The following is a 57,083-nucleotide window of genomic DNA, read 5'->3' as shown; positions in this document are numbered from 1 at the left end:
AGCGTCCGGCCCTTGGTCTCGACGGCGAACCAGGCGATCACGGCGCCGACCAGGGCCACCGCCGCGAGCTGTGCGAACACCAGGGACAGGCTGCCGCCCGCGCCGATGATCGTGCCGACGACGACCGGCCCGAGGACGACGCCCAGCCGGTTCCACAGGCCGCCGAACGCGGCGCCCTTGGCCCGGTTGGCCGTCGGGTAGAGCTCGGGGGAGTACAGGTAGAGCCCCGCGTTGATCGCGTACAGGAAGAAGGTCGTGCAGGAGGCGAAGGCGGCGACCTGGCCGCCCGACGTCGCGCCCGCCAGGGCCAGTACGCCCAGCGAGAGCGCGCCTCCGACGAGAGCGGCCATCAGGGCGGGCCGGCGGCCGATGCGGTCGATCAGCAGGGCGACCAGGAAGGTGCCGAGCAGGCCCGTGACGTTGCTCAGCAGCGTGTAGACGAGGGCCGTCGTCAGATCGAGGCCGAACTGCTTGGTGTAGAGCGAGGGCAGCCAGGTCGAGATGCCGTGGTTGACGTAGTACGCGACGAACCACAGCCCGGAGAGCACGGCCGTGCGGCGCAGGTAGCGGCCCCGGAACAGGTCGCGCAGACGGCCGGCCGGCGCGGCGTCCTCGGAGGCTCCGGCAGCCGGTGCGGGCGCGGGTGCCGGCAGCGGTTCGGCGGTGGCGCGGCCCACCTGGGCCTCGATCCGGGCGATGGCCGCCTCGGCCTCCTGAGTGCGGCCGCGGGCCAGGAGCCAGCGCGGGGACTCCTCGACGTGGCGGGGCAGTGCGGCGGCGATCAGGACCGGGAGGGTGCCGATGACGAACATGGCGCGCCAGCCGAGGTTGGGGACGACCCAGACGGCGACCAGCGTCGCCGCGGCGAGACCGGCCGGGAAGATCATCTCGTAGAGCAGCACGAAGCGGCCGCGCTTGTCGGAGCGCGCGATCTCGTTGATGTACGTGGCGGCGACGGGGACCACCCCGCCGATGCCGAGCCCCTGGACGAACCGGAAGAGCGAGAAGGTCTCGATGGAGCCGGAGAACGCGACGGCGAGGCTGGCGAGGCCGGTGACGGCGACACCGAGAGCGACCGTGCGCACCCGGCCGATCCGGTCGCCCAGCCATCCGGCGCCGAGCGCGCCGAGGAGCATGCCGATCGAGGCGGCGGTCACCGCGAAGGTGGCCTGCCCGGTGGTGAGGTTCCACTCCTTCATCAGGACGGGCAGTGCGGAGGCGGCCAACAGTTGGTCGAACGCCTCGAAGAAGGTGACGGCGCCGATCAGGAATCGCACCTTGACGTGCCAGCGCGAGTGCGGCAGTCGTTCGAGGCGCGCGGCTATCGAGCCGAGGGCTGGCTTGCCGGCCACAGTCGTCATGGAGGGGGTCCTTCCGCGAACAGAGAAGTTGCGGAGACAGTAGGTTCAGCTATCTAAGCGGTCAATGGTTAAGGGCTTAGTAATCTCGAACCCGCCGGCTCGCCCCACATCCTCGCGGCGGGCCCGCTCCACGCTCAAGACCTGTCGGGCAACGATTTCGAGCCGAGGGTCTTGCGTCAGATTATTTAAGTGCTTAGATTTCAAGCACTTCGAGAACGGCTTCGCCAGGAGGTTCGCCCGTGCCCCACAACCCCACCGACATCCTGATCGCGGGCCAGTGGCGACGCGGTGCGGGCGAACCGCTCGACACCGTCGACCCGGCCACCGGACGGCTCCTCGCCACCGTCGGATCCGCCTCCGCGGAGGAGGTCGCCGAGGCCGCGGAGGCCGCGTCCGCGGCCGTGGCCGACCCCCGCTGGCGAGACCTGCTCCCGCACGAGCGCGCCCGCCTCCTGCACCGGATCGCCGCGCTCACCGAGGAGGCGGCCGACGAGCTCGCGGCCCTGCAGACCGCCGACACCGGCAAGACCCTCACCGAGACCCGGGCCCTCGCCCTCAGCGCGGCGGGCACGTTCCGTTACACGGCTGCCGCGCTGGAGACCGCCGAGGACTCCCTCACCCCCTCCCGCGGCGCGTACGTCACGATGAGCGTGCACGAACCGATCGGGGTGGTCGGGGCGATCAACCCCTGGAACTCGCCCATCGCCAGCGACGCCCAGAAGATCGCGCCCGCCCTCGCCGCGGGAAACGCGGTCCTCCTCAAGCCGGCCGCCTGGACGCCGCTGGTCTCCCTCGCCCTCGGCAGGCTGATCACCAAGGCCCTGGAGGAGTCCGGCCTGCCCACGGCGCTGCTCTCCGTGCTCCCCGGCAGCGGCCGGGTGGTCGGCGACGCCCTCGTACGCCACCCCCTCGTCGCCCGCATCGGATTCACCGGAGGCACCGCGACGGGCCGCTCGATCGCCGCCGTCGCGGCGGAGAAGCTGATCCCCGCCTCGCTCGAGCTGGGCGGGAAGTCGCCGACCGTCGTCCGGGCCGACGCCGACGTCGAGCAGGCGCTCGCCGGTGTGCTGTTCGGGATCTTCTCCTCCAGCGGTCAGTCCTGCATCGCCGGCTCGCGGCTCTTCGTCGCCCGGGAGATCTACGACTCCTTCGTCGGCGAGCTCGTCGAACGCGTCCGGAAGCTTCGGGTCGGTCCCGGCACCGACCCCGCCACCCAGGTCGGCCCCCTGGTCCACCACCGCCACCGCGACGCGGTCGCCGCCTACGTCGACCTCGCCAGATCCGAGGGCGGACGGGTCCTGTGCGGCGGATCGGCCCCGGAGGGAGAGCGCTACCGGGACGGCGCGTACTACCTGCCGACCGTCGTCGACGGCCTGCCGAACTCCTCCCGCACCTGCCAGGAGGAGATCTTCGGCCCGGTCCTCGTCGCGCTTCCGTACGAGGACGAGGACGACCTGGTCCGCCAGGCCAACGACTCCGTCTACGGCCTCGCCTGCGGCATCTGGACCCGCGACGCCCGCGCCGCCTGGCGGCTCGCCCGCCGCATCGACGCGGGGACCGTCTGGATCAACACGTACAAGCAGTTCAGCGCCGCCACACCGTTCAGCGGCTGGAAGGAGAGCGGTCTCGGTACCGAGAAGGGCCGCGACGCCATCCGCGCCTACCAGCGCCAGAAGTCCCTCTACTGGGGCACCTCCGACGCGCCCCTGCCCTGGGCCAACTGAAACAGGCACGCCCGCCCCGTCTGGAGAGACACATGCACCCCTCACCGCCGCCCGGCCCGATCGCCCGCCTCCGCTCGCTGCGCTACGTCGAGCTGCACACCCCCGCCTTCACCGAGGCCGCCGACTTCTACCAGGAGGTCTGGGGACTCGAGACCGTCGAGTCCGACAGCGGCGCGCGCTGGCTGCGCGGGACCGGCGACGAGCACCACGTCCTGCAGCTGACCGAGCGCGAGCGGGTGGGCCTCGGCCGGCTCGCCTTCTCCGTCGCCACGCCCGCCGAGGTCGACGAGGCCGCCCGGCGCCTCGAAGCGCGCGGCATCGTCCCCGTCTTCGGACCCGGCCCTCTGGACCAGGCGGGCGGCGGCTACGGCCTGCGGTTCACCGACCCCGAGCGGCGGCTCGTCGAGATCAGCGCCCAGGTCGAGGCCGTCGCCCCCCGCGGCCGGGACGGCGCGGTGCCCGTCGGGGTCACGCACGCCGTGCTGAACACCACCGACATCGACGCCGCCGTCGCCTTCTACCGCGACGTCCTCGGACTGCGCGTCTCGGACTGGTCCGAGCACCAGATGGCGTTCCTCCGCTGCAACGCGGACCACCACTGCATCGCCTTCAACCAGGCCGAGTGGACCTCGCTGAACCACGTCGCGTACGAGATGAGCTCGGTCGACCACTTCATGCGCGGCCTCGGGCGGCTCCGCCACCACGGCATCACCCCGCAGTGGGGCCCCGGACGGCACGGCCCCGGCAACAACACCTTCTCCTACTTCACCGACCCGTCCGGTCTCGTCTGCGAGTACACCTCCGAGGTCGCGCAGATCGTCGAGGACACCTGGATCGCCCGGGTATGGCGGCGCGTGCCGGAGCTCTCCGACCTCTGGGGTACGGCCGGTCCGCCGTCGAAGGAGATCCGCTGCCACATGGCGGGCACGCCGGACCCCGGCCCGCTCGCCCCCGTCGACGCCCGGAAGGACACCGCATGAGCACCGCACGCGTACGCAGGGTCGGAGTGGTCGGCTGGGGGGCGATCGGCCGGATCGTCGGCACCGCGCTCGCCGAGGGGCGGGTGGAGGGCGCCACGCTGGTGTGCGTCGTCGACAACCGTCCCCTCGGGGAGACGGCGCCCGCGCCGCAGGTCCCCTTCGAGGAGGCGCTCGACCTCTGCGACCTGGTCGTGGAGGCCGCGGGCCAGGGTGTCGTACGGGAGTGGGGAGAGCGCGTCCTCACCTCCGGCACCGACCTGCTGATCGCCTCCAGCGGGGCGATGACCGACGAGGAGCTCGCCAAGCGCCTCCTCGCGGCGGGACCGGGGCGCGTGTACTTCACGGGCGGCGCCGTCGGCGGGCTCGACCTGCTCCAGGCGGCCCGTGCGCTCGGCCCGCTCGACGAGGTCCGCCTGACCACCACCAAGCTGCCGTCGACCCTCGAACAGCCGTGGATGGAGGCGGAGTTGCTGACCCGTATGCGCACGGCGACCGGACCGGTCGAGGTCATGTCCGGCACCGCGCGCGAGGTACCGGTGAAGTTCCCGAAGTCGACGAACGTGGCCGCGTCGGTCGCGCTGGCCGTCGGCGACCTGGACGCTGTGCGGGTCCGGGTCGTCGCCGACCCCGCCGCGCACCACACCCGGCACGTCATCGAGGCGTCCGGCCCGCACGGCGCGTACCGCTTCGAGGTCCGGCACGTGCCCGACGCGGAGAACCCCGCCACCAGCCGGGTCGTGCCGTACGCGGTGCTCCGCAGCCTCGCGGCGCTCGCCGGGCGGACGGGACAGATCCTGTGACCGTCCACGCCGGCCTCCGTACCGGACGGCGCCTCGACGTGCACGTCGAGGAGGCCGGCGAGCGCGGCCCGCTGCTGCTCTGCCTCCACGGCATCGGGTCCTCCTCGGCCGCCTTCGCGCCGCAGCTCGCCGAACTCTCCTCGTACGCAAGGGTCGTGGCCTGGGACGCCCCCGGCTACGCCGCCTCGCCCGACCCCGAGGCCGAGCTCACCCTGGACGACTTCGCCGACGCGGCCGCCGCCGTCATCCGCGCCCGCGGCACGAGCGCGCACGTCCTCGGCGTCTCCTGGGGCGGTGTGATCGCGCTGCGGCTCGCCGCCCGCCATCCCGGACTCGTCGACTCCCTCGTCGTCGCCGACTCCAGCCCCGGCTCGGGTACGGACCCGACGAAGGCCACGGCCATGCGGGCCCGCGCCACCGAGCTGGCCGAACTCGGCCCGCGCGCCTTCGCCGAGGCCCGCGGACCGCGCCTGGTGTCACCCGGCGCCCCGGACGCCCTCGTCCGGCGGGTCGTCGACACGATGGCCGACTCGGTCAGGCTGCCCGGTTACGCGTACGCAGCCGAGTCCATGGCCTCGGCCGACCTCCGCCCCGAACTGGCCTCGATCGCCGCGCCCTCGCTCGTCCTCTGCGGCGACCAGGACACGGTCACCGGCACCGAGGCGAGCCAGGTCCTCGCCGGGGCCCTCCACAAGACCGCCTTCGTGATCGTCAAGGACGCCGGTCACCTGGCCAACCAGGAGCAGCCGGGCCGCTTCAACGCCTGGGTCCTCTCCCACCTCCGCATCACCGCACGCATATCCGAACAGGAGTTGTCACCATGCCGCTGACCACCACCGCCTACGACGACGGCGACGACCTCGCCGCGTACACCGACTCCCTCATCGCCACCAAGCAGTCCCGCGTGGCGGACTTCGACACCCTCTCCTTCCAGGAGAAGGCCGGCCCGCAGTACCGCCGCGGCCAGATCCGGTACGTCGGCTCGGGCGCCACCGGCAACCACGAGGGCGACAGCCGCATCATCCCGTCCGGCGGCTTCACCTTCTCCAACATGCTGCTGCCGCCCGGAGCCGAGGGCCCGGCCCACACCCACCACGACGTCGAGGAGGCGTTCTTCGTCCTCGAGGGTGAAGTCAGGGTCGGCATCCACCGCGGCCCCGACGAGGTCGAGTACCGCACCCTCGGCTACCGCGACATGATCGTCGTCCCGGCCGGGGTGACCCGCTCGCTGAAGAACGAGGGCGACACCGACGCCCTGTTCTGCGTCGTCATCGGCACGCAGAAGCCGCAGGTGCCGTCGTACCCCGCGTACTCCCCGATGCACGGGGTCACCCGTGACTGACCCTCGGGTCGTCGTCGTCACCGGGGCGGGCCGTGGCCTGGGACTGGCCATGGCCCGCCGGGCCGGCGCCGACGGCTTCCGGGTCGTCCTCGCCGAGCTGGACGCCGACCGGGGAGAGCGCGCCGCCGCCGGGCTGCGCGCGGAGGGCCTGGACGCCCACGCCGTACGGTGCGACGTCGCCGACCCGGCGTCGGTGGACGGCCTGGCGACCACCGTACGGGCCCTGGGCCCGCTGTACGGGCTGGTCAACAACGCGGCCCTCGCCAACGGGGTCGGCGGCAGGGAGTTCCAGGACATCGACATCGAGGTCTGGGACCGGCTCATGACGGTCAACGCCCGCGGCCCCTGGCTGGTGTCGAAGGTGCTCCACCCGCTCTTCACAGCACCCGGACGCATCGTCAACATCGCCTCCGACGCGGCCCTCTACGGCTCTCCCCGGCTGGCCCACTACATCGCCTCCAAGGGGGCGGTCATCGCCCTCACCCGGGCGATGGCACGCGAGCTCGGCGACCGCGGCATCACCGTGAACGCGGTCGCCCCCGGTCTCACCGAGGGCGAGGCCACCGAGACCGTGCCCGCCGAGCGGCACGACCTCTACCGCGCGAACCGGGCCGTCAGCCGGGCGCAACAGGCGGAGGACATCACCGGGATCGTCTCCTTCCTGCTCGGCGAGGAGTCCCGCTATCTGACCGGACAGGTGATCGCCGTCAACGGCGGCTTCACCATGAACTGAGCTGTAGGAGTCACGCGTTATGGATCTGGGCCTCGCCGACCGCACCATCGTGGTCACCGGCGGCAGCTCGGGTGTCGGCCTGGCCACGGTCCGCGCCCTGCTCGACGAAGGCGCTCGCGTCGCCACCTGCGGCCGCGACGCCGAGCGGCTGAAGAACGTGGCCGCGCCCCTCGGCGCCGGACCGGACCGGCTGCTGACCGGCGTCTGCGACATCCGGGACGCCGACGCCGTGCACGCCTTCGTCCGGCGTACCGCCGAGGAGTTCGGCGGCGTCGACGGACTCGTCAACAACGCCGGTCAGTCCCGGATGAAGGGGCTGGACGACGCGACGGCCGAGGACTGGCGCGACGAACTGGAACTCAAGTTCGCCGGCGTCCTCAACCCGCTGCACGCGGCGCGCCCCCATCTCGCCGCCTCCGACGCGGCGAGCGTCGTCAACATCAACGCCGTACTCGCCAAGCAGCCCGAGACCCGGCTGATCACCACCAGCGCCGCCCGTGCCGGCATCCTCAACCTCTCCAAGTCCCTGTCGGCCGAGCTCGCCGCCGAGGGCATCAGGGTCAACTCCGTCTGCCTGGGCCTCGTCGACACCGGCCAGTGGACCCGCCGCCACGCCGCCGCCGACCCGGGCATCGGCTACCAGGAGTGGCAGGCGGAACTCGCCGCCGACCGGGGGATCGCGCTCGGCCGGCTCGGCCGCGCCGAGGAGGTCGCGTACGCGGTCGTCGCGCTGCTCTCACCCCGTGCCTCGTACATCACCGGCACCGCCATCGACGTCTGCGGCGGCGTCGGCCGCTCCATCCTCTGAGGAGACACCATGCGTCACGACAACGGAGGCGATCTCCTCGTCGCCGTCCTGCGCGAACTCGGCATCGACACCGTCTTCGGCATCGTCAGCGTGCACAACCTGCCGCTGGTGGAGGCCGTCGACCGCGACCTGCGGTTCGTCCCCGTACGCCACGAGGCGTCCGCCGTGAACGCGGCGGACGCCTACGGACGGGCTCGCGGCTCGATCGGCTGCGCGCTCACCTCCACCGGCACCGGCGCCGGAAACGCCGCGGGATCGCTCGTCGAATCGCTCAGCGCGGGCAGCTCCGTGCTGCACGTCACCGGTCAGGTGGAGAGCGAGTTCCTCGGCAGCGGCCGGGGGTTCATCCACGAGACCAAGGACCAGCTGGGCATGCTGACCGCCGTCTCGGCGTACGCGGCGAGCATCCCCGACACACGGCACGCGGGACGGATCCTGCGCGAGGCGGCGCGCGCGGCGCTGGCCACGCCGGGCGGACCGGCGAGCGTCGAGTGGCCGATCGACCTCCAGTACGCGGCCCAGACCGACGCCCCGTACGCCCTCCCCGCACCCCTCCTCCCGTCCCCCACGGAAGGTGAACTGGATTCGGCCGGAGTCCTGTTGGCCTCCGCGCGCCGACCCGTGATCTGGGCCGGCGGCGGTGCGGTCCGCGCCCGCCGTGAGCTGACCCGGCTCCTCGAAGCGACCGGCGCGGCCCTCGTCACCTCCAACTCCGGGCGCGGCGCGATCCCCGAGGACCACCCGCAGGTCGTCGGCAACTTCGCCACCACTCCGCCCGTCCGCGCCCTGCTCGCCGACGCGGACCTGCTCCTCACCGTCGGCACGCACTTCCGCTCCAACGAGACCGCCGACTACACGCTCCCGCTGCCCACGGCCCACATCCAGATCGACGCCGACGCGGCCGCCCTCGGCCGGGTCCACCCCGCCACCCACCCCCTGCACGGCGACGCCCGAGCCGTCCTCGACGGCCTCGTCCCGCACGCCCGGCCGGCCGAGGACGGCTGGACGGAGCGGGCCGCCGCCGTACGCGCCGATGTGCGGGCCGCCCTGCACGACGGCATCGGCCCCCAGGCCGCGATCTGCGATGCGCTGCGGGCCGTGCTGCCGCGCGAGGCGGTCGTCGCCCGCGACGTCACGATCCCGTCGAGCAGCTGGGGCAACCGGCTCCTGGAGATCTACGACCCCCGGGACAACGTCTTCCCGCGCGGCGGCGGCATCGGGCAGGGCCTCGGGATGGGCGTCGGCGCCGCCCTCGCCCGCCCCGGGACACCGACCGTCGTGATGGCCGGCGACGGCGGACTCGCCGTCCACCTCGGCGAACTCCTCACGCTCGCCCAGGAGCGGCCGCGTCTCACGCTCCTCGTCTTCAACGACGGTGGCTACGGCGTCCTGCGCAACATGCAGGACCGGTACGCGGAGCGCCGCTCCGGCGTCGACCTCGTCACCCCCGACTTCGCCGCGCTGGCCCACGCCTGTGGTCTGCCGTACCTGCGCATCGCGGCCGAGGAGCACGCGGAGCCGGTGCTCGCGGAGGCCGTCGCCGGCGACGGGCCCGTGCTCGTCGAGGTCGACCTCGCGGCGCTCGGACCCATGAAGAACCCGTTCACCCCGCCCGTACGGATCCCGGGCCAGTAGGCCCCGTCCCCAAGACAGTCAGGAGGCAGCAGAGCATGAGCGAGAAGTCGTTGCGGCTGGTCGTCCACCGGATGACGTGGGAGGCGGACGGCGTCCTCTCCGTCGAGCTCGTCCATCCGGACGGGAAGCCGCTGCCCGCGTGGACCCCGGGCGCCCATGTCGACGTGCACGTCGGCGGACTCGTACGGCAGTACAGCCTGTGCGGCGACCCGCGGTCGGCCGGGGTGTACCGGATCGGCGTCCTCAACGAGGCGTCTTCCAGGGGCGGTTCGCGCCATGTGCACACCGTTCTCCGCCCCGGCCAGCAGATCACGGTCTCCGAGCCGCGCAACCACTTCGCGCTGGGGGACGCCGGGCGCTACCTCTTCGTGGCCGGCGGCATCGGCATCACACCGATCCTCGCCATGGCGAGGGAAGCGGCCCGCCGCGGGGCCCCCTGGCGGCTCGTCCACGGCGGGCGGACCCGCGCCTCCATGGCCTTCACCTGCGAGCTCACGGCGCTGGGCGGCGGCGCCCTCACCCTCGTACCCCAGGACGAGGCCGGACACATCGACCTGGACGCGGCGCTGGCCGGCCTCGACGAGGACACGCTCGTCTACGCCTGCGGCCCCGCGCCGCTCCTGGCCGCCGTCGAGGAGCGCTGCCCACCGGAGCGCCTGCGGATCGAGCGGTTCTCCGCGCCCGTCGTCGAACGCGGGGGAGAGGACGAGGGGTTCGAAGTCGAGTGCCGCGCCTCCGGGCTGACGCTCGCCGTCGGTGCGGAGACCTCGATCCTCGAGGCCGCCGAGGCCGCCGGTCTGGACGTCCGGAGCTCGTGCCGGGACGGCATCTGCGGCTCCTGCGAGACCCGGGTCGTCGACGGTGTCCCCGACCACCGCGACTTCCTCCTGAGCGAGGCCGAGCACACGGCGAACGCCACGATGATGATCTGCGTCTCGCGGTGCATCTCCGGCCGGCTCGTCCTCGACCTCTGACCCCTCCGCCCCACTCCCCGCTTGGAGCCACCATGACCGACGCCTGGCCCTACCTGGAGATCCACCAGAGCCGTACGCGCGAGCCGAGCCCGTACGAGTACAAGCTGGCCGCCACGCTCGAGGAGGTCTTCACGAACGAAGGCCACGAACTGCCCGACGTGGTCCGCGGGCTCAACACCCGCAAGGTCCACGCCCCGGACGGGCAGCCGTGGACCGAGACCTCCTTCCGCGCCGAGATGCACCGACTGGGAGCCTGACCATGACGCTGTCCACGACCGCTTCCGCGGACCACATCCACGCCCACGGCCTGCGCAACCAGTGGCACCCCGTCGTCCCCTCGCGATTCGTCGCCCCGGGCGAGATGCGTAAGGTCACCGCGCTCGGCGAGCAGTGGCTCCTGTTCCGGCGCTCCGACGGCACGCTCGCCATGCTGGCGGACCGCTGCCCGCACCGCGGAGCACCGCTCTCCCTGGGCAAGCACCTCGGCGACCGGGTGGCCTGCTGGTACCACGGCGTCGAGGTGGAGACGGACGGCACCGTCTCCTCCGTGCCGGGGCTGCCGGGCTGCAACCTGGAGGGCAAGAAGCTGGTCACCTCGCTCCCGGTGCGCGAGGTGGCGGGCGCGGTGCTCGCCTACTTCGGCGACGAGGAGCACCCCGAGCCGGTGCCGCTGGAACTCCCCGACCCGCTCGTCGATCCGGAGACGGACGCCTTCCTCTGTTACGCCGAGTGGAACGTGCCCTGGCGGTACGCGGTGGAGAACCTGCTCGACCCGATGCACGGCGCCTTCCTGCACCACGAGTCCCACACGATGTTCGACGGCGACACCACGGCCAAGTTCCGCATCCGGGAGACCGACCGCGGCTACTTCTTCGAGAAGACGGACCAGAGGGGCGTCAACTTCGACTGGGTCGAGCTGTGCCGCACGGGGGTGGACTGGGTGGACCTGTCCATCCCGTACCCGCCCTCGGCGGGCCCCGGCGGTCCTTTCGGCATCGTCGGCATGGTCTGCCCGGTGGACGCCGGACGCACCGGCGTCTTCTTCTGGCGCTACCGCACGGTCCAGGACTGGCAGCGCGACTCCTGGCGCTTCCTCTACCGGACCCTGATCGAGAAGCGGCACTGGGAGGTCCTGGAGCAGGACCGCGTGATGCTCGAAGGGATGCCCGTCGACGCCGACCAGCGCGAGAACCTGTACCAGCACGACCTCGGCGTGGTGCGCCTGCGCAGGCTGTACCGCGCCGGGGCCGAATCCCAGTCGTCGGCGGCGGTCTGAACGGCCGTCAGTCCGTACGGGGCCGATCCGTCCGCGCGTCTGATGCCCTCGCTCGAATGTGGGCATAAGGTGCGAAGTGACTGGTTTGATGGCAAAGGAGATGACCATGTCCGAGCTCATCGTTATCGGCTACGACGAGCCTTCCGTCGCGAAGAAGGCCTTCCACACGGTGCAGGAGCTCCAGAGCAACCATGTCGTCGAACTCGGCGGGCTCGCCGTCGTCACGGTCGACCAGGACGGTGAGACCCACGTCGACACGCCCTCGAGGATGGACAAGGTGGCCCTCTCCGCCACCGCGGGCGCGCTGTGGGGCCTGGTCTTCGGGATCCTCGTCCTCACGCCGGGCCTCGGTGTGGTCGGCGCCGCGCTGGGCGGACTCATCGGCAAGCTCAACCAGATGGGAGTGGACAAGGACTTCCGCAGCAAGGTCGACTCCCTGCTCAAGCCCGGTTCCGCCGCCGTGGTGATCATGGCCTCGAAGGTCACCGAGGACAAGTTCGCGGCCGCCATGCAGTCCTACGGCGGCACCGTTCTCAAGACGTCGCTCTCGGAGCAGGACGAGCAGGCGCTCGTGGAGCAGCTGGCCGGCGCGTAGCCGCCGATCCCCTGTGGGGCGGTACGGAGACACTCTCCGTACCGCCCCACAGAGCTGTCGCCGTGAGCGGTCAGTACCGCAGGACGGCGGCGATCCGGCCCGAGCCGGACAGCGTCCCGTCGGGGACGAAGCGCACCGCCGCACCGGTCGACAGGGCCTGCTCGACGATCTCGTCCACGATGTCGTCCCGCGAGTCGAGGTCGGTGGGGTCGGCCGGTTCGAGGTGGTCGCCGTAGTCGCGTACGACCGTCTGGTAGTGCTCCTCCACGGCCAGTAGGCGCACCCGGCCCTCCTTCGCGGCCACCCACACCTCGTCGACTCCTCCGGAGAACTCGCGGCGGCCCTGCGCGGCCTCCAGCTCGGAGACCACGGCGGCCGTGTCGGACTCCCGTCGTGCCGTACGAAGCGGCTCCAGCGCCTGCCACACGGCCGCGGCCGGTCCGGAGCCCAGGCCGCCGCTCCGGACGGTCGTCGTGTCCTTGGCCAGCGGTCCGACCTCCTCCAGGAGCGCGATCGCCGCCGCCTCGCCGATCACGTACAGGGGGCGGGGCGAGGAGCTGAGCACGACGCGCATCGCCTCGTGCGCCTCGCGCAGGAAGTGACGGGTCTGCTCGTCCCGGAACGTGCTCGGCACGTCGCCGATCTGCTCCTTGCGCTCGGCGTCGGGGTCCGCCAGGCTCCGTGTCCGCGGGAAGCCGTCCGCGGTGTGCTCGTGGACGCCCTCCTGGTCGCCGCTCCACAGGGCGACCCGGTCGGCGGCCACGGTCAGCGCCCAGAAGGGCTGCTCGGCGGCCTGGGCGGCGACGAGATGGCGCGTGAGGAAGGTGTCGGCGACGACGACCCGCTCCGGGACCGTCCGCGCCACCGTCCACACCAGGTGCTCCCCGGGGGCCGCGTAGATCACGAGACCGTCCTCTGCGTGGGCGAGGTCGACCTCGGTGAGGGCCTGCTCCAGCTGGCTCAGCACGTCGAGCCGCCGCTCGCGGGTCACCGCCGGGTCCTGCTCGACCAGCTCTCCGGCCCGGGCCACGAGGTTGCGGAGCCGGACGGGGTCCTGGGTGTTGTCGGGCTCCCGGCGGTGCGTCGGCATCACGAGCGACATCGCCGGATAAGGGCGTGGCTGACGCAGCTTCGCGAGCAGTTCGGTGCTGAGCGCAGGATGCATGGGAGCAGGCCTTTCGTGGGCGATCGCAGGGGCGTGGACGGGGCCGCGGCACACGGGCCTCCTGGGAAACCGGCCAATCAGAACGCACGATATGCCCGCATGCGCGCGTCGGCGCGTCGTGCGGGCCGAGGCTGCTCCACGGGCGCGACGCCGGCTCCGTTCGGGCCTGCCGGACTGCGCGGGCTCCCGGCAGGCGCCAGGCTGGACGTCGTACCCGGAAGGAGCGTGACCAGCGTGGCCCGGAACCGCCGTCTGATCCTGAGCTCGCCGTCCGAGGTCTGGCGCCTCCTCTCCGACGGCCGCCGTTACGGGCAGTGGGTGACCGGCACCCAGCAGGTCCTGGCCGCGGACCCGCACTGGCCGGACGTGGGCGCCCGCCTGAAGGTCCGGGTCGGCGTCGGGCCCATGACGCTCGACGACACCTGCGTGGTCCGCATCTGCGAACCGGAGCGCCGCCTCGAACTGGAGGCGAAGGCGGAGCCCTTCGGCGCGGCCCGTATCGCCATGTACCTGACGCCCTGGGGTGAGAACACGCTCTTCACCCTCGACTGGCACCCCCTGCGCGGACCCGGCACGCGGATGCACGGCCTCCCGGTGGACTACATCGTCGCGGTCCGCAACGGCATGATGCTGACGAAACTGGCCCAGATCGCGGTCCGCGAACACGCGTCGCGGGTGTGAGCGCGGCCCGCGCGGGTAGCCGCGAGGCCCCCGCACAGGGCGCGGGACGGAGAGAGGCGATGAACGCAGACCCGGCTACGGCCCGCTCCCGGGAGGACACCCTTCCCGCCGATCACACACAGGCGATCCTGGAGGCCACGAAACGCGTGGGCTCCCTCCTGAAGGCGTCCGGTCACCCCTTCGCGCTGGTCGGCAGCGTCGCGGTCTACGCCCACGGCATCCCGCTCACGCTCCAGCACGACACCGACTTCGCCGTACGCCGCGAGGACGCCGAGGACGTCGTGAAGGCGCTGGAGGAACATGAGGTCGAGATCGTCAGGCCGCCCGAGGACTGGCTGGTCAAGGCCCGGACGCGGGGCGAGGAGATCGACCTCATCTTCGCGCTCGCCAACCGGCCGGTCACCACCGAACTCCTCGAACGGGCCGAGTCGCTGCCCGTGGACTCCGTGCACATGCCCGTCCTCGCCCCCACCGATCTCCTCAGCAGCCGCCTGGCGGCGCTGTCGGAGCACCACTGCGACTTCGGCGCCCTGCTGCCCGTCGCCCGCGGGCTGCGCGAGCGCGTGGACTGGGCACGGCTGCGCGAGGAACACGGCGAGGAACCGATGCCGGCCGCCTTCCTGTACCTCCTGGAACGGCTCGGCGTGATCCCCGGCGAGGAGGAGACGTGACGAACGCGCGCGACGCGGGCGAGTACCGCATCGCCCGGCTCCGGGAACGGCTGGCGGGCGGGGACACGGCCGAACTGGGCGTACGGATCGAGATGCGCGGTGAGGCCGTCCTCCTCTCCGGCACCCTGCCGACGGCCGACCACCGGGAGGAGATCCTTCGGATCGCCGACTCCGAGCTGGCCGGCATGCCCGTCCTGGCCGATCTGGGCGTCGCGAGCGCGGAACCCCCCGACGGCCACGAGGACCTGCCGTGAGCGCCCCCGCCGGCGGCGCGCCCGAAACCGGGGCCGTCGTGCGCGTGGCCGCGGTCGGCGACATCCATCTCGGCCCCGACTCGCGCGGTCTGCTCCGCCCCTCCTTCGCGACCCTCCCGGACCGCGCGGACCTGCTGCTCCTCGCGGGCGACCTGACCCGCCACGGGACCGTCGCGGAGGCCGAGGTGGTGGCCGGCGAGGTCGAGGACCTGGGCGTCCCCGTGGTCGCGGTGCTGGGCAACCACGACCACCACTCCGAGCAGGAGGAGGCGGTCTCCCGCGTCCTCGCGGACGCCGGTGTCGCCGTCCTGGAGGGCACGGCCACCGTTCTGTCGCTGTACGGGAGGAAGACGGGTGTCGCCGGGGCGAAGGGGTTCTGCGGCGGCTTCGCCGGCCGCTCCGCCGGCGAGTTCGGAGAGCGCGAGATGAAGGACTTCGTACGCGTCACCCGGCGCAGCGCGGACGCCCTGCGGAGGTCGCTCACCGAGCTGGCCGACGAGGGCTGCGCACTCCGGATCGCGCTCACGCACTTCTCGCCCGTGCCGGACACCCTCGCGGGGGAGCCACGCGAGATCTACCCCTTCCTCGGCAGCTACCTCCTCGCGGAGGCGATGGACGAGGCCGGCGCCGACCTCGCGGTCCACGGCCACGCCCATCTCGGTACCGAACACGGCATGACGGCGGGCGGTATCAGGGTCCGCAACGTCGCCCAGCCCGTGATCGGCAAGGCCTACGCCCTCTACCACCTCCCTCTGACGGCCTGACCGACACGCCGGGCCGCCACCGCGATTTCCCGAACGTCAGCCGAAATCGAGGGAACGACGTCCAACGCCCAGGTTTCGAGCCGGAATTCCGGCCACCACCGTCGCCGGGTCGTCCGGCCCGTCACCGGCTGACGGCGTCCGGGGCGCGTGCGGGGCGCGTTCGACGGAGAACCGGCAGGCCGGAGCGGGGGCCGCGCAGAGGCGGGCGCGTGCGGGCCGAACGTGGCCCGAAGCGACGCGGAGTGACGAATTCCGTGCACGTTCGACCACACCGTGCTACAGTCGACTCAGTTGCAGTTGTGGTTCCCAATAAACTTCAAGTGCCTTGGGTGAATTCAATTCGCCAGGCACTTTTTGTATTTTCGGTGCTGTTTCCGGACGGGGCAATCGCGCGGCGACGCCGGGATTCACGCGGTGTGGATCCCCGGGTAGTGCCTCGAAGGAGATTTAAAATGGCTAATGGCACCGTGAAGTGGTTCAACTCGGAAAAGGGCTTCGGCTTCATCGAGCAGGAGGGTGGCGGCCCGGACGTGTTCGCCCACTACTCCAACATCGCGACCTCCGGCTTCCGTGAGCTCCAGGAGGGCCAGAAGGTGACCTTCGACGTCACCCAGGGTCAGAAGGGCCCGCAGGCGGAGAACATCCTCCCCGCCTGACGCCGAGCCTTCCGACGCAGCTGGGGTCCTCACCGACGAGGTGAGGGCCTCAGCTCGTCGCATTTTCGGACGAGGTCACTCTGATGAACGAATTCGCACCCCCGGTCACCCACACCCCGGCCCTCCCCGCGGTCGCCGCCTTCGGCGAGCTCGACCTGCCCTCCGAGGTGCTGGCGCTGCTCACCGAGCTCGGTGTCGACACGCCCTTCCCGATCCAGGCCGCCACGCTGCCGAACGCCCTCGCAGGACGTGACGTCCTCGGGCGCGGACGCACCGGTTCGGGAAAGACCCTCGCGTTCGGCCTCGCGCTGCTCGCGCGCACCGCCGGCCGCCGTGCCGAGTCGCGCAAGCCGCGGGCCCTGATCCTCGTCCCCACGCGTGAGCTCGCCCAGCAGGTCACCGACGCGCTCACGCCGTACGCCCGCGTCCTGAAGCTGCGCCTGGCCACCGTCGTCGGAGGCATGTCGATCGGCCGTCAGGCCGCCACGCTGCGCGAAGGCGCCGAGGTCCTCGTCGCGACCCCGGGCCGTCTGAACGACCTCGTCGAGCGCAAGGACTGCCGTCTGGACCGCGTGGACATCACCGTCCTCGACGAGGCCGACCAGATGGCCGACATGGGCTTCCTTCCGCAGGTCACCGAGGTGCTCGACCTCGTACGCCCGGACGGCCAGCGCATGCTGTTCTCCGCCACCCTCGACCGCAACGTCGACCACCTGGTGCGGAACTACCTCCACGACCCGGTCGTGCACTCGGTCGACCCCTCCGCCGCCGCCGTCACCACCATGGAGCACCACGTCCTCCAGGTGCACGGCGCCGACAAGTACGCCACCGCCACGGAGATCGCCGCCCGCGACGGGCGCGTGATCATGTTCCTGGACACCAAGGCCTCCGTCGACCGCTTCACCAAGCACCTGCGGGGCAGCGGAGTGCGCGCGGAGGCGCTGCACGGCGGAAAGTCGCAGCCGCTGCGCAACCGCACCCTGGAGCGGTTCAGGAGCGGTGACATCAGCGTCCTCGTCGCCACCAACGTGGCCGCGCGCGGAATCCACGTCGACCAGCTCGATCTCGTCGTCAACGTCGACCCGCCCGCCGACCACAAGGACTACCTGCACCGCGGCGGCCGGACCGCCCGGGCCGGCGAGTCCGGCAGCGTCGTCACGCTGGTCCTCCCCGACCAGCGCAAGGACGTGGTCCGGCTCATGGGCGAGGCCGGGATCCGCGCCCGCGTCACCCAGGTCCGTTCCGGCGAGGCCGAGCTGAGCCGTATCACCGGCGCCAGGGCCCCTTCCGGCCTGCCCGTCGAGGGCGCCGCGCCGAGCACGGAGGGCCCCAAGCGCGGCGGCGCGCCCTTCCGCGGCATCGGAACCGTTCCGGGCAAGCCCGGCCGCGCGAAGAACGAGTCGCGGCGCTCCGCCGAGGCCCGCAAGACGGCCGAGGCCCGGCAGGCCGCCCGGATCCGCCGCGGCCGCTAGGGCAGGGAGTCCGCGCCGCGCGCCCGGCCCTCCGGGCGGAGCGGCACTGTCGGACCCGGATGGTGCAATGTTCCTCGTCGCCGTCCCAGCGCGAGGGGGAACACGAGCATGTCCGGTGCGTCCACGGCCCCGGCCGAACTGCGTCGTCTGATGGACGCGTTGACCGGCCCCGGCGGTCCGTCCCGTGACGGCACGGCCGTCGTGACGGGCCGTCACGACGACCAGGCCGCGGTCGCGGTGATCCGGTCGGCGCGCCCCGCGCGCGGCCTGGCGCGCGCGCTCTCCCGCGACCTGCCGCCGGCCGGAGCCGCCGCCGTGCTGCTCAAGGAGCTGACGGGTCGCCACCTCGCGGGATCCGGGACGCGTTGGCGCCGGCTTCACGACGCCCTCACCACCGCGCCGGACGCACTGCCGGACCTGCTCGCCGAACTGCCCGTCCCGAGCGAGGACGCAGCGGACCGGCTCCCGCCCAAGTCCGTCTGCGACACCATGGAGTTGCTTCTGGAGCGGGCGGCGCCCGCGCACGCGGCGGCCGCGCTGACCGCGCTCCCGGAGCGGACCCTGGAGACGATCCTCGCGGGAGGCTCCCTCCCCGGTCCCTCGCTGACCTCCGCCGTCGTGGTGCACGGCGACACCCGGGCCCGCACCGCGCTGGCCCGCCACCCCCGGATCGACGCCAGGGTGCTCAAACGGCTGGTCGGCGCGGACGACCCGCGGGTGAGCGCGGCCGTCTACCGCAACAACCGCTGCACCCCGTCCCTGCGCCGCACGATCGTCCACGCCCATGCGCAGGCCCGCGTCCCGCTCGAGGAGACGCTCAGGGCGGAACTGCTGTCGCCCGCCGGCGCCGCGTCACGTGCCCGGACCGCGCCCCTGCTCGTCAGCGGGGACCCGCCTCTGGTCGCACAGGCGCTGACCTGGGGCGTACGCAAGGTGGCACAGCGCCACGCCCTCCTGCGGGTCCTGGAGTGCCGGGGCGCGGACGCCCTGCGCACCATGCTCGCCGATCCGTCCGTCGTGCCGCTCCTCCACCCGGAGATCCGCGCCGAAGCCGCCGAAGCACTCCACACCGCGGGCGCGGGCGCGGCGCTCCGGCTGCGGGACTCGGGCGAACCGTACGACGATCCGGCCGCGCTGCCACGGCTCCTGGGCGTCTCTCGTGGTACCAGCACCCTGCGCGATCTGCTCAACGAGCCGTACGCCCACGATGTCCGGGCCCTGGCGGCGGCCAACCGGACGCGTCCCTTCATGCCGAAGGCGGCGGAGGAGCTGCTCCGCCACGAGGACGCCACGGACGCCGAGCGCGCGGAGTTCCGGCTGACCCTGCTCAACGGACCGTGGCGGGCGGGCGGCCGTATCGCGGGGAACCTCACCCCGCCGGACCGTCGCCTGGCCGAGGAGGTGCTGGACGGCTCGGCCGCCGACTGGGCCGTGGGCATGGTCGAGGCGGGGCTGCTCGACCCCGTCGAGCTGGTGACGACGGCCAGGCCCGCGGCCCGAGCCGTGGAGGCGCTCCGCGCGGTCTGCGAACGGGGCCTGGACGGCGATGGCGTCAGAAGAATCCTTGCCGCGTTGTACGAGGACCACCTGGCGGTGCGCCCCGATGCCGTGGAGGCGCTCCTGCGGAACCTTCCCGATCACCCGGGCACGCTGGCCGAGGCGGCGAGGAGCGCGGGCGTCGGGCAGCCGTCGCAGACGCAGACGTACACGTCGACGCCCGCTCCGACCCGCGCCGAAGGCGACGATGTGCCCCGCGCCCGTGCCGGGAGCGCTCCCGCCACGGACGGCGACGCGGCGCCGCCGGCGCGACCGGCAGGTACGCGGGCACGTGCCGCGCTCGGCGCGATCGACCTGCTGAGGTTGCTGGCCGCCCCCGGCACCGCGCCGCTGCCGGACGATCCGGAGGTCCTGCGCCGCCTGTCCGCCCACACCCGGGACGACGTCCCCGGCCTACGCCACCCCGACTGGCTCCACGAGGCCTGCATGGCGCGGGGGTTGAACGACCTCGCGCACCGGTGCCGCCCGCCCGCGCGCGCCGACACGCTCGCACGGATGGCGGGGACACCGGAGCCGGGCTCCCTCGCCCGCATCGCCGAACAGGCCTATCTGCACGGCATCGTGTCGGCCGACGACCTGCTCAGCCACCTCCCGGCCGCCCTGATGCTGCGCGTGCCCCACGACTGGAACGACCTGGCTTTTCTCGCGGCCTGGCGACGCGCCCTCGCCGCCTTCCTGGAGCGCGAACTGGGGACGGACGCGGACGGCTGGCTGCGGCTCGCGGCCGCCGCCCGACGGTCGACGTCCGAGCCGGACGGGGACGGGACCGCCGGCCGCCACGCGGCCACCTGGCCCGAACTCCTCGACCGGTCGCGGCGCGACGCCCGGCGCACGGCCGTCTCCGTGGAAGAGGCGCGCGCTCCCCTCGGCCACGCCTCGCCGTTCGCCCCCACCGAGCCGCCCACCTCGCCCGAGTCGGCGGTGCGCCTGCTCGCCCGTGGCAACCACCTGTGGGCCTGGCCGCTCGGGACCCTGCTCTGCGTGGCGGGACCCGACGCCCTCGCCTCGGTGATGGGCCGACTCGGCCCCGACGGGCCGTGGATGCTGGCCGCGTTCGTCCTCCGGTTCCGCGCGACCTCGCCCACCGCCTTCGCGTTCCTCCTGGCCCACCGCGACCCGTCGGCCCTGACGGTGCTCTCGCAGCAGTCCCGTTGGCTCGACTCCACCGCCCTGAGCGAGCTCCTGGACCTCGCCGACCCGGACGTGGACCTCGCCGTGCTCCGCACCAACGGCGATCCGGACGTGTCCCGACGCGTCGCCGCCCGCCCGGGCGCCCTCGCACGGCGCCTCGCCGCCGCCGTGCGCGCCGACCCCCTCGCCGAACTCCCCGGCGGGCGTACGGCCTGGCTGGAGTCGGCCCAGCCGGATCTCGTCGAGCTGGTCTTCGACCGGGCCGGCAAGCAGCTGACGATGGCCCAGCAACTGGTCGGCGCGCTCAGCCTGCTGCGCCACGGCGGGCCCGGCCGGCTCGCCGCCCTCGCGGCGGGCGGACGGCTCGGGGCCGCCGTCACCCGCCTCTGCCAGAAGGCTCTGGCGAGCGGCGATCCGGACTCCGTGCTGGCGGCCCGGGCGGCGAAGGAGCTGGCACCCGGACGCCTCGTGGCGCGGCTGCGGAAGTGCCGTACGCACGGAGACGCCCGCGCCCTCCTCGACAGCACCCCGGGCACCCCTGACTGGGAGGCACTGGAGGCCGAGCACGCGCGGGACCCCGTCCCCTTCTGGGAGGCCGTGGTCCGGCACCCCGGCGCTCCTCAGGACTTCCGGATCCGGCACGCCGGGCACCTCCACCGGCTGTCGGCGTTCGGCACGCCGCCGGACCGGCAGGAGACCGTGGCGCGCGTCCGGCACGGTGTCGACACGTACGGGCGCGAGCCGGTGGACGCCCTGCTCGACCACGTGCTGAGGACCGGCCGGCTGACCGGGCGCGACCTCGTCCGAGAGGCCGCTCCGGCGGCCGTCGTCCTGAGCTACCTGGGCCGCGCCCGCCGACGGCCGGACGCTCCCGAGGAGGTGGCGGCCGCCCTGGAGGAGACCGCCCGGCTGGTGGCCGAGCGGCTCGGCGCCGACCAGGACGCCTGGGATTCCCTCCACGCCCGTCTCACGGATCCGGACGCCGACCGTGCACCGGCCTGCGCCACGCCCGAGCTTCTGTCCGTCGGCCCTACGGAGCCGTCTCGCAGCGGTAGGTGAAGCGGGTCTCCGCGGTGTGCCGGGTGGGGGAGACGACGACGAGCCGTGCCGTCGCCCGGTGCTCGCCGGGGCCGTGGAACGTCCACAGCAGATGCAGGCGCGCCTGCGTCTGGTGGCGGGCGAGCCGCTCCCGCAGCAGCCCGGACGATGTGCCGTCACTGCGCTCCCAGCGGTACGTGACGGTGCCGGGCCGCCCGTCGGTCTCGAGGACCGCCACGACGTCGGCGGTGCCGTCGCAACCGGGCGGCCGTGCCGGGGCGGCGACCGAGACCCCGCGTACCGACACCTCCGGCCCGAGCCGCTGCCAGGCGAGGAACGCGAGGACGGCGAGCAGGACGGCGGCGGGCAGGGCGTACCGCCGCAGTGCCCTGCGGCGGCGCGGTGGAGCCTCGGGCGGACCGCCGTGCCAGATCTGGGCGGTCGTCGGGCCACCGGCCAGGCGGTGCCGAGTGGCCGGGGTCACCCCGGGGCCGAACCTGAGGACGGCGCCCTCCACCCGGTCCGGCTCCACGTCCTGCGCGGGTCCCTCGAACCACTGGCTGCCGAGCACCGTGGCGCTGTACTCGTCGGGGTCGTGGCCGCTCATGAGATCGTGCACCTCCTCGTGAGGATCTGCTGCGTGGAGGCGCCGTTCGCGGCGGCCGGGTCCGTGGCGGCCCGGACGCCCCAGTAGCAGCCGCCGGCCCTCGGGAAGGTGTGGGCCAGCGTGATCGTGTACCGGGTCGCGCCACTGCGCCGTACGCTCTCGGAGCCGTCCGGCACACCCGACGAGCCCTTGGCGTCGGCCGTGAACCATGAGATCTGGACGACCACCGGACCGGTCCCGTCCGTCACGACCTCGAACGAGGCCTCCGCCGTGCTCGTACCCGTCTGCCGCAGCGCGGTGACGGACACCGCCTTCACACCGACCGGACGGGGCGTGGGCGGTGTCGTGGGCGGAGTGGTCGGCGGCGTCGTGGGCGGTGTCGTCGGGGGCGTGGTCGGCGGATCCGTCGTCGCCGTGGGGACGAGGGTCACCGTCGGCGTCGGCGTGATCGTGAGCGTCGGGGACGGGGTCGCCGAAGGGGTCGCCTCCTCGGACGCCGACGGCGTGCCTTCGGGAGACGCCGTGCTCGTGGGCGGCGCGGCCGTGGGAGAGGCGGGTGCGGTCGGCAGCGTGCTCGTGGTGGCGAACGCCTCCGCCGTCGTACGACCCCCCTCGTCGCCGGCGCGGGCGGCGACGGCCGCGAGCAGGGCGAGGATCACCGCGGTGATACCGGCCGGGACGACGATCTCCGGCCACAGCCGGCGCAGGCGGCCGGGGGGCCGGGGCAGGGTGGTCGTGGCCAGCGCGGTCGTGCCGGTGGCCGGTTCGCCGGCGGCGGTGGGGAAGAGCAGCGGCAGGAGCGCGGCGAGCGCGGCCAGCCTGCGCTGTCCCCGTTCCTCCCAGTCGGGCCCGTAGGCGGCCGTGGCGATCCCTTCCAGCTCGGCCACGAAGGCCGTCGCGTGTGCGGGGCGTTCCCCGGGGGTCTTCGCGAGGCCGCGCCGGATGAGCGGTCGCAGGGGTTCCGGGACGTCCTCGTCCGGTACGGGCGCGTCGAGGTGCTGCAGCGCCAGTTCGGCGATGTTCTGGCCGGTGAAGGGCTTGCGTCCGGTCAGGCACTCGAAGAACGTCGCCGTGGCCGCGTACACGTCGGCGGCAGGGGACGCGGGCTCGCCGTTCCACTGCTCGGGCGCCATGTAGGCGGGTGTGCCCGCGACCCCCGGCGTGCCGCCGTGGTCCGTCGCGATGCCGAAGTCCACGAGCGTGGACGAGCCGTCGGCGGCGACCAGGACGTTGTCCGGCTTGTAGTCGCGGTGCACGACCCCGGCCCGGTGCGCGGCGGCCAGGCCGAGGAGCGAGCCCTTGAGGACCACGAGCGCCGCCTCGGGTCCGGTGGCGCCCTCCCGGGCGAGCAGCGCGCGCAGGGCGACCCCGTCGACCAGTTCCATCACGATCGCGGCGCCCCACGGCGCCTCCACGTACTCGTACAAGCCCACGACGTGCGGCGATTCGAGTGCGGCGAGCCGCCGCGCCTCCGCCCGGAACCCCCGGACGAAGGCCGGATCGGTCCGCAGCCGCTCGCCGAGGTACTTCACGGCCACCGGCTGCCCGGTCGCGTCGTGGACGGCGAGCACCACGCGCCCGCTCGCGCCCGCACCCAGCTCCCGGAACTCCGTGTATCCGGGCACCACCCAAGCGTTCATCCCGCCCCCCAGTCTTCTTCAACGGGGACAGATTCCGGCCACGACCGGTTCCCGGCAAGGGCGCGCGCGTGGGGTGCGGACGGCGCGAGGACGGCGTACGGGCGGCGCATGGACTTCTTGCGCGACCCCATGGACTCTTCGCACACCGCCCCCGCCGGGCGGCGGTGGCCCCTACGGTGAACGTCGGCCGCGGGGGCGCCCCCGGCCGCGGGTGGGCCCGGGGCCCTGGCGGCGTCCCGGCAATTCCGCGATCAGGTGCCCCGCGTTCACGTCCTGTACCGCGCCCCCACGCATCGACGACACGTCCACGTCCTCTCACCCACTGATCTTGGGCTCGCTCGGACCACCGTCCTCCCCCACCGGAATCCATCAGAGGTGCTCAGACCCATGACCGAACTCAACCGGCGCCGTTTCCTCCAGATAGCCGGCGCCACCGCGGGCTTCGCGGCGCTCGACAGTAGTATCGCCCGGGCCGCCGCCATCCCCGCCGCCCGGACCTCCGGCACCCTCGCGGACATCGAGCACATCGTCGTCCTGATGCAGGAGAACCGGTCCTTCGACCACTACTTCGGAGCCCTGAAGGGGGTCCGCGGCTTCGGCGACCCGCGCCCCATCACGCTCCCCAGCGGAAAGTCGGTCTGGCACCAGCAGGACGGCTCCAAGACCGTGCTGCCGTACCACCCCACCGCCGAGGACCTCGGCATGCAGTTCATCGCAGGTCTGAACCACGACTGGGCCGGGGGCCACAAGGCCTTCAACAACGGCAGGTACGACCAGTGGATCCCCGCCAAGTCCGCAGGCACCATGGCCTATCTGAACCGGAACGACATCCCGTTCCACTACGCGCTCGCCGACGCGTTCACGATCTGCGACGCCTACCACTGCTCGTTCATCGGCGCCACCGACCCCAACCGCTACTACATGTGGACCGGCCACACCGGCAACGACCGCACGGGCGGCGGTCCCGTCCTCGGCAACGAGGAGGCGGGGTACAGCTGGAAGACGTACCCCGAGCGGCTGGAGCAGGCCGGGGTCTCCTGGAAGATCTACCAGGACATCGGCGACGGTCTGAACGCGGCCGGGCACTGGGGCTGGATCAACGACGCCTACCGAGGCAACTACGGCGACAACTCGCTGCTGTACTTCAACCAGTACCGCAACGCGCAGCCCGGCGACCCGCTCTACGACAAGGCCCGCACCGGCACGGACGCCTCGAAGGGCGACGGCTTCTTCGACATCCTGCGGGCCGACGTCGCCGCCGGACGGCTCCCGCAGATCTCCTGGATCGCGGCGCCCGAGGCCTTCACCGAGCACCCCAACTTCCCCTCGAACTACGGCGCCTGGTACATCTCGCAGGTCCTGGACGCGCTGACCTCCAACCCGGAGGTGTGGAGCAGGACCGCGCTCTTCATCACGTACGACGAGAACGACGGCTACTTCGACCACGTCGTCCCGCCGTACCCGCCGTCCTCCGCCTCCCAGGGGCTCTCGACCGTCGACACCTCCCTCGACCGGTTCTCCGGCAACGCGAGTTACGCCGCCGGTGTCTACGGCCTCGGCCAGCGCGTCCCGATGCTGGTCGTCTCGCCCTGGAGCACGGGCGGTTACGTCTGCTCCGAGACCTTCGACCACACCTCGATCATCCGCTTCATGGAGCGCCGCTTCGGAGTGGCGGAACCGCAGATCTCGCCCTGGCGCCGCGCCGTCTGCGGCGATCTCACCTCCGCCTTCGACTTCGGCCTCGAGGACACGGCGCCGGCGGCGCTGCCGGACACCTCGGCGTACAAGCCGCTCGACAACGACCGGCACCCCAGCTACGTACCGAAGCCGCCGGCCAAGCCGGTGCTGCCCGTCCAGGAGGCGGGAGCGCGCCCGGCCAGGGCGCTGCCGTACGAGCTGTACGTCGACGGCGCGGCGACGCCGTCCACCGGGCGCTTCGCGCTGACCTTCGGCGCGGGCGCCAAGGCGGGTGCCTGCTACTACATCACCGCGCCGAACCGCACCGACGGGCCGTGGACGTACACGGTGTCGGCGGGCCGGAGCATCTCCGACTCCTGGAACTCCGCCTACTCCGCCGGGGTCTACGACCTCACGGTGACCGGCCCCAACGGATTCCTGCGCGGCTTCCGCGGTCCGGGCACGACGGCGGGCCCGGAGGTGACGGCCCGTCATGACGCCGTCTCCGGCAACGTCGTGCTGACGATGACGAACACCGGTGCCGCCGCGGTCGCCCTCACGGTCACCAACGCGCCCGCCTATGGAGGCCAGGTCCAGCGCGTCACGGTCGCCCAGGGCGCCACGGTGACGCACACCGTGGACCTGCGGGGCAGCAAGCGCTGGTACGACCTGTCGGTCGTCTCCAGCGGGAACAGCACCTTCCTCCGGCGCTTCGCGGGCCATGTCGAGAACGGCACGGCGGGCGTCAGCGACCCGGGGATCATCACCGGCTGAGGCCGGAAGGGGGCGGTGCGGCGGCCGGTCAGACGGTGACGACCCGCACGTCGGCGTCGGTCAGCCGCCGCACCGCCTCCGCCGGGAGGGCCGCGTCGGTGACCAGCACGTCGACGCGGTCGAGGCCACAGATCCGGGCGAAGGCGCGCCGCCCCATCTTCGAGGAGTCGGTGACCACGACGACCCGGCTCGCGCGCTCGGCGAAGAGCCGGCTGATCCCCGCCTCGTCCTCGTGGTGCGCCATGATGCCGAGTTCCGGGTCGATTCCGTCGACGCCGAGGACGACGACGTCGAGCACCACCTCGTTCAGGACCCCGGCGGCGAGCGGGCCGACCAGTTCGTACGTCTGCGGGCGCGCCACACCCCCCGAGACGACGATCTTGATCTGGGGCCGTACGGCGAGTTCGCCGGCGATGTTGAGCGCGTTGGTCACCACGGTCAGCGCGGGTGCGGGCGGGGTGCCGGGCGCCTCCGTCCTGCCGCCCCCGAAGCGCAGCGCCAGCGCGCGTGCCACCTCGGTGGTCGTGGTTCCGCCGTTGAGCCCGAGCACCTCGCCCTCGTGGACCAGCTCCGCCGCCGCGGCGGCGATGCGCTGCTTCTCCGAGGCGTGCCGGGAGGACTTGTAGCGCAGGGGCAGCTCGTACGAGACACCGTGCGGGACGGCTCCGCCGCGGGTACGGACCAGGAGCCGCTGTTCGGCGAGTTCGTCCAGGTCCCGGCGGATCGTGGCGGGGGAGACGTCGAGCGTGGCGGCGGCCTCCTCGACCTCCAGCCTGCCGGTGGAGGAGAGGAGTTCGAGGAGCGTGTTCCACCGCTCGTGCTTCGACATGATCGCGATTTTAGCGCCGCGCCGACGCCGTGGACCCTGGACCGCACGCCGCCGCTGATGGATACTGCGCACAGTGATGGATGCTCGAAGATGTTCGAAAATCATCTCTTACGAGCATGACCGAGCATTCTCTGTCTGTGAAGGAGTCGCACGTGCCCCCTACGGGACCCTCCCGCACCGCCGCCGAAATCGCCTCCCAGCCCGCCTCCTGGCGCAAGGCCGCGGAGACCCTGCCCCAGCACCGCGCGGCGCTGCCGGTGCGGGGCGAGCGCGTCGCCGTCGTCGGCTGCGGCACCTCCTGGTTCATCGCCCAGGCCTACGCCCAGCTCCGCGAGACCGGCGGTCACGGCGAGACCGACGCCTTCGCCGCCTCCGAGTTCCCCCTCGGACGGCGATACGACCGGATCCTCGCCATCACCCGCTCCGGCACCACCACCGAAGTCCTCGACCTGCTCCGCCGCGTCAAGGGGACCGTCGTCACCGGCGCCCTCACCGCCGACCCGGCGACCCCCGTCATGGCCGCCGCGGACGCCGTGGCCGTCCTCGACTTCGCCGACGAGGAATCGGTGGTGCAGACCCGCTTCGCCACCACCGCCCTCGCCCTGCTCCGCGCGCACCTGGAGGCGGAGGACGCCCTCCCGGCCGGCGTGCGTACCGTCGAACGGGCGGCCAAGGACGCCGAACGCGCCGTCGCCGAACCGCTCGCCGCCGAGATCACCGGTGCCGAGCAGTACACCTTCCTCGGCACCGGCTGGACCTACGGACTCGCCCTCGAAGCGGGCCTGAAGATGCGCGAGGCCGCCGGCGCCTGGACCGAGGCCTACCCGGCCATGGAGTACCGCCACGGCCCGATCAGCATCACCGCGCCCGGCCGGGTCGCCTGGTCCTTCGGCCCCGTGCCCACCGGCCTCGCCGCCGACGTGGCCCGCGTCGGCGGCACCCTCGTCGCGGAGTCCGGCGACGCCGACGGCGAACTCGACCCCATGGCCGACCTCGTCCGCGCCCAGCGGCTCGCCGTCCTGCTCGCCGAGGCCCAGGGGCAGAACCCGGACCGGCCGCGCAACCTCACCCGGTCCGTCGTCCTCGACCACGGCGCGACGGAGGAGAGCTGATGCCGCTCACCACCGCCGGCGAGATCGTCCTCGACGCCCGCGAGCACGGGGCGGGCGCCGGGGCGTTCAACGTCATCCAGATCGAGCACGCGCAGGCCATCGTCGCCGGCGCCGAGGCCGCGGACCGCCCCGTCATCCTCCAGATCAGCGAGAACACCGCCCGCTACCACGGCGCCCTGGAGCCCATCGCGCTCGCGACGCTCGCCATCGCCCGGCGGGCCGCCGTCCCGGTCGCCGTCCACCTCGACCACGCCGAGTCGCCCGGCCTCGTCCGCGAGGCCGTCGCCCTCGGGTTCGGCTCCGTCATGTTCGACGCCTCGACCCTCCCGTACGAGGAGAACGTCGCCGCCACCCGCGAGATGACCGACTACTGCCACCGCGAGAACGTCTGGGTGGAGGCGGAACTGGGCGAGGTGGGCGGCAAGGACGGCGCCCACGCGCCCGGGGTGCGCACCGACCCCGCCGAGGCGCGCGCCTTCGTCGCCGCCACCGGCGTCGACGCCCTCGCCGTCGCCGTCGGCAGCTCCCACGCGATGCTCACCCGGGACGCCGTCCTCGACCTCGACCTGGTCTCCCGACTGCGCGAGGCCGTGGACGTCCCGCTCGTCCTGCACGGCTCCTCGGGCGTCGGGGACGCCGACCTCGGCCGGGCCGTCGGCGCCGGGATGACGAAGGTGAACGTGGCCACGCACCTCAACAAGGCGTTCACCCAGGCCGTCCGTACCCACCTGGGGGAGAACGTCACGACCGTCGACCCGCGCCGCTACCTCGGCCCGGCCCGCACGGCCGTCGCGGAGGCGGTCTCCCATCTGCTGGGAGTGCTGGGCGCCGAGGCGCCTCTGGTGCGCAGCTCAGTCGTCGGCCCCTGAGCCCTGTCGGCCCGGGTTCTGCGCGGGGGCGCCCCGTGCGGACGAGTCCTGCGCGGTCCCCGGGTCCTCGTCGGCTCCCGGTTCCTCGCAGGTGACGCGGTCGCGCGGGGTGTAGTGCGTACGGAACGTCTCCCGGCCGACCTCCGCCCCGCCGTCGCGGAAGACCCGGTCCACGGTGATGTCGAAGCCCTCCAGCGGAGTCTGCGGCTCGCACTTCGGGCCCGAGCCGGTCCGCTCGGAGGGTTCCGTCAGATTGGTGCGGGGGCCCTCCACCGCCTCCACGGCGTCGAACTTCTTCGTGCCGAGGAAGCTGACGGTCACGGAGGAGTCGGTGGAGCTCGCCTTGATGTAGATCCAGGCGTCGGAGTTGTTGCGGAACCTCAGGTCCAGCGTGCCCCAGGCCACTGTCGCCTCCCGGCCCGGCGGGTACCGCTCGATGTAGAAGGAGTGCGCCCCGTACTCGACCGGCTTGACCCCCGCGAAGAAGATCGCGTTGAAGACCGTGGTCGCGACGGCGGAGACCCCGCCGCCCGGCGCGGAGTGGTACTGCCCGTCCAGGATCATCGTGCCGTCGACGAAGCCGTTGGCCTTGGTGCGCTCCCCGACGGTCCTGTTGAAGCTCCAGACCTCGCCCGGCTTCACCAGCGAGCCGTTGATCAGCTCGACCGCCCGGCCGATGTTGGTCGTCCGGTACGGGGCGGTGGGGAAGTTCACCGTGAACGTCGACATCTGCTCCTTGATCCCCATCTCCGCCACCGACTTCCGGGTCAGCACCGGCTGGATCAGCCGGGTGGCCACGGGACCGGTCCGCGCGGCGTCGCCCCGCTTCGGCAGCAGCGGCATGACCGCCGCGCCCAGGGCCTGGGCCGTCACCTCGTGCCCGGGCCGCCCGTCCGCGAGGACCACCACCTTGCCGTTCTCCACCCCGAGGCGGGCCTCGACCGGACCGGTGGCGACCCTGTCGAGCGGGCGCGCCACGGCAGGGTCACGGATCAGCCCCTGCTCGTCGAGGGTGGGGACGAGCCTGCCCTCGTCGTCGGCCTTCACCGTCAGATGCGCGCCGAGCGTGGTCGGGGTGATCCGCAGGCTCTCGCCGTCGACGGTGAGGGTCACCGGCCCCGACATCGCGGGCGTCCCGAACGTGTTGAGGAAACGGGCCGTCTCCGCCTCGCCGACCTTGGGCGGGGAGACGGCGGTCGGCAGCGGCACCGGGTTCCCGCCCTCGGGCTCGGGATAGTTCGCCCGCAGCGTGTCCACGGCGCCGTCGACATCCAGCTTCTGTCCGACGCGCGGCTGGACGGTGACCGCCTGCCCGTCCTCGAAGGAGACGGCCCCCTCGACGGTCGTCCGGTCGTAGGTACGGGCCGCCTCGGTCATCGCCGCGCGGGCCTCGGACTCGTCGAAGGCGACGACCGGTTCGACGTTCCGCTCGTCGGTGGAGAACAGCCGGCCGATCACGGTGGCGGGATCTCGCGAGGGATCCGCCGCCTTGTCGACGGTCTTCTCCACGTCGACGCTCAGCCCGGCCGCGGCCGGATCGACGGTGCCGGTGCTCGCGCCGATCCGTACCGGTATCGGGGCGGTCCAGGACGCGGGCGCAGCCGCCGTCAGCGTCGCCCGCGCCTCCTGGCGGCTCATGCCGCCGATGTCCACACCGGCCACCCGCGTGCCCTCGGAGATGTCGTTGCCCGTGGCGAGGAGTCCCGCCGCGTACAGGCCGCCCGCGGCGACGAGGGCCACTCCGGCCGCCGTCACCGCCATGCGTATGCGCCGACCGCGAGAGGACGACGGCGTCGCGTCGTCCTCGTGCCTGGAGTCGCTGGAGTCGCTCACACGGCCTCCCGGTGGGTCGGGGTACCCGAGATCCAAGCGTGACGTTACGCCGAGCGGGTGGCCCACGCATGTCGGACGGCTCTGACCTGCTCTTATGCCACGGAACGCGGCCTGTCCGGGCCCGGCCTGTCCGGGCCCGGACGGAGCGTCGCCGGCACGTCGAGCGAGATCCAGGTGTCGGGAGGTACGTCCGGCCGGCCCGGTACCGGCCTGCGTTCCTCGTCCCAGGCCTCGCCGGCGATGTCGGCGGCGACCCGGCGCCAGAACCGCACGGCTGCGGCGTTCTCCTCCTGGAAGGCGACCTCCCAGCGCCCCGGGTGCGCGCCCATGACCTCCCGTACCGCGCGCAGCCCGACTCCCGCGCGCCGCGCGGCGCGCACCACGAAGAAGCTGTTGAGCACGCGCGTCGGTGCGGACAGACCGCGGACGAACGCGAGACCCACCGGGTGCTCTCCGCTCGTCACCAGGTACGCGGCCCAGTCGGCGTCCGCGAAGGCCGAGTCGAGCCGCTCGCTGCGGAAGGTTCCGTCCGGGCGTGGCAGCACACCGGTGTACTCGGACAGGTCGTGGCGGAACATCAGCCAGAGGCGTTCCACGGTGGGCCGGTCGGCAGGGCCCGCGCGGCGCACGGACACGTCCGGCACGGGCCGCTTGGGGACTCGGGGCAGGGGGCTTCTCGGGTTCTGTGGCATGAAAAAAGCCTCCCGGGCGGGGCGACGGCCCAGCCGGAGAGGCTCATTGACGTACGGGCAGACTACCAGCCGCCCAGGAGGCGACGGAGGCCGGGGCCGGGTGCGTGAGGGACGGACACCCCCTCACGCACCGCCGGTTCAGCCCTCCAGCGGGTCCACCAGCGCGTTCGACCGTGCCACGCGCGCGTACCAGTGGGCGCTCGACTTGGGGGTGCGGGCGAGCGAGTCGTAGTCGACGTGGACCGCGCCGAACCGCTTCGCGTAGCCGTACGCCCACTCGAAGTTGTCCATCAGCGACCAGAGGAAGTAGCCGCGGACGTCCGCCCCGTCCTCGATCGCCCGGTGCACGGCCGCCAGATGACCGTGCACAAAGGCGATCCGGTCGGGGTCGTGGACCGAGCCGTCCGCGCCGACCACGTCCTCGTACGCGGCGCCGTTCTCCGTGATCAGCAGCGGCAGGTCCGGGCGGCGTGCGGAGATCCTGGTCAGCAGCTCGTACAGTCCGTTCGGGTCCACCGCCCAGCCCATGGCCGTCAGCTCGCCCGGCGCCCGGTGGAAGGCGACGTCGTCCGCCCCGGGCCAGGGGGAGTGGTCGCTCGCCCCGTGCCCGTCGTCCTGCGGCTTCGCCATCCCCTCGGTGACCGACGACACCACCGTCGGCGTGTAGTAGTTGATGCCGAGCGAGTCCAGCGGCCCGCCGATCGTGGCCGTGTCGCCGTCGCGTACGAACGCCCAGTCGGTCAGCGAGGCGGTGTCGGCGAGGAGGTCCGCGGGATACGCGCCGTCGAGGAGCGGGCCCAGGAAGACCCCGTTGCCGACGGCGTCGATCCGGCGCGCCGCCTCCCGGTCCGCGGCCGAGGTGGTGAGCGGACGGACCTCGTGCAGGTTCAGGCTGATGGAGATCCTCGCCCGCCCGGGATGCGCGGCGCGCAGTGCCTGCGCGGCCAGCCCGTGGCCGAGGTTCAGGTGGTGCGCGGCGCGCAGGGCCGCGACGGGGTCCGTGCGGCCGGGCGCGTGGACGCCGGAGCCGTAGCCGAGGAAGGCGCTGCACCAGGGCTCGTTGAGCGTGGTCCAGCGGGAGATCCGGTCGCCGAGCGCCTCGCCGACCAGTGCGGCGTACGCCGCGAACCGCTCGGCCGTGGCCCGCTCGGGCCAGCCGCCCGCCGTCTCCAGCTCCTGCGGCAGGTCCCAGTGGTAGAGCGTGGCGACCGGCTCGATGCCGGCCGCGAGCAGCTCGTCGACGAGCCGGCGGTAGAAGTCCAGCCCCTTCTGGACGGCCGGTCCGCGGCCGGTGGGCTGGACGCGCGGCCAGGACACCGAGAAGCGGTAGGCACTCAGGCCGAGGTCCGCCATCATCCGGACGTCGTCCCGGAAGCGGTGGTAGTGGTCGACCGCCACATCGCCGGTATGGCCCTCGAACACCCTCCCCGGGGTGTGCGAGAAGGTGTCCCAGATAGACGGCGTACGGCCGTCCTCGGCCGCCGCTCCCTCGATCTGGTACGCGGCGGTGGCGGCGCCCCACAGGAAGCCGGGCGGGAACTGACGGACCGTCGTGTGCGGTCGGGGATCTGTCGCGGTCATGCGGAAGTGCTCCCGGGTGAGAGAGGCGTACGGGGGACGGGAGGGATAGGGGGAGGGGAGGGATAGGAGGAGGGAGGAACGGGCGGGGTCCGGCCACCGGTCCGCGGGTCGGGTCGTGCCCCGCGGACCGGCCCGTGACCTCGGGTCAGCTCTTGACCGCGCCCGTGGTGATGCCGCCGACGATGTGCTTGCCCAGCACGGCGAAGACGAGCAGCAGCGGCAGGGTGGATATCAGCGCGCCGGTCAGCACGATCGACTGGTCGACGGTGTGGTTGCCCGCTCCCAGACCGGCCAGGGCCACCTGGAGGGTGGGGCTGCCGTCCGGGGTCAGCGCGATGAACGGCCAGAAGAAGTCGTTCCAGGCCTGGACGAAGACCAGCATGCCGAGCACCGCCATCGCGGGCCGCGCGACCGGGAACACCACGTGCCAGATGATCCGCAGGCTGTGCGCGCCGTCCACCCGGGCCGCCTCCACGAGCTCCACGGGCAGCGCCTCGATCAGGTACTGGCGCATGAAGAAGACGCCGAACGCGGCGACCAGGGACGGCAGGACGACGGACTGGAGCTGGTCCACCCAGCCCAGGTCGGTGATGATCCGGTACAGCGGGATCACGCTCAGCTGCGGCGGGATCGTCATGGTCGCCACGACGAGCGCCAGCATCGCGCTCCGTCCCCTGAAGGGCAGCTTGGCGAAGGCGAAGCCCGCCAGGGTGGCGAACAGCACCGTGGACACCGCCACCAGCCCGGCCACGACGGTCGTGTTGACCAGGGCCTCGCCCATGTCGACCTGCTCCCAGGCGAAGGCGAGGTTGTCGAAGAGCCGTGGGCCGGGCAGCAGCGGCGCCGGGGGCGAGACGACACGCTCGCCCGAGTGGGAGGCGGCGACCAGGTTCCAGTAGAGCGGGAAGAGGGAGATCAGGGCCGCGAGGCCGAGCAGGACGTAGGTCAGCGGGCCGGCCCGGTGCTGGTCGCCGGCCGGAGGGCGCGGACGGAGACGGCGAGGAACACGCAGACGTGACATGAGCTCAGGCCCCCAGCTTCTTGCGGTTCGCCCGGGCGAGGAGCGTGCGGACCGCACCGATCACCAGCAGGAGCAGCAGCATCACCCAGGCGATGGCGGACGCCTGGCCGAGCGCCCCGGTCACCCAGCCCTTCTCGTACATCAGCAGACTCAGCGTCTGGAACTGGTTGCCGCTGCCCCCGCTGATGCCGAGGCTGCCGCCGAAGATCATCGGTTCGCCGAACAGCTGGGTGGCGCCGATCGTCGAGACCACGATCGTGAAGAGGATCGTCGGACGGATCGACGGAATCGTCACGCTGAGGAACTGGCGCCACCGCGAGGCCCCGTCCAGCGCCGCCGCCTCGTACAGGTCCTTCGGCACGGCCTGCATCGCTGCCAGATAGATCAGCGCGTTGTAGCCGGTCCAGCGCCAGGTCACGATCGTCGAGATGGCGATCTGCGCGGGCCACTTGGAGGACTCCCAGTCGACCGGCTCGAACCCGACCCAGCCCAGGACGGTGTTGATCAGGCCGTAGTCGGTGTTGAAGAGCTGGGCGAAGACGAGGGTGGCCGCCGCGATCGACGTGGCGTACGGGGCGAGGACCGCGACCCGGAAGAACCCCCGGGCGCGCAGCCGGTAGTTGAGCAGATGGGCCAGGCCGAGCGCCATGAGGAGCTGGGGGACGGTCGACACCACGCCGATCGTGAACGTGTTGGCGAGCGCGTTCCAGAAGAACTCGCTCTGCGCGAGGGAGGTGTAGTTCGCCAGGCCACGCCACTCCGCTTCACCGCCGAGCTCCACGCGGTGCAGCGAGAGCCAGCCGGTGTAGATCAGCGGGAAGAGCCCGAAGGCGGCGAAGGTGAGGAAGAAGGGCGCGACGAACGCGTAGGGGCTGAACCGCAGGTCCCAGCGGTAGAGCCGGCTGCGAAGGCCCGCGCGGGGCGGTGGGGGAGGGGGCGGGGCGGGAGAGGGCGGAGCGGGCGGCGGGGAGCCGTCGGCCGCCGCCCGGAGGGAGGTGGCCACGGGGGCGTCCCTTCGGAATCGGTGCGGATGCGCGGCGTGCGGTCGTGCCACGTGCGGACGGGCGCGTGCCGTCGTACGGGCGTGTGCCGTCGGTACGGGCGCGTGCCGTCGGAGACGAGCGCCTGCCCTCGGTACGAGCGCGTGCCGTCGGTACGAGCGCGTGCCGTCGGTACGGGCGTGGCGCGGAGGTGTGGTGCGGAGGGTGTGGCGGGGGCGCGGATGGTGGCCGCCCGGCGGGGGAGCGCCGGGCGGCCTCGCGGCCTCCGCGTCCCGGCTACTGCTCGATCTTGTCCTCGATCAGCTTCCTGACGTTCTCCCACGCCTTCGCGGGATCCGTGCCGCGCTGCTCGATGTCGAGGATGCCGTTGTCGGTGAGGAAGGTCTTCACCTGGCCGTCCCAGCGGCTGATCGGGGCCGGGGTGATTCCGGCCGCGGCCTCCGAGTAGATCCGGCCGACGGGCGTGTCCCCGAAGTACGGCAGCTTCGCGTCCTGCACGGCCGCAGACGAGAGCGTGTCCTTGGTCGAGGGGATGTTGCCGTTCACGCCGAAGACCTTGGCGTGCTGCGCGGGCGCGGTGAGCCAGGCGGCCAGCTCCGCGGCCTCCTTGGCGTGCTTGCCCGACTTGGGGACGGCGAGGAACGAGCCGCCCCAGTTGCCGGCCACCGGCGGCGCCGCGATGTCCCACTTGCCCTGGTTGCCCGCGCCCGCCTGGTCCTTGATGATGCCGGTCATCCAGCTCGGGCAGGCGACCGTGGCGAACGCGGAGTTCTTGAAGGCCGCGTTCCAGGTGCCCTTCTCGTCGAACTGGCGGAGCTTGGCCGTGAGGCCGCCCTGCGCCGCGGCGACGGCGGTGTCCCAGGCCTTCTTCACGCCCGGGCTGTTCTCGTAGTCCAGCTCACCCTTGGTGTCGGCGTACTGGACGGCCTGGCTGGAGACGACCGCGTTGAACAGACCGCTCGCGGAGTCGTGGAAGGACGTTCCGGGCGGAGCGGCCTTCTTGTAGGTCTCGCCCGTCTTCAGGAACTTGGCCCAGTCCCCCTGCCACAGCGCGCCCACGGCGGCGCGGTCGGTGGGCAGCTTGGCCTTGGCGAAGAGCTCCTTGTTGTAGCAGATCGCCATCGGGCCGATGTCGGTGCCGAGTCCGATGACCTTGCCCTCGGCGGTGGTGGCCTGCTTGACCTTCCAGTCGAGGTAGGCGCCGAGGTCCGCGCCGCCGGTCGTGCCGAGGTCGACCCACTTGTCCGCCATGGCGGGGCCGGTGGCCTCCGCGACGTAACCGACCTCGAGGGCCTGGATGTCGGCCAGTCCGCTGTTGCGGGAGAGCCGCAGCTTGAGGGTGTCCCAGTACTTCTGGCCGTCGGCGACGTTCGACTCGACGATCTTGATGTTCGGGTGTGCCTTCTCGTACTCGGCGTAGAGCTTGGCGCCCGTCTTGTCGTCGTAGCCGAACGACCCGAACGTCCCGATGCGCAGCGTGATCCGTCCGTCGCCGCCGGCCTCGTCGGAGCCGCCGTCGCCGCCGCAGCCGGTGATCAGGGCGGCGCAGACGGCGACCCCGGCGACCGCGGCCCACGCGGTGCGGCGTCGTGCCTGTCTGCTGCGGCTCGTGCTGGAAGTGCGCATTCGACTCTCCTCGTCCGGGGTGATGCGATGCGTGGCTCGGTGCGGCCCGCGCGGCTCGTGCGTGGGAGCGCTCCCACTGCGTCTCGCCGGAAGGTTGCTGCCTGGCGCGTAGGGGTGTCAAGGGGCGGGCCGGAATCCGTTACGCGGTTCTTGGGAGCGCTCCCACGCTTGATACAGTCACGGGACGCAGGGGACACGAGGGGAGACGGCAGATGGTGGTGAACGGGCGCCAGACCGGCAGGCCCACTCTGGAGGAGGTCGCGGCCAGGGCCGGCGTCGGCCGGGGCACGGTCTCACGGGTGATCAACGGCTCCCCGCGGGTGAGCGAACACGCCAAGGCCGCCGTCGCCAGCGCCGTCGCCGAACTCGGCTACGTGCCCAACCGCGCCGCCAGGGCGCTGGCGGGCAGCCGTACGGACGCGGTGGCGCTCGTGATCCCCGAGACCGAGGCCCGCCTCTTCGCCGAACCGTACTTCCTCGACATCATCCGCGGGGTCAGCGCCGAACTCGCCGACGCGGACAAACAGTTGCTGCTCACACTGATCCGGAACGACAAGGAGCGGCAGCGTTTCGAGCAGTACCTCGCCGCCCAGCGGGTGGACGGCGTGCTGCTCGTCTCGGTCCATGGCGACGATCCTCTGCCGGACCAGGTGCGGGCGCTCGGCCTGCCGGCCGTTCTCAACGGGCGCCGCACCGAGGCGGAGGAGGTGGCCTACGTGGACTCCGACAACGTCGGTGCCGGGCGGTCGGCCGTCGCCCATCTCGCCGGGAGCGGCCGCCGCCGCATCGCGACCGTCACCGGCCCCCTGGACATGTACGTCGCCCGCTGCCGGCTCGACGGCTACCGCCAAGGCCTGGCGGAGGCCGGGATCGCCGCGGACGAACGGCTCGTCGCCACGGGCGACTTCACCGAGGAGGGCGGGCGGCGGGCGATGCGGCAGCTGCTCGACCGCGAACCGGACCTCGACGCCGTCTTCGCCGCCTCGGACGTGATGGCGGCGGGAGCCCGCGGCGTGCTGAGGGAGGCGGGACGCCGGGTCCCGCAGGACGTGGCCCTCGTCGGGGTCGACGATTCGGCCGTGGCCCGTCACATGGACCCACCACTGACCAGCGTGCGGCAGCCGATCGAGGAGATGGGGCGCACCATGGCCCGGCTGCTGCTCCAGGAGATAGCCGAGGCGTCGGGGGAGCAGCCGCACCGGGTGCTGCCGACGGAGCTGGTCGTCCGCGAGTCGTCCTGAACCGCCTCCTGCAACCGTCCTGAACCGCCTCCCAAGATGCATCGGGCCCTCGATGCCCGGAGAATTGCAGCAACAGGGCCCGTATCCGCCACCGGGCGCAACCAGGCGCCACCGGACGCAACCTGGCAAGGGGGCGGTCGACGATGCCGCTGCGACAGGAGTACCGGTCGGTCATGGCCGGGACACTGCGGCAGTGGGTCATCGTCTATCTCTGTGCCGTCGCCCTGCTCACGGCCTTCTACCTCACCGTGCCGTCCCGGCACACGCTTCTCTGGGCGCTGATCGGTCTCAGTGGCGTCGTCGCGATCCTCACCGGTGTCCACATCCACAAGCCCGCCAAACGATGGCCGTGGCTCGTACTCGCGGGCGCCAACTTCACCTTCGTCGCCGGCGACACCGCGTACAACCTGCTCGAGAGCCTGTTCGGCCAGACCAACCCCTTCCCCTCGGTCGCGGACGCCCTGTACCTCGCCACGTACCCGCTGTTCGCCATCGGTCTGTTCGGCTTCATCCGCTACCGCGCCGCCGGACGCGACCTCGCCGTGGCGCTCGACGCCCTCATCCTCACGTCGGGGCTGGCCCTGCTCTCCTGGGTGTACCTGATCACCCCGCTCAGCAAGTCGCCCGACATGACGTGGATCGAGAAGGCCATCTCGATCGCCTATCCGCTCGGCGACGTCCTGATGCTCGCGATGCTCGCCCGCCTCCTGGTGCCCGGCGGGCTGAGATCCCGAGCGGTGCAGCTGCTCACCGTGGGGACCTGCGGAATCCTGGCGTCCGACGTCATCTACGGAGCGCTCCAGCTGAAGGGGACCTGGGCGGTCGGCACCGGCTGGGACCTCGGCTGGGTCATCTTCTTCACGGCCTGGGGACTGGCGGCCCTGCACCCCTCCATGACCGGACTGACCGAGCGTGTGCCCCAGCCGCCGCCGGTCATCGCCGAACGGCGTCTCGCCCTGCTCGCCGCGGCCTCGCTCGTCGCCCCCGTCCTGCTGCTCTACCAGTCGCTTCGTGATCACAAGGAACAGGACATCGCCGTCATCGCCGTGTTCTCCGCGATCATGTTCCTGCTGGTCCTCACCCGCCTGTGGTACATGATGGCCGAGCACCGCAGCGCCGAGGCCCGCGAGCGCAGTCTGCGGGTCGCCGCCGCGTCCCTGGTGGCCGCACTGAGCCCCCGTGAGGTCGCGAGCGCCGTCGAGGCGGCCGCCGCGACCCTCGTCGGGCCCGGAACGCCGCACAAGACGATGCTCCTCGCCCGCGACCGCCGGCGCCTCCTGTACGCCGTCCCGACCGGGCACCTGCCCTGGAACTTCCGCGGTACGGAACTCTCCGCTCCGCAGAGCCCGCCCTGGCCGGAACTGCTCGCCCAGGGCAGCCGGCTCGTGGGAACCGACGAGCTCGATCCCACCGTCGCGCACGCCCTCGGGCCGCTGTCGCACGCCCTGCTCTGCCCGCTGGCCCTGCAGGCGCCCGCCGCCGGCGAAACGCTGCTCGGTGCGGTGCTGCTCGCCGCCCCGGAGAAGAAGCTCCGCGAGATATCCGGCCCCGCGCAGTCGCTCGCCTCCCAGGCCGCCCTCGCCCTGGAGCGCTTCGGGCTCAGCGAGGAGGTCAACCGCCGCACCAGCGAGGCGTACTTCCGTACCCTCGTCCACAACACCTCGGACGTCATCCTGATCGTCGACGACGACGACACCGTGCGGTACGCCAGCCCGTCGGCCGAGTCGATGTTCGGACACGCGCTGGCTCCCGGGACGCCGCTGACCGACCTCCTGGCTCCCGGCGACGCCGCCAGCGCGCTGCGGATCCTCGCGGGCGTCCGCTCCCGCGACGACGTGGACGCCCGGGACGACTGGAAGCTGCGCCGCGGCGAGTCCACGGACCTGCACGTCGAGGTCCGGTGCAGCAACCTCCGTTACGAACAGACCGTCCACGGCCTCGTCCTCACCCTGCGGGACGTCACGGAGCAGCGGAAGCTGGAGCGGGAGCTCACCCACCGCGCCTTCCACGACTCGCTGACCGGACTGCCCAACCGGGTCCTGCTCCTCGAACGGATCGAGCGGGCACTGCTGCGCGGACGCCGCGACTCCACCCTGACCTGCATGCTCTTCGTCGACCTCGACGACTTCAAGGTCGTCAACGACACCATGGGGCACTCGGTCGGCGACGAACTGCTCGTCGCGGTGGCCCGTCGGCTGACCTCCGTCCTGCGGCTCAGCGACACCGCCGCGCGGCTGGGCGGGGACGAGTTCGCCGTCCTGATCGAGGGCGCCAAGGAACCCGGTGACGCCGAGGCCCTCGCCGCCCAGATCGTGCACACCCTGAGCCAGCCCTTCCACCTCACCGACGGCGCCGTCTCGGTCTCGACGAGCGTCGGCATCGCCACGGTCCTGGACAGCGCCCACGCCGAGGAGCTCCTCGGCCACGCCGACCTCGCCCTGTACGCCGCCAAGGCCGCGGGCAAGAAGCGCTGGCGGCGCTTCCGGCCCGAGCTGCACGCCCGTCTCGTCGCCCGCCACGAACTGCAGGAGGGCATGGACACGGCCATAGCCGACCATGCCTTCGCCCTGCGCTACCAACCGATCGTGGACGTCGCCGGCGGGTCCGTCGCCGGCTTCGAGGCATTGATCCGCTGGCCGCACGCGCGGCGCGGGATGGTGCCGCCCGACCAGTTCATCACCCTGGCCGAGGAGAGCGGCCACATCATGCCGCTCGGCGCCTGGGTGCTCGAACACGCGGCGCTCGACGTCGCCCGCTGGCAGCGGGCCCGCCCGGACCGTCACCCGCCGCTGTACATCAACGTCAACGTCTCGCCCCGGCAGTTCCGCGACCCCGGCCTCCTCGACGACGTCCGCCGTACCCTCAACTCCTCCGGGCTCGCGCCCGGCACCCTGGTCCTGGAGCTCACCGAGACCGTGCTCATGCGCAGGGACGAGCAGATCCGCACCACCATGCGGCAGTTGCGTGAACTCGGGGTCTCCATCGCGATCGACGACTTCGGCACCGGGTTCTCCTCGCTCAGCTATCTGCGGGAGTTCCCCATCGACGTGCTCAAGGTCGACAAGTCCTTCATCGACGACATCGCCACCGACCGGCAGCAACTCGCCCTGGTCGAGGGGATCGTCCGGATCGCCGACGTCCTCGGCCTCGAGGTGGTCGCCGAGGGCATCGAGCACGAGGGGCAGCGCGAGCTCCTCGCCGACATGGGCTGCCAGTACGGTCAGGGGTTCCTCTTCGCCCGTCCCATGACCGCCCACCAGGCCGAGTCCTTCCTGCGCCGGCCCTCGCCCGTCACCGCGTCCGCACCGGCCGGGAGCACCGTCGCGGAGCGACCCCGGGCGTCCGCCCGGCCGGTGACGGCGCAGCAGGCCGCGGCCGAGGCGGCGCAGGCACAGGCCGCCGGGGCTCAGGCGGCGGGGAACCGGCCGACCGGCAGCGCACGCCGCGGTGCGGCGCAGCGCGATCGCCGGTGGCGCGACCTGGAGCGGCTGAAGCGCACCAGCCCGATGTGCGACGCCGTCATCGACGAGATCGACGGCCGCAAGCTGCGCGTCGAGAACGACTGGCTCGTCGACTTCGCCTCCTGCAACTACCTCGGCTTCGACCTCGAACCGGAGATCATGGCGTCGATCGGCCCGCAGGTCAGCAGCTGGGGCACGCACCCCAGCTGGTCCCGACTGATCGGCAGCCCCCGGCTGTACCCCCGGATCGAGGAGAGGCTGACCGAACTCCTCGGCGCGCCCGACACCCTGCTGCTGCCGACGATCACCCTCATCCACCAGTCGGTGATCCCGCTCCTCGCCGGCGACGGACAGGTCTTCGTCGAGGCGACGGCCCACCGCACGGTGTACGACGGATGTGTGGTGGCCCGAGGCCAGGGCGCGACCGTGCAGCGCTTCCACGCGGAGAGCCCGTGGGAACTGGACACGCAACTGCGCGCCGTTCCTGCCGGGGAGAGCCGCCTGGTCTGCATGGACGGCGTCAACAGCATGACCGGCAACTTCCCGGACCTCCGCGAGATCGCCCGGATCTGCCGCGAGAACGGGGCACTGCTCTACGTGGACGACGCCCACGGATTCGGCGTGATCGGCGAACGGGGCGGCGGCGAGTCCTCGCCCTGGGGCTCCCGGGGGAACAGCATCGTCCGCCACCTCGGCGAGTCCTACGAAGGCGTCGTCCTGGTCGGCGGCTTCTCCAAGGCGTACTCGTCGCTGCTCGCCTTCCTCGCCGTACCGAAATGGCTGAAGGACCACCTCAAGGTCGCGGCCGCGCCCTACCTCTACTCAGGCCCCTCCCCGACGGCCTCGCTCGCCACCGCCCTGGCCGGACTCGACGTCAACGCCGAGCGAGGGGACGCCATCCGGGCCGATCTGTACCGCAAGACCGCGCGGATCCTCGACCACGTACGCGCCCTGGACATCGACACCCCCAACACCGACGGACTGCCGATCATCGAGATCCCGCTCGCCGACGCACAGGACCTCGAAGCGGTGGCCTCGTTCCTGTGGGCGCGCGGCATCTACGTCACACTGGCCAGTTATCCCCTCGTCCCGCGCAACCGCGTGGGCTTCCGCGTCCAGGTCACCGCCGCCAACACCGACGAGGAGATCGACCAGCTCAACGCGGCGCTGACCGACCTCTCGCAGCGCTTCGCCCTGCAACGGGTGCACGGAGACCCCCACCCCGGCGTCGCCGCCGGCCGGCCCGCGGACTCCCGATGAGCTCGTCGGCGCGGGCGCTCCGGCACAACCACGACGCGGACTGGGACTCCTGGCCCGTCTCCGACTACCTGGCGGAGAACTACCGGCAGCTGCACCCGTGCGACATCGGCGTCATCCACCACCACTCGGCCTTCTACCGGCAGTTCGCGCCCGGCAGCATCGCCCGCTCCCTGGAGTTCGGCGCCGGCCCCAATCTGTACCCCCTCATGCTGGCCGCCGCAGCGAGCCGGCGCATCGACGCCCTCGAACCCAGCGCCGCCAGCGTCGGATACCTCCGTGAACAGCTCGCCCACGGGCCCGACGCGAGCTGGCGGCCCTTCCACGCCCTCTGCCGCGAACTCGACCCCGGCCTTCCCGAGACGCCCGCCGAAGCCCTCGCCCGGGTACGGATCGTCCCCGGCGACGCCGACGACGTCCCCCCGGGGACGTACGACCTGGCCTCGATGAACTTCGTCGCCGAGAGCGTCACCGAGGACTTCGCCGAGGTCGCCGCGTTGTGTGCCGACTTCGTCCGCTCGGTACGGCCCGGAGGGCATCTCGTGGCCGCCTTCATGGAACGCATGCCCAGCTACCGCATCGGCGACGGCCCGGCCTGGCCGGCCTGCCCGGTGGACGCGGGTGCGATCCGTTCCGTCTTCGCTCCGCTGACCGACGGGCTGCGCGTCAGCCGGCTGGCGAAGGACCGCACCCTGCCCGAGTACGGAGACACGGGCCTGCTCCTCCTCACGGCCCGCCGCGCGGAGCGGCCACCGCGGCCTTGAGCGGCGCGGGACACCGCTGCCACCTGCGGCTTCGCGACGGGCCCCGACGTTAGGATGGTTCGATGGGAGGAAACCACCGACGTCGTCGGTCGGTCACGATGATGGCGGTGATCGCGTTCACGGCCGTCACGCTCCTGTCCACCGGATGCGCCTCTGGGGCCCCGGACCTGCGCGTGGGAATCGCCTACGGCGACCGTCTGGTCTGGATGTCCGACAAGGACCTCGACGCCGCCCTCGACGACGCCGTGGACGTCGGCGCGCGATGGGTGAGGGCGGATCTGCTCTGGTCGAACGTGCAGCCTGACGGGCCGGAGACGTACCACTGGGAGGCCTTCGACCGAGTGGTCGCCGCCGTCGCGGAGCGCGACCTGACCCTCCTGCCCGTCCTCGGGTTCACACCGGAGTGGGCACGCCCCGCCGACTGCGCCGACAAGCAGTGCCGACCCGCCGACCCGGCGGAGTTCGCGGCGTTCGCCGGCGCCGCCGCGACGCGCTACGCCCCACGAGGGGTCCACACCTGGGAGGTCTGGAACGAGCCGAATCTCGCCCAGGCCTGGGCGCCGGCTCCTGACGAAGGCGCGTACACGGCCCTGCTGAGGGCGACGAGCCGGGCCCTGCGGGAGAGCGATCCGGAGGCGTACGTCATTCTGGGCGGGCTCGCGGCGACCACGACGAAGGACGGGAACATCTCCCAGACCGCGTTCCTGCAAGGAGTGTCGGCGCGCGGCGGAAACCACCTGGTGGACGCCGTCGGCTACCACCCGTACACCTACCCGTTCCTGGCGAGCGCCGTGACCGACTGGGGCACTCCATGGGAGCGGATCGACGGAACTCGGGACAGTCTGAGGAGCGTGCTCGTCGCGAACGGCACGCCGAAGACGCCGGTGTGGATCACCGAGTTCGGCGCGCCGACGAACGGGCCCGGTACGGCCTCGGACGGCTCGCCGGGCACCGTCGGTGCGGATACGACGCACGTGCCGGAGGCGCGTCAGGCGCAGATCGCCGCGGACGCCGTGCGCACGGCCGCCGCGACCCCGCTCGTCGGCGCACTGATCTGGTACGCGGAGCGCGATCTCGGCACGGACCGGCGGGACAGCGAGAACTTCTACGGCCTCCGCCGTGCCGACGGCAGCGCCAAGCCAGCCCTCGACGCGCTGCGCGACGCCGTCGCCGACCTCGACCGCGGCTAGGACGAGAGGGGCAGTGAGCGGAACAGGTCGAGGTAGCGGTCGGTGAGGGTGGGCCAGGCGTAGTGCTCGACGGCGCGCCGCCTGCCGTTGGCGCCGAGCCGGTCGGCGAGGTCGCCGTCGCTCAGCACGCGTGCGCAGGCCTTCGCCAGGGCGTGCGGGTCGCCGCGTGGGACGACGAGGCCGGTGTCCTCGTCGGTGATGACGTAGGGGATGCCGCCGGCGTCGGAGCCCACCACGGGGGTGGCGCAGGCCATGGCCTCGACGAGCACCATGCCGAAGGACTCCGCGGCGGTGAGCGACGGCAGGACCAGCACGGCGGCGTTCCTCATCGCGGTGACGAGAGAGGCGCCGGTGAGCGGACCGGTGAACTCCACGCGCCCGGTGATGCCGAGCTCCTCGGCGAGCGCCTTGTGGTCGGCCGTCGCGTCCCCTCCTCCCACCAGGCGCAGCCCGGCTTCCGGGAGTTCGTCCGCCAGGATCGCGAACGCGCGCAGCAGCACGTCGACGCCCTTCCAGGGGGACGTGCGGTCGAGCCTTCCCACGTACACGATCGTCCGCGGCCGGGTGGACGCCTTCGGCCCCGGTGTGAACCGTTCCACGTCCACTCCCGGCGTGATCTCCAGGGCCCCGGGACGGCCGGAGGCCAGCGAGGCGGGTGACACCGCGACCAGCGCCCGGGTGCGGTCGAACACCCGGGGCAGGGCGTACCGCTCGTAGCAGCCCAGGAGCCGGTCGCGGATCCTGTCGCCCTTCACCATGGTCCCGGCGTGGTAGGTCATGACGGTCGGCCTCTTGCCCGCCACCGCGACCGCCAGTTCGCCGAGGCCCGGCACCGGGGCGTGGGCGTGGACGACGTCGACGCGGAGCCGGCGCAGCCAGCGGCGCAGCTGGAACGGCCACAGCGGGTTCACCGGGGTGTTGACGTACCGGCTTGTCCAGGTGCCCAGGCGGACGACCGGCACGCCGTCCTCGACGCCCACCGAGGTATGCCGTCCCGTCGTGCTCGCCGTGATGACCGCGGCGCGCATTCCCGGATCCGCGGCGACCGCGTGCGCGACCTGGTGCGCGTACAGCTCGACACCGCCGATGTGAGGCGCGTAGTAGGGCGCGACGACGGCGACCGTGCGCGCCCGGCGGCGGGGGTCGGCGGCGCGGTCGAAGACCTCGACGGTACGGTCCGCCAGCTCCTCCCAGCGTGGTTCGCCCGGCGCGCCCTCGGGGCTCCGCCGCCCGATCGCGGTGGCCCGGGCCGCGAGGACCGCGGGCAGTTCGGCCGTGGAGCCCGACACGCACACGATCTCGCGGGCCCGGCAGGCGACTCGGGGCGGGACCGACCGGGCGACCGGCGCATGGGGGCCCCACACGGGCGGGACGTGCCAGGTCAGCACGAGCGGCAGGTCGCCGCAGGCCCGCGCCACGGTGGTGGCGAGCAGGGGCGCAGGGACGTGGACGTCGACGAGGTCCACCCGCTCCTTCTCGACGATGCCACGCAGGTCGTGCCCCCAGCGCAGTGCCAAGGGGGTACCGGGCGCGGCCAGTCGGTACACCGTCATGCCGTCGCGGTCTTCGCGGCGCCGCGGCCGCGTACCCCGCTCGGAGGGGGCCGCGACCACCACCCGGCGATCGTGCCGGGAGTACAGGAGGCGCGCGAGCCGCCAGACGTGCTGCGCCACGGGACCGGTGCCGTCGGGCGGGAGATGCGGCGCCACGATCAGAATCGAACGGGATTCCATGAGAGGGCTCCTGACGCTGGATCTGCCCGGATCAGTGCCGGAGGCCGTTGCCGGCAGGTGTGGGAGGCAGTGAGCGGAACAGGTCGAGGTAGCGGTCGGTGAGGGTGGGCCAGGCGTAGTGCTCGACGGCGCGCCGCCTGCCGTTGGCGCCGAGCCGGTCGGCGAGGTCGCCGTCGCTCAGCACGCGTGCGCAGGCCTTCGCCAGGGCGTGCGGGTCGCCGCTCGGCACGATGAGTCCGCTGTCCTCGTCGGTGATGACGTAGGGGATGCCGCCGGCGTCGGAGCCCACCACGGGGGTGGCGCAGGCCATGGCCTCGACGAGCACCATGCCGAAGGACTCCGCGGCGGTGAGCGACGGCAGGACCAGCACGGCGGCGTTCCGCATCGCGTCGAGGAGCACGTCTCCCGGAACGCCTCCGGTGAACTCCACACGGTCGGTGATGCCGAGCTGCTCGGCGAGCGCCGCATGGTCGGCGGCCGCGTCCCCTCCTCCCACCAGGCGCAGCCTGACTTCCGGGAGTTCGTCACCCAGGATCGCGAACGCCCGCAGCAGCACGTCGACGCCCTTCCACGGGGAGGCCCGGTCGAGCCTCCCCACGAACACGATCGTCCGCGGCCGGGTGGACGCCTTCGGCCCCGGTGTGAACCGCTCCACGTCCACCCCCGGGTTGATCTCCATGGCCCCTGGACGGCCGAAGGCCAGCGAGACCGGGGAACTGGCGACGAGGGCGTCGGCGCGGGCGAACACCCGGGGCAGGGCGTACCGCTCATAGGCGCGGACCAGCAGATCGACGTCCTTGTGCCCCTGGAGCATGGACCCGGCGTGGTACGTCAGGACGGCCGGCCGGCGCCCCGAGCAGGCGATCGCCAGGTCGCCCAGGCCGGGAGCGGGCGCGTGGGCGTGGACGACGTCGACGCGGAGCCGCCGCAGCCAGCGCCGCAGCTGGAACGGCCACAACGGGTTGACCGGGGTGTTGAGATGGCGTATCCACGTGCCCAGACGGACGACCGGCACGCCGTCCTCGACGCCCACCGAGGTACGCCATCCGGTCGTGCTCGCCGTGATGACCGCGGCGCGCATCCCCGGATCCGCGGCGACCGCCTGCGCCACGCGGTGCGCGTAGTGCTCGACGCCCCCGCGCCGCGGGGGGAAGTTGGGCGCGACGACGGCGACCGTGCGCGCCCGGCGGCCGGGGTCGGCGGCGCGGTCGAAGACCTCGACCGTACGGTCGCTCTGCCGGTCCCAGGTCAGCTCGCGGGCCACGTGCTCCCGGCCGGCGCTGCCGAGGCGCTGCGCCAGGGCGCGGTCGCCGAGCACCGATGCCAGCGCGTTCGCGAGGCGCCGCGCGTCCCCGGGGGGCACGAGGAGCCCGTTGCCCCCGTCCTCGACCAGCGAGGGGATGCCGCCCACGGGGGTCGTCACCACCGGGCGTCCGCCGGCCATGGCCTCGACGAGCACGCACGGGAAACTGTCGAAGTGCGTGGGCAGCGCCAGGACCCGGGCGTCACGGTAGGCCGAGGCCAGGTCCGCGCCCTCGACCCGCCCCCGGAACGCCACATGCCGTGAGATGCCGAGACGGTGTGCGAGCGCTTTGTGGTCGGCGGCCCCCGAGCCGTCTCCGACCACGTCGAGGTGCAGGTCGGGGAACTCGCCGACGAGCTGCCGCACCGCTCGCAGCAGGTCGGGAAGCCCCTTGTAGGCGGCGGCCCGGTCCAGCGAACCGACGAACACGATGCGTCGCGCGTCGGGAACCGGGCTCGCCGGGAAGCTCTCCAGGGTCACGCCCGGGGAGATGGTCGTGCACCGGCCAGCGAAGAGCCGGGGCAGGTCCCCCGGGACGTAGTCGGACGAGCACACGATCTCCTGGGCGCGCCCGGCCGTCCGGGCCAGCAGCGTCCGCTCGTAGGCCGCGCAGACCAGGTCGGGCAGGAGGCGGCCCTTGCGCATCCGGCCCGTGTGGTAGGTCAGCACGAACGGAAGGTCGCCGCACGCCTGTGCGGCGGCGTCGGCGAAGAGGGGCACCGGCGCGTGCGCGTTGACGAGCTCGACTCCCTCGTGCTCGATCACGGTGCGCAGACGGCCGCTCCAGTGCAGGCCCAGCGGGGTGTGGGAGATCCGCAGGGGAGCGGGCAGGCGGTAGACCGGGAAGCCGTCGGGGTGGTCGTACCGTCCGCCAGGTGTTCCCTGGGGCGCGGTCGTGGCGACGACGACCCGCATGCCGTGCCGGGACCTCAGCGAGCGCGCGAGATTCCAGACGTACTGCTCCAGCCCTCCGAGGGCGGGCGGGAAGTACGGGGAGGCGAGCAGGACGGCGCGCGGTGTCATGACGGTTCCTCCTTCGGCGCGTGTCTCATCACAGGAGAGGTGTGTGATGACGTGGTGAGGCGTGGGGTCGGTGTGGGGGCCGGGGTTCTCGGCCGCCGTACGAGGGGAGGCGCGATGGGCGCGTGGACGGTCATCGGACGTCTCCCTCGGCTCCCTCGGGCGGGTGGGGCCCCGGTGTGGTCGCCGGGCGGCGGGCGGTCCGCCTGCGGGCGAACAGTGCGATGCAGCCGTAGACGCCGGAGGCGAGGTTGCCCACCAGCCAGGCGAAGCCGATCCACAGCAGCCCCTTCGGCGCCCACGCGACGGCGAGGCCGACGGTCACCGCGGTGAGGACGACGCCGCTTGTGACGAGGTGCCCGAGGCGGCCGGCCAGTTTGAGCCCGAAGCTGACCCACGTCCGCAGCGCGACGGCGAGGGCGCCGACCGTCAGGATGATCAGCGGGCCACGGGCGTGGTCCACGTACGAGCCGCCGAACAACCGCAGGACCAGGCCGGCGGCGGCCACCAGGACGACCGAGGCGGGGACCTGCACCGCGGCGAGGATGAGGGCCGAGCGCCTGAGCATCACCGCGAAACGCGTCTCGTCGTAGGAGACTTCGGCGAGCAGGGCCTCTCCCACGTTGTCGGACAGGGTGTTCAGCAGGTTCGCGATCTGGAAGGCGACGAAGTAGTAGCCGGCCGCCGCCGCGCCCAGCCAGTGCAGCGCGATCAGCGGCGTCACCAGGATCGGCACGAGGGTCAGCGCGCTGAACGCGTAGCTCGCGGCCGAGAAGCCGGCCTGGGGGAGGAGGGGGGCGCGTCGCAGCCGGAGGTCGACGCGGAAGCCGACCCTGCGCCACAGGAAGAAGAACGAGGCGAGCACCGCGGCGGCGCAGGCACCACCGGACGCGGTGACGATTCCGTACGATCCGACGCCCACGAGGAACAGCGGCAGAAGGATCTTCGTCAGTCCCTGGACGCCTCCGTCGACGACCAGGTTGAACTGCGGTTTGCGGGCGCCGATGAAGACGGCGTCGGTCAGCTGGTTGAGGGCGGCGAAGACGCAGAACGCCACGAAGGCGGCCGCGAGCAGCAGGTCAGACCGTACGAACAACAGGTCGCGGCCGTACCAGCGCAGACCGAAGAGGTAGGCCGACGCCAGGATGCACGCGGCTCCCGTGACGAGGAGTACCGACTTGGTGATCTGCGCGTTCCGGGTACCCGCGGGAGCGAGGAAGCGGATGAGCGTGCTGTTGAGCCCGAAGAGGCTGAAGAAGGCGATCAGTTCGGTCGCCGAGATCAGGGTGGTGGCCAGACCCACCTGCTCGGGCGGGTAGAGACGCGCGACGATGATCCAGAAGACGAAGCCGAGCACGGCCATCGCCACCGACGAGGCCATCAGGAAGAACGAGCTGCGGGTCAGCTGGTCCTGACGCCGTGCGCCCCTTCCGCCGCCGGCCGAGCCGGCGGGGGACCCCGAGTACGGCCGTGCCTGCGCCTTCATCGGAAGATCTCCGCCCCGTCACTGCTGTAGATCTTGTTCTTCGTCTCCTCCAGGAGGCTGGTGGGGTACTTGTAGGTCACCAGGTCACCCCGGTGGAAGATGGCCGCTTCGCCGCTGCGCACCGTCGTCGTGCCCAGGAGGACGGTCGCGTCCTCGCGGATGAGGAGCGGATGGATGTCGTTCCTGGCCGTGGTGGGGACCGAAGTCCCGTCATGGCTCAGGTTGTAGCGGTCGCTCAGGTTCTCCGACTGGACGTCCCCGAGTTCGTCGGGCGGAGTGTGCGTCGCCAGCCAGGCCAGGGCCGCGCGTTCCTGAGCGTGCGGGTAGTAGATGTCGTAGTACGTGCCCGCGTTGTCGAGGTGCAGCTGCGGCGGATTCCCGCCGAAGAGCTTGGGCAGGACACCCGTCAGATCGAAGAAGAGCAGCATGATCACCGAACAGGACAGCGCTTCGGTCCACCGCCGTCCCACCCACCGGCACACCCACACCACCCCGGCCGCGATGAACGGCGCGAAGACGAAAAGCCCCTGCTGGAAGGCGCGCAGTACGCCGTACTCGACGGAGAGCTGCGGGAGAACGGTGAGCATCCCCACGACCGCGACCATGCCGGCGGCCAGTGTCACCTGGTCACGGGTCGGCCGGAACTCCTTGCGCCGCCCCCAGAGGGAGGTGACGATGCCGAGCAGCAGGAACACCTGCCACAGCCGCGCGACGGCCTGCCGCAGGAAGTCGCCGACCGCCGACACGTCGACGCCCCGGTCCTCCGCCGCCTGCCCGAGCGAGGTGAGGGGGAGGCGCGGCTCCGGTGCGGCCTCGACCGCTCCGTCGGGGGCCGCCGACCACGGCACGTAGACCTCGTCCGCCCGCTCGGCCGCCGTGCCGCGCAGAGTGACGGTCTGGAAGTCGCGCAGCCGCTCCTCCGGGCTGCTCCGCTCCCCGCCGAACAGGCTGTATGCCACGTCGGACGACCAGGCCGCGGGCTGCCTGCCGCCGCCCGTGACCTCCTGCACAGTGGCGACGACGGTGGACCTCAGCTGGCCGGCCGTATGGGTCAGCGGGCCCGTCCACAGGAGCGCGGCTGCCACGGCGGACACGACGATCCACCAGGCCACGAAGGCGGGCTCCCCGGCGGCCGCGGGCTTCGCACTCCGGGTACGCGAGAGCAGCCGCCAGCAGAAGTTCGCTCCGAGCGCCAGTGCGAGCGCAGCGAGGAAGACGTACGCCGTCGAATAGTGCGCCAGGACGACGCCGACGGTCAGCACCAGGAAGGTGATCCGGCGGCGGCGCAGCGCCCGGCCCCTGTCCGTCAGCACGAGCATCGCGCATCCGAGGAAGAGGAACGCGATCTCCTGACGGGTCAGGAACATCATGTCCGTGAAGAAGGTCGGGAAGATCATGAACAGGACGGCCGACAGCACCGCCACGAACGGGGGTGCCACGTTGCGCACCGAGCGGTGGACGAGCACGGGTGCGAGGGCGAAGAGGAGAGGCAGCACGGCCTTGAAGACGTACGGGCCGGGAACGTCGGTCAGCCGCGCCCAGGACGTCGGCAGCAGGGTGATGCTCAGGCAGGCGTTGTAGGGGTCGGTGAACGCGGCCATGTCCCAGCGGCTCTGGTCCGACGTCAGCCCGAAGACCTCGTACTCGCGCTGGATGTCGTGACCGGTGACGTACCAGCCGCGCAGCGAGCTGAGGAACAGCAGTCCCGCGGCGGCGAAGAACAGGCCGACTCCCACGACGGACGAGGAGTAGCGCCGGTGCCTGATCATCAGGAGCGTCAGAAGGGCCCCGATGACGACCAGCGCGGCGACACTGGCTCCCGAGCCCAACTCGTTGTTGAGCCGGACCGGACCGGCGACGGACAGGACGAGCGCGAGCGTGCCCAGGACCGTCACGGCGACGAGGCCGGCCGGCAGGCCGCGCGCGCGGAACCGCAGCCACCACGGGGCAGCGGCCGGGTCCTTGGCCGCAGGGTCCACGGCGGCGGCGGTGACCGCGACGGCCAGGGCCGAGGCCACGGCGAGTGCCGCGCGCGTGAGCGGCCCGTCCACCCCGACGAGCGGAAGCACCGAGTTGACCACCAGGGCCACGACGATGGAGGAGAGCACGCTCAGTCCGGCGGCCAGCAGCACGCGCCCGTCCCGGGTCGACACGATGCGGGAGGCAGGCCCGTACCAGACAGCGGTCGGCGCGACGAGGAGGAGCCAGATCCCGGCCAGGGTCGCCAAGGGGGCGAGCCCACCGGGCAGGAGCTCGACAAGAGCGGCCAGCACGGTCGTCGCGAGGATGCCCCGGCGGGCGCCGAGGCGCCGTCCGACGCGGTCCGCCGCACGCTCCACCGGCGGGGCGGTCGTCGCGGGGCCTCCTCCGGGCGGGTGGGCGCTCATCACGGCACCCGTTCCGGGAGATCGCGGTTGGCGAGGTAGCCGATGCCCGGGCGGCCCGCTATGTGGCTGAGCACCCGCTCCAGACGCTGCCAGTCGCGGTGCGCGTCGACCTCCCAGCTGTGGCCCCAGAGGTGGAACACGCCACCGCGCTCCAGGCAGAGGTCGAACCAGCCGACGGCCAGCTCGTCCCACCGGAGGAACATCCTGGCGGCCCTTCGCGGCCGCAGCCGCGCCAGGCGCAGGGCGACCGGCCCGTCGACACGGTGGGCGTAGGCGTGGACGGTGGTGGGCAGTTCCAGCGGCGGACCGGCGGCGAGCGAGTTGCGGCGCACGGTGCGCGCGCGCTCGAAGCCCACCGCCCGGGCGGAGTCGACATGGGCCGCGGTGTATTCGCCGCGCGGATAGCAGAAGCTCGTGACCGCAGCGCCCACCGTGCCTTCGAGCTCCTCCTTGCCGGCGCGTATCTCGTCGGCGGCGGCGCTGTCCGTCAGCCGCGGCAGGCGCTGGTGCGTCAGCGTGTGCCCGCCGATCTCGAACCGCTCGGCCAGGTCGCGGACGCCCGCCGGGGAGAGCCGGTCGCGGGCCGCGATCTCGGCGTTGTGGGGCGCGATGTAGAACGTGCCGGCGATGCCGTACCGGTCGAGCAGGGCGGCGAGGCGGTCGTCGAGCTTGTGCCCGTCGTCCCAGCTCGTCGTCACGACGACACGGGAGCGCGTGCGTCCTTCGTCGGTCATGGGGTACTCCCGGGTGCCGTGGCGTCCTGGGAGGGCAGCCGGAAGTGCAGAGTCTGGCTGCTGTCCAGGAGCGCGACGCGGACGATGACGGAACCCTCGGGCAGCGGCAGCCGGGAGACGGCCGACGCGGGAGCGTCGGGGTCCGGTGTGAGGGCCGTGGTGGTCGACGCCGTGGTGCGGCCGTCGGACGCCTCGACGGAGACCCGCAGTCGGTGGGTTCGTTCGCCGGGCCCGCGGTCCTCCACGGAGACCGGCACGAGCACCGAGCCTCCGGTGACGACCGGGGCGCTGGTGAAGTACAGCTCGGTGTACCGGGCCGGCACCGGTGAGAAGGACCGCGTCAGTTCCTCCCGGATCGCGGGAGTCGCCACGGAGACGACGGCGGCCACCACGACCGCCAGCAGGACCAGGACGGCCTTGCGCAGGCGAGGCGACACGGGCCTCTTGCGGGGGCGGGGGCGGGGGCGGAGGCGGCGCATCGAGCGCCGGCAGACTTCCGACGCCTCGTTCCACGCGTGCTTGGCAACCGACGGACTGCTCATCGCAGGTCTCTCCGTGGGAACACCCGAACCGGGCCCTGGGACGTTTTCAGCGCACACACGCGAAACAACACAGCCCCGAGCACGCAAGGCGCACATGACCTTCCGATCGGGGTAGAACCCCCTATGCGGAAGATATCCATCATAAGATGATTTCGTCTATTTACGCCGTATACGTCCATGGTGTGCCCTTGCTCGGGCAGAGTCAAGACGGCGACGCACCCATAAGGTCGGGTGGTGAGGAGGAACGCTCATGGCACAGGACTCGGCAGCCCGCCCCGCGCGTCGGGCGGGCGACCACGGGCACCGCGGCAGGCTCAGCCGGGAGGTCGTGCTGGCGGCGGCCCTCGAGCTCGTCGACCGGGAGGGTCTGTCCGCACTGAGCATGCGCCGCCTCGGTGCCGAACTCGGCGTGGAGGCCATGGCGCTGTACCGCTACGCCAACGGCAAGGACGCCCTGCTGGACGGGCTGGTCGAGGCCCTCTACCTGGAGTTGGAGCAGCACCCCGACCACGCGCAGGCGGGCGCCCCGGACGCCGACTGGCGAGCCGGACTGCACCGGATGGCACTGCAGACATACCAGACGTGCCTCGGGCACCCCCATGTCGTGCCGCTGCTCGCCACCCGCATGCTGGCGGTCCCCCTTGCGCAGCGACCGCTCGCGGTCCTCAGGAGTCATGAGCGCATGCTCGCTCTGCTCAGGACCGCGGGGCTCGGGCCGGTCCAGGCCGCGGCCGCCTTCCGTGCCGTCACGGCGTGGATCCTGGGATACGTCTCGGTGGAACTGGGCGCCATGGTGGACAACCCCGCGGAGCCCGATCCCTCGTTCCGTCTCGGCCTGCACCGCATGCCGGCGCAGGAGTTGCCCACCCTGCGCGAGATCACTCCGGTACTCGCCGAGCGGGGCGGTTACGCAGGCCTCATCGCCGGCCTGGACGCGCTGCTCGACCGGTTCACGAGCGAGGAGCCGTAGGACGAGAACCCGTAGGGCGAGGAGCCGTAGGGGCGGGTTCACGCCGTGGTGCGGCTGGTGAGGGGCTCGGGGGCCTGCGCCGGCTCTCCCGCGGCGGGGCGTGCGGCGGAGGTGCTCCTGCGGCGGAACCGGTGCGCGAAGAGCTGGCAGAGGTTCGCCGTGCCGTCGTGCAGGGCGTGCAGCTTCACTTCACCCCCGCGGACACGATACGTGATCGGGACCTCCAGGCAACGGCAGCCCGAGAGCGTCGCCGCGTTCTTGATCTCCTGGGAGAACGCCATGCCCGTCGACCGGACGTCGAGGGACTGCCAGACGTAGCGGCGGAAGACCCACATGCCCGACTGCGAGTCGTGCAGCCCGTTGTGGAACAGGATGCGGCTCACCAGACTCAGCGCATGGTTGCCCATGGAGTGCGTCGGCTGCATCGCGTCGCGGTTGGCGGCGCCGAGCCGATCCGTCGTCAGGAACTCCACGTCCAGGGCGTCCAGGACCTTGAGCAGCCCTGGAAGCGCGTCGAACGGGTATGTGCAGTCGGCGTCGCCCGTGGCGATCACGTCGCCCCGCGCCGCCGCGAACCCGGCGTGGTAGGCGTTCCCGTAACCCCGTTCGGGCTGGGGCACGACACGCGCCCCGAGCGAGCGGGCGACTTCCCCCGTACCGTCGGTGGACGCGTTGTCCACCACGACCAATTCCGTCTCCCAACCCGCGTCTGCCAGCTCCGCCACCGGAACGGTGGCGATCACCGACGGCAGGTTGGACGCCTCGTTATATGCGGGCATGACAACCGAAAGACTGCTCATCGCAGGTCACTCCGTGTGCGGACTCCGGCCCCACGAAGAACAGCCGAACATATCCGCTGTAGACCAACAACGCCCATTTACGACGTATACGTACACTTTGCGTCGTTTCGTTCCCTGCGTCAAGAGCGTCCGACGGTGCCTGTGTCACGAGCGTCCGACGCGGCGCCCGGCGGCCTCAGGCCAGCAACTCCCGGTACAGGGCGCCGTACCGCTCGGCGAACCGCTCGGGCCCGAAGGACTCCTCCACGGTCGCCCGGCCGCGTTCCGCGAGCATGTCCCAGACCTGCGGCTGTTCGAGCAGCCAGGCAAGCTGCTGCCCGGTCCTGCGGGCGTCTCCGGCGGGAGCCCGCAGCACCGCGTCCCCGAAGTCCGCGAACTGCGGCAGGTCGCTCAGGACGGCCGGCCGGCCGGTGGCCATCGCCTGCAGGACCGTGAGCGGGATGTCCGGAATCCCGCCGATCGCGGGAGGCGGGAGGAGAAGAACGTGCGTCGAGGCCAACAGGGCGCGCATGTCGTCGACATGGCCCCGCACCTCCACGTCCGTGAGGCCCCCGGAACCGGCCCGCTCCCGCAACTCCTCCCGCAGCGCGGCCGTCTGCTGCCCCGGCTGCCCCCGGACCGCCAGGATCAGCCGGAACACCGCACCGGACCGCGCCGCCTCCGCCGCCGCCTCGACGGCCGTCACGACACCGCCGCGCGGATCGGGACGGCCGGCGTAGAGGACGGTCGGCATGCCCCCGGGGCGCGGCAGGAAGGGCCACTCGGTCAGCCGGATCATGGGCGGGACCACCCGGACGTCGCCGAAGTTCGCGGCGCGCAGCCGCCGGGCCGTCGCGTCCGACAGCGCGACCGTCGTCCCCAGTGGCCGGGTTTTCGCGAGCAGCCGCGCCTCGTCCACACCGGGCACGGTGTGGACGACCGGCCGCGCCCCCAGCATCACCGGGCGCAGCCAGGAGAAGGCGGGGAACGCCCGTCCGATGGTCACGAACGCGTGGACCAGATCGACGCGACGTGCGGCGACGGCCCCGGCGAGCGCGGCCTGCAGGAGGACCGGCCGCCGGTGTGGGGGACCGTCCGGGGTCCAGAGGCGGATCGCCCGGCCGGCCGGCGGGGGAGGCCTGCCACGTCGGGCGGGCCACTGGCGGAACCAGAGGAAGTCCGTGTCGGGCAGGGCCCCGAGCACGTCCCTCGCCAGCGCCACGTCGGCGCCGTCCGCGCCGTCCAGCGGGCTGCCGGTCAGGAGCAGGACACGCGGTGGCCGCGGGCCGACGGTCATGGTCCAGGCCCGGGGTCGGTTCGGGACGGCGGCGTCCCGT

46 protein-coding genes (1 of these 46 only partly in view) are annotated in these 57,083 nt (G+C 72.6%); 27 read left to right on the top strand and 19 right to left on the bottom strand.

Annotation, left to right across the window (positions count from 1 at the left end; genetic code table 11):
• Positions 1-1,361 carry the 5' portion of an MFS transporter gene (locus ACZ3IJ_RS12315; protein ID WP_467467609.1) on the bottom strand. 19 nt of this gene lie to the left of the window's left edge, so only the first 1,361 of its 1,380 coding nucleotides appear in the window; its start codon is at positions 1,359-1,361; the stop codon falls past the left edge of the window.
• A gap of 239 nt (positions 1,362-1,600) precedes the next feature.
• Between ACZ3IJ_RS12315 and ACZ3IJ_RS12310 the strand changes: the two genes are divergently transcribed.
• From ACZ3IJ_RS12310 to ACZ3IJ_RS12255, 12 genes are all read left to right on the top strand, one after another.
• On the top strand, positions 1,601-3,085 hold the full coding sequence (locus tag ACZ3IJ_RS12310; protein ID WP_467467608.1) for an aldehyde dehydrogenase family protein: 1,485 nt from the start codon (positions 1,601-1,603) through the stop codon (positions 3,083-3,085).
• A gap of 32 nt (positions 3,086-3,117) precedes the next feature.
• A complete protein-coding gene (locus tag ACZ3IJ_RS12305) occupies positions 3,118-4,065 on the top strand; it encodes a VOC family protein (protein WP_467467607.1) in 948 nt (315 codons plus the stop codon).
• Positions 4,062-4,865, top strand: coding sequence for an aspartate dehydrogenase domain-containing protein (locus ACZ3IJ_RS12300; RefSeq protein ID WP_467467606.1), 804 nt, complete (start codon positions 4,062-4,064; stop codon positions 4,863-4,865). Before ACZ3IJ_RS12305 ends, ACZ3IJ_RS12300 begins: the two co-directional genes overlap by 4 nt.
• Positions 4,862-5,695: an alpha/beta fold hydrolase gene (locus tag ACZ3IJ_RS12295; protein WP_467467605.1), complete on the top strand. Its 834-nt coding sequence runs from the start codon at positions 4,862-4,864 to the stop codon at positions 5,693-5,695. Before ACZ3IJ_RS12300 ends, ACZ3IJ_RS12295 begins: the two co-directional genes overlap by 4 nt.
• The gene (locus tag ACZ3IJ_RS12290) at positions 5,686-6,207 is read left to right on the top strand and encodes a cupin domain-containing protein (RefSeq protein ID WP_467467604.1); all 522 of its coding nucleotides are present in this window, start codon (positions 5,686-5,688) and stop codon (positions 6,205-6,207) included. The genes ACZ3IJ_RS12295 and ACZ3IJ_RS12290 overlap by 10 nt, the downstream gene beginning before the upstream one ends.
• A complete protein-coding gene (locus ACZ3IJ_RS12285; RefSeq protein WP_467467603.1) occupies positions 6,200-6,940 on the top strand; it encodes an SDR family oxidoreductase in 741 nt (246 codons plus the stop codon). The genes ACZ3IJ_RS12290 and ACZ3IJ_RS12285 overlap by 8 nt, the downstream gene beginning before the upstream one ends.
• 19 nt (positions 6,941-6,959) lie before the next feature.
• On the top strand, positions 6,960-7,748 hold the full coding sequence (locus ACZ3IJ_RS12280) for an SDR family oxidoreductase (protein ID WP_467467602.1): 789 nt from the start codon (positions 6,960-6,962) through the stop codon (positions 7,746-7,748).
• 9 nt (positions 7,749-7,757) lie between these two features.
• Positions 7,758-9,383 (top strand): thiamine pyrophosphate-binding protein, encoded by a 1,626-nt coding sequence (locus ACZ3IJ_RS12275; protein WP_467467601.1) that lies wholly within the window; start codon positions 7,758-7,760, stop codon positions 9,381-9,383.
• A gap of 35 nt (positions 9,384-9,418) precedes the next feature.
• Positions 9,419-10,357 (top strand): PDR/VanB family oxidoreductase, encoded by a 939-nt coding sequence (locus tag ACZ3IJ_RS12270; RefSeq protein WP_467467600.1) that lies wholly within the window; start codon positions 9,419-9,421, stop codon positions 10,355-10,357.
• A gap of 32 nt (positions 10,358-10,389) precedes the next feature.
• Positions 10,390-10,614, top strand: a complete 225-nt coding sequence (locus tag ACZ3IJ_RS12265; protein WP_467467599.1) for a recombinase-like helix-turn-helix domain-containing protein — start codon at positions 10,390-10,392, stop codon at positions 10,612-10,614.
• A 2-nt stretch (positions 10,615-10,616) separates the two neighbouring features.
• Positions 10,617-11,633, top strand: a complete 1,017-nt coding sequence (locus ACZ3IJ_RS12260; RefSeq protein ID WP_467467598.1) for a Rieske 2Fe-2S domain-containing protein — start codon at positions 10,617-10,619, stop codon at positions 11,631-11,633.
• Between the two features lie 106 nt (positions 11,634-11,739).
• A complete protein-coding gene (locus tag ACZ3IJ_RS12255) occupies positions 11,740-12,228 on the top strand; it encodes a DUF1269 domain-containing protein (RefSeq protein ID WP_467467597.1) in 489 nt (162 codons plus the stop codon).
• A 70-nt stretch (positions 12,229-12,298) separates the two neighbouring features.
• On the opposite strand, the gene ACZ3IJ_RS12250 is transcribed toward ACZ3IJ_RS12255, so the two are convergent.
• Positions 12,299-13,393 (bottom strand): baeRF3 domain-containing protein, encoded by a 1,095-nt coding sequence (locus tag ACZ3IJ_RS12250; protein WP_467467596.1) that lies wholly within the window; start codon positions 13,391-13,393, stop codon positions 12,299-12,301.
• A gap of 234 nt (positions 13,394-13,627) precedes the next feature.
• Here ACZ3IJ_RS12250 and ACZ3IJ_RS12245 point away from each other — a divergent pair, with 234 nt between their 5' ends.
• From ACZ3IJ_RS12245 to ACZ3IJ_RS12215, 7 genes are all read left to right on the top strand, one after another.
• A complete protein-coding gene (locus tag ACZ3IJ_RS12245) occupies positions 13,628-14,074 on the top strand; it encodes an SRPBCC family protein (protein ID WP_467467595.1) in 447 nt (148 codons plus the stop codon).
• A gap of 59 nt (positions 14,075-14,133) precedes the next feature.
• Positions 14,134-14,745, top strand: a complete 612-nt coding sequence (locus tag ACZ3IJ_RS12240) for a nucleotidyltransferase family protein (protein WP_467467594.1) — start codon at positions 14,134-14,136, stop codon at positions 14,743-14,745.
• On the top strand, positions 14,742-14,999 hold the full coding sequence (locus tag ACZ3IJ_RS12235; protein WP_467467593.1) for a hypothetical protein: 258 nt from the start codon (positions 14,742-14,744) through the stop codon (positions 14,997-14,999). The genes ACZ3IJ_RS12240 and ACZ3IJ_RS12235 overlap by 4 nt, the downstream gene beginning before the upstream one ends.
• Positions 14,996-15,763 carry a metallophosphoesterase family protein gene (locus ACZ3IJ_RS12230; RefSeq protein ID WP_467467592.1) on the top strand — a complete coding sequence of 256 codons (768 nt, stop codon included), beginning with the start codon at positions 14,996-14,998 and terminating at the stop codon, positions 15,761-15,763. The genes ACZ3IJ_RS12235 and ACZ3IJ_RS12230 overlap by 4 nt, the downstream gene beginning before the upstream one ends.
• A gap of 452 nt (positions 15,764-16,215) precedes the next feature.
• Positions 16,216-16,419, top strand: coding sequence for a cold-shock protein (locus ACZ3IJ_RS12225; RefSeq protein ID WP_015031667.1), 204 nt, complete (start codon positions 16,216-16,218; stop codon positions 16,417-16,419).
• Between the two features lie 83 nt (positions 16,420-16,502).
• Positions 16,503-17,891 carry a DEAD/DEAH box helicase gene (locus ACZ3IJ_RS12220; protein ID WP_467467591.1) on the top strand — a complete coding sequence of 463 codons (1,389 nt, stop codon included), beginning with the start codon at positions 16,503-16,505 and terminating at the stop codon, positions 17,889-17,891.
• Positions 17,892-17,999: 108 nt separating this feature from the next.
• On the top strand, positions 18,000-21,638 hold the full coding sequence (locus tag ACZ3IJ_RS12215) for a hypothetical protein (protein ID WP_467467590.1): 3,639 nt from the start codon (positions 18,000-18,002) through the stop codon (positions 21,636-21,638).
• Here ACZ3IJ_RS12215 and ACZ3IJ_RS12210 read toward each other — a convergent pair.
• Together ACZ3IJ_RS12210 and ACZ3IJ_RS12205 are read right to left on the bottom strand one after the other, a co-directional pair.
• The gene (locus ACZ3IJ_RS12210) at positions 21,610-22,224 is read right to left on the bottom strand and encodes a hypothetical protein (RefSeq protein ID WP_467467589.1); all 615 of its coding nucleotides are present in this window, start codon (positions 22,222-22,224) and stop codon (positions 21,610-21,612) included. The genes ACZ3IJ_RS12215 and ACZ3IJ_RS12210 overlap by 29 nt on opposite strands.
• The gene (locus ACZ3IJ_RS12205; protein ID WP_467467588.1) at positions 22,221-23,864 is read right to left on the bottom strand and encodes a protein kinase domain-containing protein; all 1,644 of its coding nucleotides are present in this window, start codon (positions 23,862-23,864) and stop codon (positions 22,221-22,223) included. Before ACZ3IJ_RS12205 ends, ACZ3IJ_RS12210 begins: the two co-directional genes overlap by 4 nt.
• A 387-nt stretch (positions 23,865-24,251) precedes the next feature.
• Between ACZ3IJ_RS12205 and ACZ3IJ_RS12200 the strand changes: the two genes are divergently transcribed.
• Entirely contained in the window at positions 24,252-26,315 is a 2,064-nt protein-coding gene (locus ACZ3IJ_RS12200) for a phosphocholine-specific phospholipase C (protein ID WP_467467587.1), read from the top strand.
• A 28-nt stretch (positions 26,316-26,343) separates the two neighbouring features.
• Here ACZ3IJ_RS12200 and ACZ3IJ_RS12195 read toward each other — a convergent pair whose 3' ends face one another.
• Positions 26,344-27,144 (bottom strand): DeoR/GlpR family DNA-binding transcription regulator, encoded by an 801-nt coding sequence (locus tag ACZ3IJ_RS12195; protein ID WP_467467586.1) that lies wholly within the window; start codon positions 27,142-27,144, stop codon positions 26,344-26,346.
• A 116-nt stretch (positions 27,145-27,260) separates the two neighbouring features.
• Between ACZ3IJ_RS12195 and ACZ3IJ_RS12190 the strand changes: the two genes are divergently transcribed.
• Positions 27,261-28,256, top strand: coding sequence for an SIS domain-containing protein (locus tag ACZ3IJ_RS12190; RefSeq protein WP_467467585.1), 996 nt, complete (start codon positions 27,261-27,263; stop codon positions 28,254-28,256).
• The gene (locus ACZ3IJ_RS12185) at positions 28,256-29,125 is read left to right on the top strand and encodes a class II fructose-bisphosphate aldolase (RefSeq protein ID WP_467467584.1); all 870 of its coding nucleotides are present in this window, start codon (positions 28,256-28,258) and stop codon (positions 29,123-29,125) included. The genes ACZ3IJ_RS12190 and ACZ3IJ_RS12185 overlap by 1 nt, the downstream gene beginning before the upstream one ends.
• On the opposite strand, the gene ACZ3IJ_RS12180 is transcribed toward ACZ3IJ_RS12185, so the two are convergent.
• The 6 genes from ACZ3IJ_RS12180 to ACZ3IJ_RS12155 form a co-directional block, all read right to left on the bottom strand.
• Positions 29,108-30,886: a VanW family protein gene (locus tag ACZ3IJ_RS12180; protein ID WP_467467674.1), complete on the bottom strand. Its 1,779-nt coding sequence runs from the start codon at positions 30,884-30,886 to the stop codon at positions 29,108-29,110. The two genes, ACZ3IJ_RS12185 and ACZ3IJ_RS12180, sit on opposite strands and share 18 nt — an antisense overlap.
• A gap of 164 nt (positions 30,887-31,050) precedes the next feature.
• Positions 31,051-31,602 (bottom strand): GNAT family N-acetyltransferase, encoded by a 552-nt coding sequence (locus ACZ3IJ_RS12175; RefSeq protein WP_467467673.1) that lies wholly within the window; start codon positions 31,600-31,602, stop codon positions 31,051-31,053.
• Positions 31,603-31,788: 186 nt separating this feature from the next.
• Positions 31,789-33,231 carry a GH1 family beta-glucosidase gene (locus tag ACZ3IJ_RS12170; RefSeq protein WP_467467583.1) on the bottom strand — a complete coding sequence of 481 codons (1,443 nt, stop codon included), beginning with the start codon at positions 33,229-33,231 and terminating at the stop codon, positions 31,789-31,791.
• A gap of 145 nt (positions 33,232-33,376) precedes the next feature.
• Positions 33,377-34,252 carry a carbohydrate ABC transporter permease gene (locus ACZ3IJ_RS12165; RefSeq protein WP_467467582.1) on the bottom strand — a complete coding sequence of 292 codons (876 nt, stop codon included), beginning with the start codon at positions 34,250-34,252 and terminating at the stop codon, positions 33,377-33,379.
• Between the two features lie 4 nt (positions 34,253-34,256).
• On the bottom strand, positions 34,257-35,255 hold the full coding sequence (locus tag ACZ3IJ_RS12160; protein ID WP_467467581.1) for a carbohydrate ABC transporter permease: 999 nt from the start codon (positions 35,253-35,255) through the stop codon (positions 34,257-34,259).
• A gap of 274 nt (positions 35,256-35,529) precedes the next feature.
• Positions 35,530-36,879, bottom strand: a complete 1,350-nt coding sequence (locus ACZ3IJ_RS12155; protein ID WP_467467580.1) for an ABC transporter substrate-binding protein — start codon at positions 36,877-36,879, stop codon at positions 35,530-35,532.
• A 212-nt stretch (positions 36,880-37,091) separates the two neighbouring features.
• Between ACZ3IJ_RS12155 and ACZ3IJ_RS12150 the strand changes: the two genes are divergently transcribed.
• From ACZ3IJ_RS12150 to ACZ3IJ_RS12135, 4 genes are all read left to right on the top strand, one after another.
• Positions 37,092-38,120, top strand: coding sequence for a LacI family DNA-binding transcriptional regulator (locus tag ACZ3IJ_RS12150; protein ID WP_467467579.1), 1,029 nt, complete (start codon positions 37,092-37,094; stop codon positions 38,118-38,120).
• A 143-nt stretch (positions 38,121-38,263) separates the two neighbouring features.
• Positions 38,264-42,841, top strand: a complete 4,578-nt coding sequence (locus ACZ3IJ_RS12145; protein WP_467467578.1) for an aminotransferase class I/II-fold pyridoxal phosphate-dependent enzyme — start codon at positions 38,264-38,266, stop codon at positions 42,839-42,841.
• Positions 42,838-43,602 (top strand): class I SAM-dependent methyltransferase, encoded by a 765-nt coding sequence (locus ACZ3IJ_RS12140; RefSeq protein ID WP_467467577.1) that lies wholly within the window; start codon positions 42,838-42,840, stop codon positions 43,600-43,602. Before ACZ3IJ_RS12145 ends, ACZ3IJ_RS12140 begins: the two co-directional genes overlap by 4 nt.
• A gap of 107 nt (positions 43,603-43,709) precedes the next feature.
• Positions 43,710-44,792 carry a cellulase family glycosylhydrolase gene (locus tag ACZ3IJ_RS12135; RefSeq protein ID WP_467467576.1) on the top strand — a complete coding sequence of 361 codons (1,083 nt, stop codon included), beginning with the start codon at positions 43,710-43,712 and terminating at the stop codon, positions 44,790-44,792.
• On the opposite strand, the gene ACZ3IJ_RS12130 is transcribed toward ACZ3IJ_RS12135, so the two are convergent.
• From ACZ3IJ_RS12130 to ACZ3IJ_RS12105, 6 genes are all read right to left on the bottom strand, one after another.
• Positions 44,789-46,525 carry a glycosyltransferase gene (locus ACZ3IJ_RS12130; RefSeq protein ID WP_467467575.1) on the bottom strand — a complete coding sequence of 579 codons (1,737 nt, stop codon included), beginning with the start codon at positions 46,523-46,525 and terminating at the stop codon, positions 44,789-44,791. The two genes, ACZ3IJ_RS12135 and ACZ3IJ_RS12130, sit on opposite strands and share 4 nt — an antisense overlap.
• Before the next feature lie 31 nt (positions 46,526-46,556).
• Positions 46,557-48,851, bottom strand: a complete 2,295-nt coding sequence (locus tag ACZ3IJ_RS12125; RefSeq protein ID WP_467467574.1) for a glycosyltransferase family 4 protein — start codon at positions 48,849-48,851, stop codon at positions 46,557-46,559.
• Between the two features lie 130 nt (positions 48,852-48,981).
• Positions 48,982-50,334 (bottom strand): lipopolysaccharide biosynthesis protein, encoded by a 1,353-nt coding sequence (locus tag ACZ3IJ_RS12120; protein ID WP_467467573.1) that lies wholly within the window; start codon positions 50,332-50,334, stop codon positions 48,982-48,984.
• Positions 50,331-52,721 (bottom strand): DUF2206 domain-containing protein, encoded by a 2,391-nt coding sequence (locus tag ACZ3IJ_RS12115; protein WP_467467572.1) that lies wholly within the window; start codon positions 52,719-52,721, stop codon positions 50,331-50,333. The genes ACZ3IJ_RS12120 and ACZ3IJ_RS12115 overlap by 4 nt, the downstream gene beginning before the upstream one ends.
• Positions 52,721-53,455 (bottom strand): polysaccharide deacetylase family protein, encoded by a 735-nt coding sequence (locus ACZ3IJ_RS12110; protein WP_467467571.1) that lies wholly within the window; start codon positions 53,453-53,455, stop codon positions 52,721-52,723. Before ACZ3IJ_RS12110 ends, ACZ3IJ_RS12115 begins: the two co-directional genes overlap by 1 nt.
• Positions 53,452-53,997 (bottom strand): hypothetical protein, encoded by a 546-nt coding sequence (locus ACZ3IJ_RS12105; RefSeq protein ID WP_467467570.1) that lies wholly within the window; start codon positions 53,995-53,997, stop codon positions 53,452-53,454. Before ACZ3IJ_RS12105 ends, ACZ3IJ_RS12110 begins: the two co-directional genes overlap by 4 nt.
• Before the next feature lie 250 nt (positions 53,998-54,247).
• Here ACZ3IJ_RS12105 and ACZ3IJ_RS12100 point away from each other — a divergent pair, with 250 nt between their 5' ends.
• Positions 54,248-54,967, top strand: coding sequence for a TetR/AcrR family transcriptional regulator (locus ACZ3IJ_RS12100; protein ID WP_467467569.1), 720 nt, complete (start codon positions 54,248-54,250; stop codon positions 54,965-54,967).
• A gap of 38 nt (positions 54,968-55,005) precedes the next feature.
• Here ACZ3IJ_RS12100 and ACZ3IJ_RS12095 read toward each other — a convergent pair whose 3' ends face one another.
• Both ACZ3IJ_RS12095 and ACZ3IJ_RS12090 read right to left on the bottom strand, forming a co-directional pair.
• Positions 55,006-55,767 carry a glycosyltransferase family 2 protein gene (locus ACZ3IJ_RS12095; RefSeq protein WP_467467568.1) on the bottom strand — a complete coding sequence of 254 codons (762 nt, stop codon included), beginning with the start codon at positions 55,765-55,767 and terminating at the stop codon, positions 55,006-55,008.
• A gap of 175 nt (positions 55,768-55,942) precedes the next feature.
• Complete coding sequence (locus ACZ3IJ_RS12090; RefSeq protein ID WP_467467567.1) at positions 55,943-57,043, bottom strand: glycosyltransferase family 4 protein; 1,101 nt, start codon at positions 57,041-57,043, stop codon at positions 55,943-55,945.
• Between the last annotated feature and the right edge of the window lie 40 nt (positions 57,044-57,083).

This window comes from Streptomyces sp. NPDC013317 (assembly GCF_055563155.1).
This window is presented reverse-complemented; position numbering and strand designations above follow the sequence as displayed.

What these genes read in the sequence shown, in the direction of transcription:
- ACZ3IJ_RS12100 (WP_467467569.1), top strand. Translation starts at nt 54,248, where the DNA reads ATGGCACAGGACTCGGCAGCCCGCCCCGCGCGTCGGGCGGGCGACCAC.
- ACZ3IJ_RS12180 (WP_467467674.1), bottom strand. Translation starts at nt 30,886, where the DNA reads ATGGCGGTGACGGCGGCCGGAGTGGCCCTCGTCGCCGCGGGCGGCCTG.
- ACZ3IJ_RS12290 (WP_467467604.1), top strand. Translation starts at nt 5,686, where the DNA reads ATGCCGCTGACCACCACCGCCTACGACGACGGCGACGACCTCGCCGCG.
- ACZ3IJ_RS12225 (WP_015031667.1), top strand. Translation starts at nt 16,216, where the DNA reads ATGGCTAATGGCACCGTGAAGTGGTTCAACTCGGAAAAGGGCTTCGGC.
- ACZ3IJ_RS12275 (WP_467467601.1), top strand. Translation starts at nt 7,758, where the DNA reads ATGCGTCACGACAACGGAGGCGATCTCCTCGTCGCCGTCCTGCGCGAA.
- ACZ3IJ_RS12205 (WP_467467588.1), bottom strand. Translation starts at nt 23,864, where the DNA reads ATGAACGCTTGGGTGGTGCCCGGATACACGGAGTTCCGGGAGCTGGGT.
- ACZ3IJ_RS12170 (WP_467467583.1), bottom strand. Translation starts at nt 33,231, where the DNA reads ATGACCGCGACAGATCCCCGACCGCACACGACGGTCCGTCAGTTCCCG.
- ACZ3IJ_RS12305 (WP_467467607.1), top strand. Translation starts at nt 3,118, where the DNA reads ATGCACCCCTCACCGCCGCCCGGCCCGATCGCCCGCCTCCGCTCGCTG.
- ACZ3IJ_RS12200 (WP_467467587.1), top strand. Translation starts at nt 24,252, where the DNA reads ATGACCGAACTCAACCGGCGCCGTTTCCTCCAGATAGCCGGCGCCACC.
- ACZ3IJ_RS12105 (WP_467467570.1), bottom strand. Translation starts at nt 53,997, where the DNA reads ATGAGCAGTCCGTCGGTTGCCAAGCACGCGTGGAACGAGGCGTCGGAA.
- ACZ3IJ_RS12155 (WP_467467580.1), bottom strand. Translation starts at nt 36,879, where the DNA reads ATGCGCACTTCCAGCACGAGCCGCAGCAGACAGGCACGACGCCGCACC.
- ACZ3IJ_RS12130 (WP_467467575.1), bottom strand. Translation starts at nt 46,525, where the DNA reads ATGGAATCCCGTTCGATTCTGATCGTGGCGCCGCATCTCCCGCCCGAC.
- ACZ3IJ_RS12110 (WP_467467571.1), bottom strand. Translation starts at nt 53,455, where the DNA reads ATGACCGACGAAGGACGCACGCGCTCCCGTGTCGTCGTGACGACGAGC.
- ACZ3IJ_RS12150 (WP_467467579.1), top strand. Translation starts at nt 37,092, where the DNA reads ATGGTGGTGAACGGGCGCCAGACCGGCAGGCCCACTCTGGAGGAGGTC.
- ACZ3IJ_RS12210 (WP_467467589.1), bottom strand. Translation starts at nt 22,224, where the DNA reads ATGAGCGGCCACGACCCCGACGAGTACAGCGCCACGGTGCTCGGCAGC.
- ACZ3IJ_RS12090 (WP_467467567.1), bottom strand. Translation starts at nt 57,043, where the DNA reads ATGACCGTCGGCCCGCGGCCACCGCGTGTCCTGCTCCTGACCGGCAGC.
- ACZ3IJ_RS12260 (WP_467467598.1), top strand. Translation starts at nt 10,617, where the DNA reads ATGACGCTGTCCACGACCGCTTCCGCGGACCACATCCACGCCCACGGC.
- ACZ3IJ_RS12215 (WP_467467590.1), top strand. Translation starts at nt 18,000, where the DNA reads ATGTCCGGTGCGTCCACGGCCCCGGCCGAACTGCGTCGTCTGATGGAC.
- ACZ3IJ_RS12125 (WP_467467574.1), bottom strand. Translation starts at nt 48,851, where the DNA reads ATGACACCGCGCGCCGTCCTGCTCGCCTCCCCGTACTTCCCGCCCGCC.
- ACZ3IJ_RS12185 (WP_467467584.1), top strand. Translation starts at nt 28,256, where the DNA reads ATGCCGCTCACCACCGCCGGCGAGATCGTCCTCGACGCCCGCGAGCAC.
- ACZ3IJ_RS12190 (WP_467467585.1), top strand. Translation starts at nt 27,261, where the DNA reads ATGACCGAGCATTCTCTGTCTGTGAAGGAGTCGCACGTGCCCCCTACG.
- ACZ3IJ_RS12120 (WP_467467573.1), bottom strand. Translation starts at nt 50,334, where the DNA reads ATGAAGGCGCAGGCACGGCCGTACTCGGGGTCCCCCGCCGGCTCGGCC.
- ACZ3IJ_RS12220 (WP_467467591.1), top strand. Translation starts at nt 16,503, where the DNA reads ATGAACGAATTCGCACCCCCGGTCACCCACACCCCGGCCCTCCCCGCG.
- ACZ3IJ_RS12165 (WP_467467582.1), bottom strand. Translation starts at nt 34,252, where the DNA reads ATGTCACGTCTGCGTGTTCCTCGCCGTCTCCGTCCGCGCCCTCCGGCC.
- ACZ3IJ_RS12255 (WP_467467597.1), top strand. Translation starts at nt 11,740, where the DNA reads ATGTCCGAGCTCATCGTTATCGGCTACGACGAGCCTTCCGTCGCGAAG.
- ACZ3IJ_RS12240 (WP_467467594.1), top strand. Translation starts at nt 14,134, where the DNA reads ATGAACGCAGACCCGGCTACGGCCCGCTCCCGGGAGGACACCCTTCCC.
- ACZ3IJ_RS12270 (WP_467467600.1), top strand. Translation starts at nt 9,419, where the DNA reads ATGAGCGAGAAGTCGTTGCGGCTGGTCGTCCACCGGATGACGTGGGAG.
- ACZ3IJ_RS12300 (WP_467467606.1), top strand. Translation starts at nt 4,062, where the DNA reads ATGAGCACCGCACGCGTACGCAGGGTCGGAGTGGTCGGCTGGGGGGCG.
- ACZ3IJ_RS12195 (WP_467467586.1), bottom strand. Translation starts at nt 27,144, where the DNA reads ATGTCGAAGCACGAGCGGTGGAACACGCTCCTCGAACTCCTCTCCTCC.
- ACZ3IJ_RS12280 (WP_467467602.1), top strand. Translation starts at nt 6,960, where the DNA reads ATGGATCTGGGCCTCGCCGACCGCACCATCGTGGTCACCGGCGGCAGC.
- ACZ3IJ_RS12265 (WP_467467599.1), top strand. Translation starts at nt 10,390, where the DNA reads ATGACCGACGCCTGGCCCTACCTGGAGATCCACCAGAGCCGTACGCGC.
- ACZ3IJ_RS12115 (WP_467467572.1), bottom strand. Translation starts at nt 52,721, where the DNA reads ATGAGCGCCCACCCGCCCGGAGGAGGCCCCGCGACGACCGCCCCGCCG.
- ACZ3IJ_RS12145 (WP_467467578.1), top strand. Translation starts at nt 38,264, where the DNA reads ATGCCGCTGCGACAGGAGTACCGGTCGGTCATGGCCGGGACACTGCGG.
- ACZ3IJ_RS12140 (WP_467467577.1), top strand. Translation starts at nt 42,838, where the DNA reads ATGAGCTCGTCGGCGCGGGCGCTCCGGCACAACCACGACGCGGACTGG.
- ACZ3IJ_RS12250 (WP_467467596.1), bottom strand. Translation starts at nt 13,393, where the DNA reads ATGCATCCTGCGCTCAGCACCGAACTGCTCGCGAAGCTGCGTCAGCCA.
- ACZ3IJ_RS12095 (WP_467467568.1), bottom strand. Translation starts at nt 55,767, where the DNA reads ATGAGCAGTCTTTCGGTTGTCATGCCCGCATATAACGAGGCGTCCAAC.